General features: G+C 52.5%; 43 protein-coding genes and 3 pseudogenes. 16 read left to right on the forward strand and 30 right to left on the reverse strand.

Annotation, left to right across the window (positions count from 1 at the left end; translation table 11 throughout):
- On the forward strand, positions 1–1,116 hold a 1,116-nt coding region (locus tag HMPREF1144_RS22905), incomplete at its 5' end, for a UvrD-helicase domain-containing protein (protein WP_009654107.1).
- Positions 1,100–1,600, forward strand: a complete 501-nt coding sequence (locus HMPREF1144_RS33380; RefSeq protein WP_071532306.1) for a 3'-5' exonuclease — start codon at positions 1,100–1,102, stop codon at positions 1,598–1,600. The genes HMPREF1144_RS22905 and HMPREF1144_RS33380, both read left to right, overlap by 17 nt.
- Positions 1,601–1,707: 107 nt before the next feature.
- Here HMPREF1144_RS33380 and HMPREF1144_RS32475 read toward each other — a convergent pair.
- From HMPREF1144_RS32475 to HMPREF1144_RS22920, 4 genes and pseudogenes are all read right to left on the reverse strand, one after another.
- Positions 1,708–1,944 (reverse strand): annotated as a pseudogene (locus HMPREF1144_RS32475) (integrase core domain-containing protein); the annotation flags it as partial.
- 124 nt (positions 1,945–2,068) lie between these two features.
- Positions 2,069–3,328 (reverse strand): GIY-YIG nuclease family protein, encoded by a 1,260-nt coding sequence (locus HMPREF1144_RS22910; protein WP_009654095.1) that lies wholly within the window; start codon positions 3,326–3,328, stop codon positions 2,069–2,071.
- A gap of 1 nt (position 3,329) precedes the next feature.
- A complete protein-coding gene (locus HMPREF1144_RS22915; RefSeq protein ID WP_198286856.1) occupies positions 3,330–5,339 on the reverse strand; it encodes a DEAD/DEAH box helicase in 2,010 nt (669 codons plus the stop codon).
- Positions 5,332–8,076 (reverse strand): class I SAM-dependent DNA methyltransferase, encoded by a 2,745-nt coding sequence (locus HMPREF1144_RS22920; RefSeq protein WP_009654118.1) that lies wholly within the window; start codon positions 8,074–8,076, stop codon positions 5,332–5,334. Before HMPREF1144_RS22920 ends, HMPREF1144_RS22915 begins: the two co-directional genes overlap by 8 nt.
- Before the next feature lie 132 nt (positions 8,077–8,208).
- Between HMPREF1144_RS22920 and HMPREF1144_RS22925 the strand changes: the two genes are divergently transcribed.
- Positions 8,209–8,778, forward strand: coding sequence for a recombinase family protein (locus HMPREF1144_RS22925; RefSeq protein ID WP_042928315.1), 570 nt, complete (start codon positions 8,209–8,211; stop codon positions 8,776–8,778).
- A gap of 82 nt (positions 8,779–8,860) precedes the next feature.
- On the opposite strand, the pseudogene HMPREF1144_RS31985 reads toward HMPREF1144_RS22925, so the two are convergent.
- The 12 genes and pseudogenes from HMPREF1144_RS31985 to HMPREF1144_RS33090 form a co-directional block, all read right to left on the reverse strand.
- Positions 8,861–9,702: pseudogene (locus tag HMPREF1144_RS31985) on the reverse strand (IS5 family transposase); the annotation flags it as partial.
- Positions 9,703–10,079: 377 nt separating this feature from the next.
- Entirely contained in the window at positions 10,080–11,105 is a 1,026-nt protein-coding gene (locus tag HMPREF1144_RS22930; RefSeq protein WP_009654110.1) for an IS110 family transposase, read from the reverse strand.
- A 284-nt stretch (positions 11,106–11,389) separates the two neighbouring features.
- On the reverse strand, positions 11,390–11,731 hold the full coding sequence (locus HMPREF1144_RS33760) for a DUF6527 family protein (RefSeq protein ID WP_071532308.1): 342 nt from the start codon (positions 11,729–11,731) through the stop codon (positions 11,390–11,392).
- Entirely contained in the window at positions 11,731–13,101 is a 1,371-nt protein-coding gene (locus HMPREF1144_RS22935; protein ID WP_009654109.1) for a ThiF family adenylyltransferase, read from the reverse strand. Before HMPREF1144_RS22935 ends, HMPREF1144_RS33760 begins: the two co-directional genes overlap by 1 nt.
- Positions 13,098–14,186, reverse strand: coding sequence for a multiubiquitin domain-containing protein (locus tag HMPREF1144_RS22940; protein WP_009654114.1), 1,089 nt, complete (start codon positions 14,184–14,186; stop codon positions 13,098–13,100). Before HMPREF1144_RS22940 ends, HMPREF1144_RS22935 begins: the two co-directional genes overlap by 4 nt.
- A 133-nt stretch (positions 14,187–14,319) precedes the next feature.
- Complete coding sequence (locus HMPREF1144_RS22945) at positions 14,320–14,868, reverse strand: winged helix-turn-helix transcriptional regulator (RefSeq protein WP_009654112.1); 549 nt, start codon at positions 14,866–14,868, stop codon at positions 14,320–14,322.
- Between the two features lie 38 nt (positions 14,869–14,906).
- Positions 14,907–16,013 (reverse strand): hypothetical protein, encoded by a 1,107-nt coding sequence (locus tag HMPREF1144_RS22950; protein ID WP_009654098.1) that lies wholly within the window; start codon positions 16,011–16,013, stop codon positions 14,907–14,909.
- 227 nt (positions 16,014–16,240) lie between these two features.
- Entirely contained in the window at positions 16,241–16,747 is a 507-nt protein-coding gene (locus tag HMPREF1144_RS22955; protein ID WP_042928317.1) for a GNAT family N-acetyltransferase, read from the reverse strand.
- Positions 16,744–17,037 carry a DUF1778 domain-containing protein gene (locus HMPREF1144_RS22960; protein ID WP_009654115.1) on the reverse strand — a complete coding sequence of 98 codons (294 nt, stop codon included), beginning with the start codon at positions 17,035–17,037 and terminating at the stop codon, positions 16,744–16,746. Before HMPREF1144_RS22960 ends, HMPREF1144_RS22955 begins: the two co-directional genes overlap by 4 nt.
- A 193-nt stretch (positions 17,038–17,230) precedes the next feature.
- Positions 17,231–17,917, reverse strand: coding sequence for a DUF5710 domain-containing protein (locus tag HMPREF1144_RS22965; protein WP_009654096.1), 687 nt, complete (start codon positions 17,915–17,917; stop codon positions 17,231–17,233).
- A 529-nt stretch (positions 17,918–18,446) separates the two neighbouring features.
- On the reverse strand, positions 18,447–19,835 hold the full coding sequence (locus tag HMPREF1144_RS22970; RefSeq protein ID WP_004854182.1) for an SLC13 family permease: 1,389 nt from the start codon (positions 19,833–19,835) through the stop codon (positions 18,447–18,449).
- 269 nt (positions 19,836–20,104) lie between these two features.
- Positions 20,105–20,347 carry a hypothetical protein gene (locus HMPREF1144_RS33090; RefSeq protein ID WP_004854184.1) on the reverse strand — a complete coding sequence of 81 codons (243 nt, stop codon included), beginning with the start codon at positions 20,345–20,347 and terminating at the stop codon, positions 20,105–20,107.
- A gap of 33 nt (positions 20,348–20,380) precedes the next feature.
- Between HMPREF1144_RS33090 and HMPREF1144_RS22975 the strand changes: the two genes are divergently transcribed.
- Together HMPREF1144_RS22975 and HMPREF1144_RS22980 are read left to right on the forward strand one after the other, a co-directional pair.
- A complete protein-coding gene (locus HMPREF1144_RS22975; protein ID WP_004854187.1) occupies positions 20,381–21,751 on the forward strand; it encodes a pyridoxal-phosphate dependent enzyme in 1,371 nt (456 codons plus the stop codon).
- A 10-nt stretch (positions 21,752–21,761) separates the two neighbouring features.
- Positions 21,762–22,907, forward strand: a complete 1,146-nt coding sequence (locus HMPREF1144_RS22980; protein WP_004854188.1) for a trans-sulfuration enzyme family protein — start codon at positions 21,762–21,764, stop codon at positions 22,905–22,907.
- 79 nt (positions 22,908–22,986) lie between these two features.
- On the opposite strand, the gene HMPREF1144_RS22985 is transcribed toward HMPREF1144_RS22980, so the two are convergent.
- Positions 22,987–23,886 (reverse strand): LysR family transcriptional regulator, encoded by a 900-nt coding sequence (locus tag HMPREF1144_RS22985; RefSeq protein WP_004854190.1) that lies wholly within the window; start codon positions 23,884–23,886, stop codon positions 22,987–22,989.
- Between the two features lie 98 nt (positions 23,887–23,984).
- On the opposite strand from HMPREF1144_RS22985, the gene HMPREF1144_RS22990 reads away from it, so the two are divergent.
- The 4 genes from HMPREF1144_RS22990 to HMPREF1144_RS23005 all read left to right on the forward strand — a co-directional run bounded on the left by HMPREF1144_RS22990 (position 23,985) and on the right by HMPREF1144_RS23005 (position 27,676).
- Entirely contained in the window at positions 23,985–24,587 is a 603-nt protein-coding gene (locus tag HMPREF1144_RS22990) for a short chain dehydrogenase (RefSeq protein ID WP_004854191.1), read from the forward strand.
- Between the two features lie 106 nt (positions 24,588–24,693).
- Positions 24,694–25,032, forward strand: a complete 339-nt coding sequence (locus HMPREF1144_RS22995) for a hypothetical protein (protein ID WP_004854193.1) — start codon at positions 24,694–24,696, stop codon at positions 25,030–25,032.
- 262 nt (positions 25,033–25,294) lie between these two features.
- Positions 25,295–27,214 carry a tyrosine-protein phosphatase gene (locus HMPREF1144_RS23000; RefSeq protein WP_009654102.1) on the forward strand — a complete coding sequence of 640 codons (1,920 nt, stop codon included), beginning with the start codon at positions 25,295–25,297 and terminating at the stop codon, positions 27,212–27,214.
- Between the two features lie 273 nt (positions 27,215–27,487).
- Positions 27,488–27,676: a hypothetical protein gene (locus HMPREF1144_RS23005; protein ID WP_032721611.1), complete on the forward strand. Its 189-nt coding sequence runs from the start codon at positions 27,488–27,490 to the stop codon at positions 27,674–27,676.
- Positions 27,677–28,010: 334 nt separating this feature from the next.
- Here the strand turns inward: HMPREF1144_RS23005 and HMPREF1144_RS23010 are convergent, their stop codons facing one another.
- The 4 genes from HMPREF1144_RS23010 to HMPREF1144_RS33940 all read right to left on the reverse strand — a co-directional run bounded on the left by HMPREF1144_RS23010 (position 28,011) and on the right by HMPREF1144_RS33940 (position 31,547).
- The gene (locus HMPREF1144_RS23010) at positions 28,011–29,192 is read right to left on the reverse strand and encodes a PLP-dependent aminotransferase family protein (RefSeq protein ID WP_009654097.1); all 1,182 of its coding nucleotides are present in this window, start codon (positions 29,190–29,192) and stop codon (positions 28,011–28,013) included.
- A 45-nt stretch (positions 29,193–29,237) separates the two neighbouring features.
- The gene (locus HMPREF1144_RS33095) at positions 29,238–29,453 is read right to left on the reverse strand and encodes a hypothetical protein (RefSeq protein WP_042928320.1); all 216 of its coding nucleotides are present in this window, start codon (positions 29,451–29,453) and stop codon (positions 29,238–29,240) included.
- 2 nt (positions 29,454–29,455) lie between these two features.
- On the reverse strand, positions 29,456–31,327 hold the full coding sequence (gene gss / locus HMPREF1144_RS23020; RefSeq protein WP_009654105.1) for a bifunctional glutathionylspermidine amidase/synthase: 1,872 nt from the start codon (positions 31,325–31,327) through the stop codon (positions 29,456–29,458).
- Between the two features lie 76 nt (positions 31,328–31,403).
- Positions 31,404–31,547, reverse strand: a complete 144-nt coding sequence (locus tag HMPREF1144_RS33940; protein WP_305955792.1) for a hypothetical protein — start codon at positions 31,545–31,547, stop codon at positions 31,404–31,406.
- Here HMPREF1144_RS33940 and HMPREF1144_RS23025 point away from each other — a divergent pair.
- Positions 31,535–32,095, forward strand: a complete 561-nt coding sequence (locus HMPREF1144_RS23025) for a DsbA family protein (protein WP_004854200.1) — start codon at positions 31,535–31,537, stop codon at positions 32,093–32,095. The genes HMPREF1144_RS33940 and HMPREF1144_RS23025 overlap by 13 nt on opposite strands.
- 72 nt (positions 32,096–32,167) lie before the next feature.
- Complete coding sequence (yghU, locus tag HMPREF1144_RS23030) at positions 32,168–33,034, forward strand: glutathione-dependent disulfide-bond oxidoreductase (protein WP_004854202.1); 867 nt, start codon at positions 32,168–32,170, stop codon at positions 33,032–33,034.
- Positions 33,035–33,069: 35 nt separating this feature from the next.
- Here the strand turns inward: yghU and yghX are convergent, their stop codons facing one another.
- The 4 genes from yghX to exbB all read right to left on the reverse strand — a co-directional run bounded on the left by yghX (position 33,070) and on the right by exbB (position 35,879).
- On the reverse strand, positions 33,070–33,957 hold the full coding sequence (gene yghX / locus HMPREF1144_RS23035; protein ID WP_009654120.1) for a YghX family hydrolase: 888 nt from the start codon (positions 33,955–33,957) through the stop codon (positions 33,070–33,072).
- Between the two features lie 121 nt (positions 33,958–34,078).
- On the reverse strand, positions 34,079–34,573 hold the full coding sequence (locus HMPREF1144_RS23040; protein WP_004105804.1) for a TIGR00645 family protein: 495 nt from the start codon (positions 34,571–34,573) through the stop codon (positions 34,079–34,081).
- A 142-nt stretch (positions 34,574–34,715) separates the two neighbouring features.
- Positions 34,716–35,141: a TonB system transport protein ExbD gene (exbD, locus tag HMPREF1144_RS23045; protein ID WP_004105810.1), complete on the reverse strand. Its 426-nt coding sequence runs from the start codon at positions 35,139–35,141 to the stop codon at positions 34,716–34,718.
- Between the two features lie 6 nt (positions 35,142–35,147).
- The gene (exbB, locus tag HMPREF1144_RS23050) at positions 35,148–35,879 is read right to left on the reverse strand and encodes a tol-pal system-associated acyl-CoA thioesterase (protein WP_004854209.1); all 732 of its coding nucleotides are present in this window, start codon (positions 35,877–35,879) and stop codon (positions 35,148–35,150) included.
- A 251-nt stretch (positions 35,880–36,130) separates the two neighbouring features.
- Here exbB and metC point away from each other — a divergent pair, with 251 nt between their 5' ends.
- Both metC and yghB read left to right on the forward strand, forming a co-directional pair.
- Positions 36,131–37,318 (forward strand): cystathionine beta-lyase, encoded by a 1,188-nt coding sequence (metC, locus tag HMPREF1144_RS23055; protein ID WP_004854212.1) that lies wholly within the window; start codon positions 36,131–36,133, stop codon positions 37,316–37,318.
- Between the two features lie 132 nt (positions 37,319–37,450).
- Complete coding sequence (gene yghB / locus HMPREF1144_RS23060; protein WP_004125241.1) at positions 37,451–38,110, forward strand: DedA family general envelope maintenance protein YghB; 660 nt, start codon at positions 37,451–37,453, stop codon at positions 38,108–38,110.
- Between the two features lie 44 nt (positions 38,111–38,154).
- On the opposite strand, the gene HMPREF1144_RS23065 is transcribed toward yghB, so the two are convergent.
- Positions 38,155–39,054: an AraC family transcriptional regulator gene (locus HMPREF1144_RS23065; protein ID WP_004115613.1), complete on the reverse strand. Its 900-nt coding sequence runs from the start codon at positions 39,052–39,054 to the stop codon at positions 38,155–38,157.
- A 196-nt stretch (positions 39,055–39,250) separates the two neighbouring features.
- Between HMPREF1144_RS23065 and yqhD the strand changes: the two genes are divergently transcribed.
- From yqhD to HMPREF1144_RS23080, 3 genes are all read left to right on the forward strand, one after another.
- Positions 39,251–40,414 carry an alcohol dehydrogenase gene (gene yqhD / locus HMPREF1144_RS23070; protein ID WP_009654113.1) on the forward strand — a complete coding sequence of 388 codons (1,164 nt, stop codon included), beginning with the start codon at positions 39,251–39,253 and terminating at the stop codon, positions 40,412–40,414.
- A gap of 132 nt (positions 40,415–40,546) precedes the next feature.
- Positions 40,547–41,374, forward strand: coding sequence for a 2,5-didehydrogluconate reductase DkgA (gene dkgA / locus HMPREF1144_RS23075; protein ID WP_004854218.1), 828 nt, complete (start codon positions 40,547–40,549; stop codon positions 41,372–41,374).
- A gap of 98 nt (positions 41,375–41,472) precedes the next feature.
- The gene (locus HMPREF1144_RS23080; RefSeq protein WP_004854225.1) at positions 41,473–41,928 is read left to right on the forward strand and encodes an HIT family protein; all 456 of its coding nucleotides are present in this window, start codon (positions 41,473–41,475) and stop codon (positions 41,926–41,928) included.
- A 126-nt stretch (positions 41,929–42,054) separates the two neighbouring features.
- Here the strand turns inward: HMPREF1144_RS23080 and HMPREF1144_RS23085 are convergent.
- The 4 genes and pseudogenes from HMPREF1144_RS23085 to parC form a co-directional block, all read right to left on the reverse strand.
- Positions 42,055–44,295: pseudogene (locus tag HMPREF1144_RS23085) on the reverse strand (YgiQ family radical SAM protein); the annotation flags it as partial.
- 30 nt (positions 44,296–44,325) lie between these two features.
- The gene (ftsP, locus tag HMPREF1144_RS23090) at positions 44,326–45,738 is read right to left on the reverse strand and encodes a cell division protein FtsP (protein ID WP_004854230.1); all 1,413 of its coding nucleotides are present in this window, start codon (positions 45,736–45,738) and stop codon (positions 44,326–44,328) included.
- 84 nt (positions 45,739–45,822) lie between these two features.
- Entirely contained in the window at positions 45,823–46,560 is a 738-nt protein-coding gene (gene plsC / locus HMPREF1144_RS23095) for a 1-acylglycerol-3-phosphate O-acyltransferase (protein WP_004125254.1), read from the reverse strand.
- A gap of 192 nt (positions 46,561–46,752) precedes the next feature.
- Positions 46,753–48,591 (reverse strand): DNA topoisomerase IV subunit A (parC, locus tag HMPREF1144_RS23100; RefSeq protein WP_042928323.1); only part of this gene is annotated, 1,839 nt, incomplete at its 5' end.

Genomic DNA, 48,591 nt, shown 5'->3' on the forward strand with positions numbered 1-48,591 from the left:
GCAGCTGACGAAATTAAAGAACGAATTGAGTTATTAGGTGTAGATACATCACGGTTATGGATCGGAACAATTCATTCTTTTTGCTACGAATGGCTACTAAAACCGTATTCTATCTATCATAAAAACCTCAAAGATGGGTTTAAAATACTTAATAGCTATGATTCAGAAGTATTAATTACTAATATTTGTTCAAATTACAAGAGTAAAAAAATAAAATTTTACGAATGTAATCATTACTATACATCGGAAGGAATTCAACTATCTGGACATATCAAAAAGCAGGAGGCCATAAGAAATATACTCGAAGAGTATCATCTTCAGCTAAGTAGAAATAATCAGATTGATTTTGAGCAAATGTTATATTTCTCATTTCAGTTGATAAGTAAAGAATCTATATCAAAAATATTGAGTGGTATTTTTTCCTACATATTTATAGATGAGTTTCAAGATACTAAAGAAATTCAATATGCCATTGTTGCAAAAATAATTAAATCTAGCAAAGGTGAAATTGATGCTTTTATTGTTGGAGATCCTAACCAAGCTATATACGGATCATTAGGAGGATATGCAATATCACAAGAAAAACTGGATGAAATGACGGATTCGCATTTCTCCTATATGACCCTAGATAAGAATTATAGAAGCTCAAAAAAGATAATAGATTTCTATAGAAATTTCAATGTATTACCGAGTACGACAAGTTCGGAAAGTGAGCTAAAGAGTTACAATAGTCTTATAACGTACAATCAAATAATTAATAAGGTAAATTTAGTTGATCATATAAGCAAGTATATTGAGTACAATATTAACCAGCTAGGCATTGAGCAGAAGGAAATATGCATTCTTGCACCATGGTGGATGCACCTTGCTGCTTTAACGAGAAATTTAGTTACAAGTCTTCCAAACTATAATTTTGATGGACCTGGATTAGTCCCATTTTCTAGAGATATAGATAACTTCTGGTACAAGATCACTCAAGTAATTCTTACTGAACCATCGCCAAATATGTACGTTAAACGAATGAGATGGGTAAATGATATCCTATCAGAAATGAGTTTTTCTCAGGTAGATATTCAAAAAATAAATCCAAAAAATATTTTTGAATATCATAAATGATATAAAAATCGATGATGTAGATGGATTGAATTACCTAAAAAATTTCTTTTCAGAATTATTTAATAAAATAGAGGTTGATATTCGCTTGTACCCTCTTTTACAGGAACACTACGAGTCTTTCTTTAAAAGCTCAGAAGATAGAATTAATCGATTAAAAAAAGATAATGAACATTTTGCCACTGACATAAATGCATTTCGTAATGCATTCAAGCCAAAAACCGGTATTAAAGTGTCAACAATTCATGGCGTAAAAGGTGGTGAATATGACACTGTTATATCATTCGGATTATTACAAGATATGGTTCCAAATTTCAATGACTCATCCGATGATAGCACAAAAAAACTATTATATGTTATCGGATCGAGAGCAAGAAAAAATTTGCATCTTATATCTGAAAGAGGACGAAAGAGTAGAGATCAAGAATACAAGCCTACTAAGGTTCTATCTGGAACAAATTACACCTATGACCTAGATCCTTTTTAAATCAAGTTAAAAGTAACATATTAAACAATAAGCATAGGTGAGCATCATTTGTATTAACTTAGACCTGATTTGACAGGTGCTGATTATTTATACAGGCATCTGTCAGATTACATCTGGTTTAAATCCTTCTCTGACCAGATGCGTTTTACATCAAGTAATGTTTCCATTGGTGTCCGTCCACAGCACATTTTCCCCTGATGAGTTCGCTCATTATTATAGTGAGCCAGCCATTCATCAAGATCCGACTATAATGTTTCGATATCACCGTACAGCTTTTTGCGGAACGTTACCTGATAAAATTTTTTCAGTATTGTTTTGTGGAACCGCTCGCAGATGCCATTAGTCTACGGCGACAGCAAGTTTTATTAGTCGAAAGTAATGAGAGAAACGTTGAAAATGCCCTGGAGAACGTCTTGATAGTTATTTTTAAGTCTACTGAAAAGGCTGACTCCTGGCTGGGTAATAGCCTTATGGCCCAGGATGTTTTGCAACAATTTTCCCAGTCGTATTATCCAGTCGGTACTGCGAAATAGTTCCGTCCACAATGTGTTGGATCACCGCCTGAACTGTAGTCAATGGGACATTAAACCACTCTCTGGGAGCATAGACCTGACCGTTGTGGCTTTTGAGCGTAATATTGAGCCGACGGGCAGCAAGGAAACCATGTACCAATGCCTCTAATTTTTGGGCATTGAGGTTAAAGCACTGGCTGGTAGCCACAATCCTGACTGGTGCTTCGAGGAAAGTGCGGTCTTTCTGGGCATGTTCAATGCGTTGTTCCACGGTTGTTTCGGTAAAGCCAATCTTGTAAAGGCTTTGTTTATAAGGAATAAGCGCTGGGTCTGTACTCGTGGTGGCGAGCACATAAACCAAGCCGGTCGGCACCGCAGTATCTGATGGTTGCAACGTCTCGCCATTGAGTTGCACCTTGCGCCCTTCTTTATCTCTCACCAAGCCGTGAGTTAAGGATTGATAGAGCATGTTCATTTCGGTGCCATTCTCAAATATCAGCCGCAATCGGGCGTTGTAGGTCCGATATTCTTCCAAACGTTCACCAGCACTATGCACATACCCGAGTAACCCATTAAGAATAAAAAAATCGCCTTCAATAATTTTCAATTTATGCGTAAAACGCTCAAGACCAAAAGCCCCATCTTTTAAGCCTTTATGCAGGCGACGAAACAGTGGTTCGAAACGCGGGAAGTCGTGACAAGGCTGGCGCTGGGCAATTTCATCTGGCTGCTCTTTTTTGTCAGCGGAAACATACTGTAAGCTGAAGATGTCAGGTTCCGCAAAATCTAATAAACCGTCCTCGTCGTCGGCAAAAATATCCTCTAAAGAAGTCACCAGTTCTGATTTGTTGACGTAGGGTATTGGCTCTGGTTCAGCGACTAGCGGGGTTCTATCATTTTCAAGATGATTTGAAGCCAGAAGCCCCCGGCAATCCAGCGTTTGCAACGAAGCGCATATATCGGGGTTTTCTTTAATGATGCGCAATCGTCTTGCCAGGCGTTTCTCATCAAGAGAAGCGGTGCTGTTTTCTGTTGGCAGACGACCATGCCGATCGTAAAACGCGGCAATTTCGGCAAACTGATTGCCAGCCAAATCGACAGGACTCGCTTTGTTATTCAGGGGGTGAACATCCAATAAACAGAGATCATCTTCTTCACTGAGGATCTCATCTAATGTTGATTTGGCCGCTAATCGTGTTGTCGATAACCGGATCATTTTACTGCTCCTGATTAGCCAACTTCTGTTGCTTCATTTTGCGGATAAAGGCCAGCGCTTCGGCATAACGCTTCTCAATCGGATCACTGGCATTTAGCGATGGCCCTCTCTGTTGTTCTCGGGTGAACTGCTTGATCTTAGGCCAAAGGATAATTGCCTCTTCTTCGGAGACCTGCGATCGGCTGGCACTTACTGCTTCCTGAATGGTTTTCAGCATAGGCGCAGTTACCGATTTAGAGAGAATTTCATAAGCACCATGGAACGGATTTACCACATCTATCAGATCTATATCCAGATTATCAATACAGATGAACTTTTCACCCATTTTCAGGAACTGTTTACCTGCGATACTGTTAACTGATTCTTCTTCAGCACCATTTGCCATATCCACATTGGCATCCTGCGGCAGGTTTTCCCAATCAACCACGCCTCCTTTCTGAGTGATCAACATACTTTGCAATACCCCCAGACGTACCTGTTCCTGTTCTTCTTCGGTCAAATCTGGGTAAAGCGTTTGAATCACTGCTGGCAAAGCTACTTGAGTAACGGTTTCGGGAGGCGTGGTTTCACTGATTGCCTCTTTGACCAACTGCTCGTTAGCCATCAGGGTCGCCATAATTTCATTCTTGTCACTGTTCAGAATATCCAACACTTTCGGGGATACTGGTGAGGTTGCGGAATCATCTACGAGCAAAGTATTGGGAGGCAGTGGCTGACCGTCCCATTGAGAACGAGGCTTAAACTGGATGTTGGGAGCCAGGATCTGCTCCATCAATAACGACGTGGTGATCGCCTTAAGCATATTATTGACCGATGCCTTCACATCATCATCCTGTGCATCGGGTTGAGCGATGAGATTGGTAAACTGAGCATGCGTTTTTCCCGTACAATCTCGGGTCGCCCGGCCGATAATCTGCACAATTTCTGTCAGAGAACTGCGATAGCCAATAGTCAGCACATGTTCACAGTAAGGCCAGTCAAACCCTTCTTTCGCCATGCCTAAGGCGATGATGATGTCCATGTCATCAGCCGCTTTGATATTACGTAAATACGCCTGGATTTTGGGGCGTTCGTTAGGATTATCATCAACCAGATTGGCTAATTTGATCTCACGGTCATTTTTTCCCGCAATATGGTAAACCCCAGTCAGAGGATCGCGTTTTATCACGTTGCCAATCACATCGATGATAGAATCAACCTCTCCGTATTTATCTTTGGTTGATTCACCGGAATTGACATTCGGAATATGAATAATCGTTTTTTTGCTGATATCGAGTACCGAGGGCAATGCATCAATATAACGCCCCTGATAAAAATGATAACCAATCCCCAGAGATTTAAGATATTGATAGCCGTTTAGCTGCTCGTAATAGGTGTATGTCACCTTAGTAAACAGTGCCTCATCCTCAGGCAATAGGATCGGCACGGTATCGCCTCGGAAGTATGAGCCGGTCATAGCAATGATATGCGCACTCGATTTTTTTATGAGCTCGTCAATAAGATTACCAAGCCGGTTATCACCATCGGCAGACACATGGTGAAACTCATCAATAGCCACCAGGCAATTATTGAAATCTGTTACCAGTAATTTATCAAACGCAAAACGCAAGGTTGCATGAGTACATATCAGAATACGTTCTTTGCCGGACATAAAGCGTTGGAAAGCCTGAACCTTACCCGCTTCCCCGCCATCCACACACAGATTGTTCTCGGATTTAACACGCCAGTCAGCAAAAAAGCCTTTTTCGGTTAAACAGGTGTCCTGAAAAGAGCCGCCGATAGACTTTTCCGGGACGGCGACAATCACTTTTCGCACGCTCTGATTTTCCAGCTTATCCAGCCCCAGAAACATTAACGCACGAGATTTCCCCGAAGCCGGAGGTGCCTTGATCAATAGATACCGGCTGTTGCGTTCAGCAAAAGCACGGGTCTGCATTTCACGCATACCCATCGAATTAAGGCTGCTACTCTGGCCTGTTTGACCATATTCAACATGCAATAGGTTATTCATTATGGTTTCCTGCGTTGGCTGGTGTTCTGCTCTTTCTTGGTTTAGCCTGAGTTGCTTTCAGTTTCTGTGTCAGTGCTTCATAGCGAGCCAACAGGCAGCTTAAGCGGTCTGCTGCATCTTTGAATGGGCGCTCACGGTAAAGTCGATCCACCGCTGTATCGAGGGACTGATGGGCGGTTAACAGCTTTTGCGGCATCTTGTCGGGATCATAGAGTTCAGCCAGCGTATGGCCGGGAAACTCTTCACGGATTAAAATCACGTCTTCGGCGAATAGCTCGATTTGCGTACGTTGTGTGTCTGTAACTTCAGGCCAAGGAAAAGGGTTGTAAACTACCGAAGCAGAATAGCGATAGTCACTTTTCAACCTACCTGCTACCAGCCTCATCCAGTCGTTATGCATTAACGAAGAAAGTATTCCGAATTCGTATAGTGTACCGTTGGGGATAATATAATTTGCATTTGTTGAGATTATATCCGCATCCAAAAAACCTATTGGTATATATGTCCGACGCTCCGATGAAGCGCTGGGGACAAGAATATAACTGCCTGATTTAGGTTGACTAACTTGCATAAAAACATGAGGTTTTTGCGCCATTTTTATCGCTGCCGGATGACCAGCCTTTAACCGCAAATTCCTTATAACCTCAGTTCTTTTTTTTACCTCTGGCATTGCTTTCAAATCAGCGTCTGTAGCGTCAACTAACCACAAACACCACCTTTCCTTGCTGTTCAAAAACTCAGCCGCACCCAACACTTTCTTAATCCACCGTTTAACTAGCGGCTCATCCTTTAACAATTCATCTCGTTCATCTCGTGTAAGTAAAAGATTTCCACCATCAGTCGGTTTATTGCCAAAAAGTAACGGCGGAACACCTCTCACCAAAGGTTTGCTTGGTGTACCAATGGCAACATTACTTCCTTCTAGTAAGTAGGGACTAATATTACTTACATATCGGCTATGTAAGTCACCATCGATGCCTTGAAATAGCCTACGCGGTTTAGCACATGCAGATAATCCTACAATGATCACATGAACCGCAGCCTTGTCTCGAGCATTATTTGACCAAGCAAAGGTTGAATAAGCCAAATGAATATTAAGATTTAAAGCAAAAATTGATGGCCACAATGTAGAGACTTGCTCTCCTTGACAGATAGAATTAGTTGCAACAAATGCCAATTCAGCACGGGAATGTTGAATATATTGAGCACCTTTCCAGAACCAACAAGCGACATAATCAAGATAACCTAACGCTTTAAAACCGCTAAAAACGACCTGCATATCTGATTTCTGTTCTTCTGTGCGACCAAGAGTACCCAAAAACGGCGGATTACCGATTACATAGACTTCGTCTTCAGCTTGCTTAGGACAGAGCTGATGCCAATCAAGACGCAAGCTGTTGCCACTATGAATATTGCCGCTTTCACGGAGCGGCAATGCCGGTGGCGCAAAACCAAACGCTTTTTCCCACTGACTATTCACCTGGTGTTCCGCCAGCCAGAGGGATAACCGAGCAATCTGGCAGGCGAAGTCATCAATTTCAATGCCGTAAAACTGTGACAGGTGAAGACCGCTCATTGAAAATGTTTGAGGTTCCAGCTCACGCAAGGCCTCAATCACTTCTATTTCCAGTTTGCGCAACGTTTTGTAGGCCACAATCAGGAAATTACCGGACCCACAGGCGGGATCAAACACTTTGATCTTACCAAGCCGTACCAGTAGCGCCTTGAGCCCTTTGGCATTGTTACGTTGTTTATCCAATTCAATGCGTAACGGATCAAGAAACAATGGCTGAATCACCTTCATGATATTGCGATATGAGGTGTAGTGCTGCCCTAAGCGGCTGCGCTGCTCCACATCAATCACGGCCTGAAACATGCTGCCGAAAATATCCGGGTTAATCTCACTCCAGTTCATGGTGCCGCATTCGAGTAAGACTTTGCGTCCCTTTTTGCCCAGTTCGGGAACCGGTTCATCGCTGGCAAACAATCCACCATTTACATACGGAAATGCTGCCAGATGGGCGGGCAGCCTTTGCCGCTGAGGGCTGTCAGGCTTCTCATCTAGCACACCAAATAACCGATAAAGGAATGCATCCAGATCGCTGCCATCCTCTTCGGTAAAACCTTTGACAGCAGAAGTGAACTGGGAGAGGGCAAAGATACCGGTGTCTTCGGCAAAGAGGCAAAATAACAAACGGGTCAGAAAGACGTTAAGGGCGTGAATATCTTCAGACTTGCTGAGGTCATTACGGACTCGGATGAGGTCAAACAACTTCCCCATCTTCTCAGCGGCTTTCACATCAGCAGGGTTTTCACTGCTAATAATGGCTTTCTCAAGGCCCACTAACGGCAGAAAGAAACCGTAATTGCTATGTAACTCGTCCATCTCAATATCGAGCCGCTCTTTGCTCGCGGTATCCCAAGCCAGAAAGCGAGTAAAATCAGTGACCAGCACGAAGCGAATCTTGTTTTTAGCTATCGCAGGGTCATCAACGTACTGATTGAGAAGAGTTTCAAGATCTTCGCCTACCGCAGAAGACTGAAACCAGAGTTTATTCTTGATACCCACCTGACCAGGTTCTTTAGCGATGTTACGACTACTGCCCTGACGCACCTGTGTAATCGTTGATTTAGGAAAATCAAATGCGACCATAAAACCGTAAATGAATTCGTCACGATTCATCTCTTGGGTTATCTGTTCAAGTTGCTCGAAAATCCTCGCTTGATTCACTGCCATACATAATCCTTCAGAGTACATAACTTGTTTTTTGCAATAACTATATACCGCTTGTAGGTAAACCAACAATTACGCAGATGAGCGTTATCGGGCGATCTGGCATTCTCCTTCCTTTTGAGAGGAGGAAATGGCGTGTTAATAGGCTATGTCAGGGTATCAACAAATGACCAAAACACCGATTTACAACGTGAAGCACTAGAACGGTTAGGATGTGAGCAGATATTTGAAGAGAAAATCGGTGGAGCTACAGAGAAAAAACCAAAACTCAATCGTGCGCTGAAGACATTACAGGCGGGGGATACGCTCGCGGTGTGGAAACTGGATCGATTGGGACGCAGTATGAGACAACTCGTCAAACTAATGGACACGTTACAACAACGAGGGATTCATTTTCGTAGCGTGACCGACTCCATAGATACCGCCACACCAATGGGAAGGTTTGTTTTTCACATTATGGGGGCGATGGCTGAAATGGAGCGAGAACTTATTGTCGAACGAACCCGTGCAGGTTTGGCTGCCGCCAGGGCTAAAGGACGCATCGGTGGACGCAGGCCCAAGCTGACGCCGGAGCAATGGGCACAAGCCGGACATCTTCTGGCTAACGGCGTCCCGCGACAGCAGGTGGCACTGATTTATGACGTAGCGGTAGATACCTTATATCGAAAATTCCCTGTCGGCAGAAAACGGAGTGCCAAAACGTAACGTTGAAAAGATTAAGTAATCTACTTCTGGTAAACCTGCCGTCAAAGAGACAGGCAGGTTTACCACACTGATTACCCAGCCTATCGTAATCACGTAGAGTCAGTGAGCCACCAAACAGTTGCTTTACCCTGTACATGGCCGTTTCCGCTATCGAGCGACGGTTATACTCCGTCGTCCATTTCCACCGCGCATTACTCCCGCTCATTCGCTGGTTCGCAACCGCACGGTTACGAGCTGCGTACTCACCCGGCCAGTAACCTGCCCCCTTTCGGGGAGGGATGAAAGCGCTGATTTTCTTACGGCGTAGTTCATCATGACACAGCCGGGTATCGTAAGCTCCATCCGCTGCGGCTGACCTGATTTTTCGATGGGTCTGCCTGATAAGACCCGGGAACGCTTCTGAATCAGTGACGTTGTTCAGCGACAGGTCTGTCGCAGATAATTTCATGTGTTTTGCTGTCAACGGCCAAGTGGAGCTTCCGCCAGATTCGACGGCGCTCTTTGCCGTGTTTTTTGACCTTCCATTAGCCTTCACCGAAGACCTTCATCACGGTGGAGTCAAGCACCAGATGCGCAATTTCACCCCGGGTCTGTGTTTTAAAGCTGACGTTAACCGACTTAGCCCGTTTACTGACACTACTGTAATCCGGGCAGCGCAACGGAACGCCCGTCAGGTCAAAAATGGACCTGTGCGGCCCTCAGGGTCAGCCTGAATACGCGTTTAATCACCAGAACAGTAGTGATGGCGAGGTCAGAATAGCGCTGAGGTCTCCCCCGTGATGAAGGCGTTGCTGATTCATACCTGGCCTGAATAAGAAAGTCACGGAGCCCTGTTGATAAGAGCTTTGTTGTAGGTGTGCCAGTTGGTGCTCCTGAACTTCTGCTTTGCCACGGGACTACCTGAGTAGTGAGGAGATGCGTGATCTGATCCTTCTACTCAGCAAAAGTTCGATTTATTTAACAAAGCCGCGTATCGCCTGAAAACCCAACCCGCTACATATAGCGCTCGCCCGAAATCTGATTTATTCATAGATGGTCGCCTCCTGTTTGCCAAGCTAAATATGTTGTGGTGAATTTGCAGGTCATCAATTGCAGCCATAGATCCGGACTTTGCCAAGGTGATGTGAAACACCTCTGTCCCTGATGGAATACGCTGATGGAGGCCTCTATCAACAAAGCGCTCTTTCAGGAGCCTTGAATAAACCGGGTTTTCCCCATCACGGTCTGACCTGTCCTGCCATCACTTCATGCTTGCCTGAACAATCGGTGGTGTTGTTTCTGTCTTACTGACTCACAGATACTTAAACGTTCATCACTGGTGCACAGTACTCCTGGTCTTTTGCCAATAGTGCCCACACAATCCGCGCATTCTTATTAGCCAATGCTACCGAGGCAATGTTGTTATTCCGACGTGCCAGTAGTCGACTGGCCCATCCCGATACAGCATCCTGTTTACGTTTGACCGACTGCAACACAGCCCTGGCACCGTGAATGAGTAAGGTTCGTAAATAAATATCGCCTCGTTTGCTTATCCCGAGCAAGACTTGTTTGCCACCACTTGAATGCTGGCGTGGAACCAGTCCTAACCAGGCAGACAACTGTCGGCTATTTTCGAAATTGCTGGCGTTGCCGATAGTCGCAATGAGTGCGGTGGCGGTGATCGGGCCAATGCCTGGGATCTTGCTGATACGCTGACATAGCGCATTTTGGCGGTAGCACTGCTCAATCTGCTTCTCGAGCGTAGCGATGACATCGAACAGATATGCCATATGGTGCTGTAACAGACTCAGCTGTACACGGAACAGAGGGGGCAACGAGTTATCAGCATCCTCCAGTATCTCAGGTAACTGTAGTTGTAGCTGCTGGATCCCCCGGGGCACGACGATGCCAAATTCAGCCAATAGCCCCCGAATTTGATTCGCCTGAGCGGTCCGTTGCTTGATGAAACTCTGACGACTCCGGTGAAGTGCCAATACAGCTTGCTGCTCAGGGGTCTTGACCGGCACGAACCGCATGTTGGGTCGTGTGACGGCTTCGCAAATAGCCTCTGCGTCTGCAGCATCATGCTTATTGGTTTTGACATAGGGCTTGACGAACTGAGGGGCCATCAGCTTGACGTTATGGCCCATCGACATTAATTTGCTGGCCCAAAAGTGGGCAGAAGCACAGGCTTCCATGCCGATCAAACATGGAGGGATGTTGGCAAAAAAGGAAAGCATTTTTGCTCGTTTGAGTTGCTTGTTGAACAACCGCTTGCCGTGTTCGTCAATTCCGTGGACCTGGAAAACCTCTTTTGCCAAATCGATGCCGATAGTCTTAACGTTCATGATGGTCGCTCCTCTCAAGTAGTGACGATTTATCGTCCCACTGTGGCACAAGATGTAGGGGGCGACCATTCCATTAACAAAGCCTGCCGTCCCTTGAAAAGCCCAGGCAGGCATGTGAATGTACGAACCGGAAAATATGATATTCAATCCTGGTAACAGTAATCGACGTTAGTACGGCATCTTTAATTATCATTAATCATAATATAATTAACAGAACTTCCCGTTTCATTTTATTAAGCCGAAAACATCCGTTAATTATCTACTGGACCAAATTGATTTAGTTATTACACCCAGAATATCCGCCCTTGTTTTACCCAAAAGTGAGATTTACAGCCGTCTTTGAGCCATACAGATGGATGTAATGTAGGAAAACCATTATTGTCCAGACGGTAGTCCCATCGGGGTTTCGCTTCATCGATTACAAGTAGCTCAATAGTACGGGCACATCCACAAGGGCATTTGAATCCGATGCACCAGTCTTCATCCCCATCTCTGGCAAGAATAATTGAACGTATGGGTACCTTTGCGGGTAATGAGTCCCCATTGATAATTTTCAGGTGCCGTGGCGGGAGCCACGGTTCCAGTTTACATAAAACATAGTAGAACAGCCTGTCGAAAATAGACATTATTTACCCCCCAGTTCCGGGATCCCCAAAAGAGGCTCTTCACATCCGACTGCAAGCCGGGGATTCAGCGCCTTCTCTATATCACTTTCATCGGTATAGTCTTCTTCGACACCAGCAAGACTGAACATAGTACGGGCAAATCTCTTATCAGGATATTCGCGAAAAGGGAAACACCTTGCGATGAATTCCGACACACAAGCCGATGCCGCTCGCATATTCAGGGTGATTACCGATGGAGCCTCTTCCTGAACCCCTGTGATGTAACCTCTCCCGACCTGATCTTCATAATCCTTCGCGCTCAGGTTTTCCCGGTATATAAGCTCAGGTGTATATACATGACGATCAGATAAAGTAGATCCACCGGGTTTTACATAATCAATCCGGCCCGTCACGTCCGTAATTTTTCGCCCATCTTCAGGATCAACATGAGTCGGAATTTTTACCCCCACATCAAGCAATGGGATTAAAAAAGCAGAAGCAATACGATCTGCAATCATTCGGGCATGGTAGGTGTCAACGCAGCAAAAGATTATATCTGCGTTTGCTGCAGCAAGAACGGCCTCCCGCGAGAAAATAGTATTGTGAATTGGCCGGGCAATATCGTCCCCCCGAATACGCTGAATAACTTCCGCGAACATGTCTACCTTTGGTCGGCAGACCATCGCATCTTCAAGGGTCGAGTTCAGGATCCGGTTCAGATTTTTCTTTTCTATATGGTCATGATCAATCAAAATAATTTCGCCAAAGCCCAGCCTTGCTACCTGCTCGGCCACAATCGACCCTGTACCGGATACACCAATGACAGCTGCGGTGAGCTTGTTAAAAGTGTCCGTCATCCCCGATGTAAAAGCCATTGCAGGCGGCCGTGGCTCAGTGATCCCGTCCCACCAGTAGTGAATATTATCACCCGCGACGGTTACCAGTTCCACATTCTCAGAGTGCTTCCCCTCCCGGTAGCAACGTGCACGCATATTCCCGTCAGGAATCATAATTGCCGAACCATGAATGGTGTTAACGCCCTGAAAAAGCGATGCCATAGTCTGCACATCACTTGCATCATCCATATCAGAGAAAGCCAGGAAACCACCTGGATGCGAATGGACAAGGATAATTGACATCGATTTTTCTTCTGCGATATCAATGGCCTTCTCAAGGTAGCTACCCGGCCAGGAAATAAAATCGATCGTCCTGGATTTACACTCTTCATATGGAACAAGAATGAGCTCCTTAGCCAGGAGCTTCAGACGAGTACCATCGTAACGATTACAGACCAGAATTGCAGCAGCCTCTTTTCCGTCTCCCGGGAACAGATGTTTACGGAGTGAGGCATGAAGCTCCTGCGTCAATATCAGGCGACTCCCGGAGCTCATTGTCCGGCCTCCTTTTGCAGACAACCATCCGCCATCGCCAGTTGAGAGATGACAGAATCTGTTTCAGGATCCCATGAGCGATGGCGGGACCATCGCTGATACGCGACACTATCAATAACCGCCGTAGCTTCCGTCGCTGGGATCTTGACGCCATTGACCCGCGACAGTGGCGGGTATACGTAAAACATATCCAGCATGTTTACGGGATAACCGGAGGTAATCAACAGGGCCAGTTTAATCTTATTATGGTTATACCCTTCCGGGAGTTCATAATCGTGGATAATCAGCCAGCGAGCATTCCCGTTCAGGCAGGTTTCCCAGGAATATCCCATTCCATCAAGATATTGCTCATCTGCAGGTAGCAAACTGAACTCACGACGAGTTACCCCGGATGCTTCGCCATTGTTCACATCTTTCGGCGTGAGGCGCAGCTTCTCAATGCCAGGCGTACGCAAATCAATGACGTCATCAATATTCTTCTCAATCTTAGGCTGCCCTTCGACTTTGAGGAAAATATGCCATGCCTGACCGGGATTCAGCCCTGCACGGATAACGGCGTCACGGATTACAATAGTCGGGGTATCAAAAGTAAATTCCTTACCCTGAACATTCAGTTTCCATGATGCCTTCCTGCTGATGAAGCGCTCAATACCATCCCCATCCAGATCGATAAACTGGTCATTCTGGATTTCAAGATCAGCTTCGTCTTCACGCTCCAGTAACAGTTTTTTATTATCATCAACATTGCCGAGTTTACGAACGACATAACCGGTAATTAAACGACATGGCCACTCCATACGAGTACCATCAATAGTAAACAAATAGGTGCGGTCTGACTCGACAATGATAAAGCGGCGAACCTGAGAGCCAAGATCCACAACTTCATCGGGACGGATGTCCTCCAGAGAACCATCAGAAAGCAACATCAGCACGACAGGTAGCTGATCGGGTTTAAACCCTGATGCAGCTGAAATCTGTGCACCGGTAGGCGTGTTATCTTCCACGGTTACCTGACGGTAAGTGAGGCTTTCGTCCGCCACCTCAATGATGCGACGGCGGGGATGTTGTGATTGCAGGTCGTTCATAAGTACCTCCGGTATTTTCTACAGTGGCATGGCCACCAAATCTCATTAAATAAAGCTGTTTAACCAGGAAACAATAAAAATCATTGCCCGCGCAAGTGACTATACATCACTCACTCTGGTTAAATCAACCAGTTTAATCAGAAGTTCCGGGGCCCGTGTAGATAAACTCAATACCACCTGTGGGTGATGATACCTCTGACCGCATAATAAGGCCTTCATTTACAAGCTTTTTGAGCCTTGTACTCGCATTCTGTACAGAGATATTGAGGGCTTTAGCAACATTGGCGGTACTGGCTCCCCCCCGGCTTAACACGACATCGAGCAATGCCTTTGTCGAGCTTTTCGCTTCAGGGCCAATGATACGCACTCCCTTATCAAGCATCACAATCAAAGACTGCTGCTTTGCTATTGCTGCATAGTCCCAGTTATCAATGAGATCTGCAGAACTGACATCCGTGATAAAGAAGTACTTTTCTCCACAAAGCTGTTTTGCAAGTGCAATGACACTTTCCCGTGGAAAGGAGGAATCGGTAGCAACAATACCTTCAAGAGAAATTTCAAACGACCTGCAGCCAGGGTGTGAGTCAACAACATTTTGAAGCCGCTTAAACACTTCCCGTCCCACAACATTTCCAAATGGGTGGTTATTGTTTTCAGTGAGTTCCAGCAGTTTGACTTTCATACAATCCTGCTTCTTATGGTTAATTTAAGGAGATGATATTAATCATAGCCCAGGAAAAAATCAAAGCAAACCTGAGTGCCCTTAATCAACGCCAGTCCTCTTTTACCGGTAATTTCGGTGAGTTGACCATCTTTATATGTGATCCTCAACTCGAAGTTTGGTTGCCGGACAAGAACAACGGCATCATATCTGGCGGCCAGCTCCTGTGACCGTTTCAATCCCAGACCGCGAGCGGCCTCATCAGGCGCAGAGCCAAACTGACTTAATCCCCCATTTTTTAATGCTTGCGTAACCAAAAACATATCAGAATCCTCGGTTAAAGACTCAATTTCCTTTGAAATTTCAGGATAATATGTTCTGAGGTTTCGTTTCAGAGTTTTTGCAATTCCTAAACCGCTATCAGAAATTACAGTCTGGATATGTCGTCGCTTCCCTTTATATAACTGCAATGCCGCAAACCCAGGAATAGGTGTCTCGCTATGATCCCTTACATTACCAATGAGCTCAGAAAAAATTGTAAACACCGCCATGTAATATTCCTGGCCTGCATGGAGCACAAATTGTTTAGTCAGCTTTACCGGAATAGAATCATCAAAATTATCAAGGTCAATGGACGCTATCTCAACCAGATTGTCATTATTTCCCCGGTAGCGTTTTGCTCTTGATTCCGTCGGCCTTTCTGGCTGTACAGTCACATCAGAATGCAAATGGTCGAAAAAACCTAGCCGGTCCAAAAAGTCTTTCGTGGAAGGGCATTTACTGAAATCCAGTTCGATTATCTTCCCGGAAATGGCCGCCTGGTTTGCCAGAGCAATCACCCTCGCACCAGCCGCCAATAAAATCCTGCAGTTCTCCGGAAAGCATATTCTGCACCGGTTTGCTGAAGCGCCCAACAGACATCCTGCCGCTGATAAATTAGATTCGAAAACATCTTCATCAATCCAGGAGTCTGCATCCAGAACCAGAACGTATTCATCTTCTACATACCATTTCCAGTCAACCTGTTTGAGGCCTACGGCATTATTGTACAGAAATGAATTCAGGGCAGATTTATCAGAGTACCCGAGTTTTTTGGCTATCTGCTTACCTGTCAGTCCGGGAAATTCACGAAGCAGCTCTTTGATTTTCTCTATATCGAACAGCACTCGATAAAATCCTTAAGAGGGAAGTTAGTCAATGTTTGATGGCACACTGGGTAACATATCGTTATACCTGACAGGTTCTCATAACAAAGCAACGTTTGTAAATGACATGGCATGCCGCTATCTCTTGTATTAATGCAACATTAAACGAAGCCCATACCCATACGCACATTTGATGAAAAATGAAGTCTCGATCCCGATGCCTCAGACATTTCCTCGTCCCCGAAAAGCTAATTATCTAAAGTCGGAATCAGACTCTCAGCTAGATCTCCCAGCGTCACCATCAGCATCATGGGATCAATTGGCGAAGAGTCAAACCCAACCCGCACGTAGAACTCCCGGGCTTCATCAGACAGCGCATGAACCAGCATCCCGCGAATGCCGATAGTCTCCGCCACCTGAATCACCCGTAACCCGGCATCCCGCACCAGTCCCCTGCCGATTCCATGACCATGTAATGATTTATCTACTGCCAGACGACCCAGGACGACTACCGGGATCGGATCAGGCATATTACGGCGAAAGCGCCCGGGCGCAGCACTTACCATCACGGCGCTGGAGGCCAGCGAGTAATACGCCAGCACTTTTGAACCATCACAGCAAACGAACGTCCGGGACGCGCCTGTTAGCTGATTTTTCATCGCCCGCTGTTTCAGCCAGTTGTCCATAGTATCCACGCCACAGCAAAATGCGGATAGCACATGCCCGGCATGAAGAGGCTCAGGCGCAGAAATCATTTTTTCAGTTCCCACGGCGCTGGCGTTTGCATGGTTTTACGCAGCGCAGCACTCGGCGCAGGAGCCTGATCCAAACGGGCAAGGAATTCCTGATAAGCATCTGGATCAGCCATAATGATGCGCTGTTCAATCAACGTATCCTCTGCGGCGGCGCGGGCGGCCTCCAGAACAAAATCAGTACGGTTTTTCCCTCTGGCTTTCGCTGCACGGTCGATAAGATCACGCTCGGCAGGTTTGATACGTAAATTTAATGTTTCGCGTTTGAGGGAAATGTTGTTCGTCGCTGGCATGAGATTATCCTCCTGTCTTATCTTCAGGACATTAACTATACAGCAAATGTAACGCAGATGTCATTACGAATTACAAAAACAGAACTGCCCGATAATGCTCTTTCCCTGTCTGGTGTTGTGATCAGCAAGCATCCTTACCTCACTTAAAAAGCATCAATTCAGAACTGAACGGAGAATAGCCGCCATTAGCACGTCAGCTTACGATTTTCATCCAGGGAAACATTTCACCAGCCGTAGAGACGCCCGAATCACCAAAATGAATGTGAATATGGTCATGCGAAATACCATTGCACGCTGCAGAAAACGGTGTGTTGATGGTACGCAATTCTATGCGTTGCCCATATCGAACCTCCAGAGGGCCGAAATAGCCATTGGGTTCGCAATGCAGGGGAAAGTCTCCCTGTTTAGCATGACAGTGCTGACAATGATTCATCCAGTAACGACTGTCCGTCGTTTTACTGTAATCTTTGGACAAGTAATGCTTAACCTGTCCGAGTTGCGTTAATACCCCTCGTGGCATGTCATCAATATAAAACACGAAAGCGGGTTTCTCGTGTACCATCCAGTATGTCTGCAATGTCTCTGAATTTGCTGTCTCGTCGTTGACATCATCTTCATCCGCTTCAAGAGTTTCATGCCCCACTGGCAGCAATATTGACGTCAGTAACGTTTCCTCACCACATTTCCAGCACGCACCAAATGTTTGTGCAATGTACCAGTATGGTGCACGAACATTTCTGAAAGGTATCCATTTTTCAAAGGGTTCTGGATGTATACCATCAGGAATATACCAGGTTTTGTTTTCAGAATCCCAACGGCTACCTAGACGTTTAGCCTCATCTTTCTCATCAAACGGAACATTAAGGTCTATTCTTGCCATTTATCCTCCTTGTCCGGATTTTGTAATCAGTCACCTGAAATTATTTTTATCACAGATAACGGGTAAGGGTATGGAAGCGCGCACTGACCTCGCCAGCTAATTTAACGCTTCACGCTCCAGATAAACGTTATTCGTCGGCATGATATACCCTTCCAGTCTGTACTCTGGATATTAACCATACAGCAATCGTAACGCAGGTGTCATTACGACATGCAAGCATCAGACGGAATCGAACCACTAGGAAACCACCGGGCTATTTCTCACACATCCATCCCAGCGTTATGATATTCAAGAGAAAATACGGGTCAAAAGGTGGGTCTTGACAAATAGTGGAGACAAAAACTATCATTAAAAACAGTTCACTAGATAACTGAATGTTCCCGAGTCCGGGCACCACTATTCAGAGAACCCAGCCTATGGCTGGGTTTTTGCTTTTCTGCGGCCGACTCTCCATCGAACTCCGTTCGATTATTCGCCGCACGACAGTCTTCATTTGCATGATATTGGGTGGAAACTCGCTTATCAGAAGTTATACCCAAAACAACATGCTAAATCCGGTCAAAACGACGATACAAGCGACATTCAAAAACAGGCCGGCACGCATCATCTCCTGCTGCTTGATATGGCCGGTGGCGAAAACGATAGCGTTTGGCGGCGTCGCCACGGGCAGCATAAAAGCGCATGAAGCCGCAATGGCAATCAATACCGACAGAATCACAGGCGACATGCCGAACGCTTCTGCCACTGAGGCAAATACGGGAATAAGCAAAGCGGCGCTGGCCGTATTACTGGCAAACTCGGTTAAAAACACCACGAATGCTGCAATCACCAGGATGATGATAAATATCCCCATATGAGCCACCATCCCGCTAATCTGGTTTGCCAGGAACAGACTGGTACCCGTCTCTTTCAACACATTACTTAAGCAGATACCACCGCCGAATAATAACAGCACGCCCCAGTCAGCCGTTTTCTCTATATCCTTCCAGTGAACCACCCGGGCGAAATTGACTAATATAATGGCGCCTAAAGCCACGATGGTATCGAAGGATTTAAAACCGCCCAGCAGATCGTTAATGGGTCCGCTGAAAATCCAGAAGAATACGGTAAGGCCAAAAATAGCCAGGGTGACTATTTTGCCTTTATCCCAATCGACCTGTTCACTATTCGTTTCGAAGGTCCCCTTAAGTTCCGGCCTGAACACGAGGTAAAGAATCGCAATAGCGACTGGCAGTAAGACGATCATTGCCGGGAAACCGAACTTCATCCAGTCAAAGAAGGAGAGCCCCACCTCGGCGGCGGCAATCGCATTCGGTGGACTGCCGACGATGGTCGCCATTCCGCCAATGCTGGCGCTATAGGCAATACCGAGGAGCACAAACACATAGGTCGAATGGCGGTTTTTGCCATCGACTTTACTCAGGATCCCCAATACCAGCGGCATCATCATTGCGGCCGTCGCCGTATTACTGATCCACATTGACAGCAGCGCCGTCACGCCAAATAGCATAAAGACCGCGAGGCGCATTTTGCCCCTTGCCATCGCTAATACCTTATCGGCAATGACTTTATCCAGTCCCTGCACATGCATCGCCGCCGCCAGAGCAAAACCGCCGAGGAAAAGGAATATCGTTGAGTTGGCGAAACTGTTTAGCGCCGACTGGGTATTAAATACCCCCAGCAGCACTGCCATGACGGGAACCATTATTGCCGTAACGGTCACGTGCAGCGCTTCCGTTAACCATAATACGGCGATAAAAGCGAGCATACTCAGCCCCATGACCACCTTCGGCTCATAGGGTAGCGTGTTGTAGAGAACGATAAACAAAACAATATCGAGCAAAATGATGATGCTGTTACGGTTAAAAAACCACTCATGGGTATTGGTGGGTAAAGGACTCATGTCGTTTTTATTCATAGTAGCTTCCTTGTAACTGGTTACGACTGAATCATTACATGTATATGTCTTTCAGGTATAAATTATGTTCCAGTTCTGTTAACTGGATCGTACCAGACAATTTCCCGGCTGAATGACACCCAGGTCAGGATATTTCCGGAAAGAGGTTCCTGATATAGACGATTTATTGAAGCGAGCAGGCCAACTTTATTAGCTTTAATTTCCTTCATCTGAATTTCTGTCGTTGGCTACCGCGCCGGTATACGCGGCGTTGATAGTTTCACCAACACCTAAAATAGCCCCAGAGATCCATCGAATATTTTCGGCAATCCATTTCTGAAATAGAGATAAAGCAGCGCGTAAAAACGGATAATTCGGTGAAAAACCGGGCAAAAGCGCGCTATTCTGGAAATCAACACGCCCAGGCGGCTAACAACCTTTCCCTCCGGACGGCTAAAAAGCATCTTATATTCCTTTTTGCTCTTAGCGGCAGACAAAAGTTCTTTAAAATGCCAATTTTGCAGACCTACCATTCAAATCATCTCGATACGAATGGGCAAAATGTTATGTCAGTTTTTCATTCCGTTAGCGACCTGATTGGTCATACTCCCCTGCTGCAGCTTCATAAGCTGGATACCGGCCCCTGCAGCCTGTTTCTAAAACTGGAAAATCAAAATCCCGGCGGCTCGATAAAAGACCGCGTCGCGCTATCCATGATTACCCAGGCAGAGCGCGAAGGAAAATTAAAACCCGGCGGCACGATTATCGAAGCCACCGCCGGCAATACCGGCCTCGGGCTGGCGCTGATCGCCGCGCAGAAAAATTATCGCCTGATCCTGGTGGTGCCGGACAAAATGAGCCGCGAGAAGATTTTCCATCTGCGCGCGCTGGGAGCGCAGGTCCAGCTTACCCGCTCGGACGTTAACAAAGGCCATCCCGCCTACTATCAGGACTACGCCCGGCGTCTTGCCGACGAAACGCCTGGCGCCTTTTATATCGACCAGTTTAATAACGAAGCTAACCCGCTGGCGCATGCCACCACCACCGCCCCGGAGATCTTCCGGCAGCTGGATGGCGATATTGACGCGATCGTCGTCGGCGTCGGCTCCGGCGGAACGCTCGGTGGGCTACAGGCCTGGTTTGCTGAGCACTCCCCTGAAACGGAATTTATCCTCGCCGATCCGGCGGGCTCCATTCTGGCGGACCAGGTCGAAACCGGGCGCTACGGCGAAACCGGCTCCTGGCTGGTTGAAGGGATCGGCGAAGACTTTATTCCGCCGCTGGCCCATCTTGAAGGCGTCCGCAGCGCATACCGCGTCACCGATAGCGAAGCTTTCGCCACCGCCCGCCAGCTGCTGCAGGTTGAAGGCATTCTGGCAGGCTCCTCCACCGGAACATTGCTTACCGCCGCCCTGCGCTACTGCCGGGCGCAGACATCCCCTAAACGCGTGGTGACCTTCGCCTGCGACAGCGGCAATAAATATTTATCAAAGATGTTTAACGATGACTGGATGCGCCAGCAGGGCTTTTTAAGCCGCCCTTCGCGCGGCGACCTCAGCGATTTTATCGCCCTGCGCCACGACGAAGGGGCAACCGTCACCGCCGCGCCGGACGATACCCTGGCGGCCATCCTCGCGCGTATGCGCCTCTACGACATCTCGCAGCTGCCGGTGCTGGAAAACGGCCGCGTCGTCGGCATCGTCGACGAATGGGATCTGATTAGCCACGTCCAGGGCGACAGTCAGCGCTTTTCTCTGCCGGTCAGGGAAGCGATGACCCGTAACGTGGAGACTCTGGATAAGCACGCGCCGGAAAGCGCGCTGAAGGCTATTTTCGATCGCGGCCTGGTGGCCGTTATCGCCGACAACGATCGTTTTCTTGGCCTCATTACCCGCAGCGATGTGCTGACCACCTGGCGTAACCGACTCGAACAGTAAGGACTTCTCAATGACAAATTTGCATACCCTGAGCGTACATAGCGGCACATTTACCGATGAACACGGCGCGGTGATGCCGCCTATTTATGCCACCTCCACCTTTGCTCAGCCCGCGCCGGGCCAGCATACCGGGTACGAATATTCGCGCAGCGGCAACCCGACCCGTCACGCGCTGGAGACGGCGATTGCCGACCTGGAAAGCGGCACGCGCGGCTACGCCTTTGCTTCCGGTCTGGCGGCCATCTCAACCGTGCTGGAGCTGCTGGATAAAGACAGTCACCTGGTCGCCGTCGACGATGTCTACGGCGGCACATACCGGCTGATTGAAAACGTTCGCCGCCGCAGCGCCGGCCTGCGGGTGAGCTGGGTGAAGCCCGACGATCTGGCGGCCATCGAAGCGGCCATTCGGCCCGACACGCGCATGATCTGGGTTGAAACGCCGACCAACCCGCTGCTTAAGCTGGCCGACCTCAGCGCCATCGCCGCCATTGCGCGGCGGCACAATATTATCAGCGTCACCGATAACACCTTCGCCTCGCCGGCTATCCATCGTCCACTGGAGCTGGGCTTTGATATCGTGGTGCATTCGGCGACCAAATACCTTAACGGCCACTCCGATGTGGTCGCCGGGCTGGCGGTAGTCGGCGACAACGCCGCGCTGGCGGAAAAGCTGGGCTACCTGCAAAACGCGGTCGGCGGCGTCCTCGATCCGTTCAGCAGCTTCCTGACGCTGCGCGGTATTCGTACCCTGGCGCTGCGTATGGAGCGCCACAGCAGCAATGCGCTGCTGCTTGCCGAGTGGCTGGAGCAGCAGCCGCAGGTCGAAAGGGTCTGGTTCCCGTGGCTGGCCTCGCATCCGCATCATCAGCTGGCGCGCAGGCAGATGGCGCTTCCCGGCGGGATGATCTCCGTGGTGGTCAAAGGCGACGATGGCTACGCCGAGCGGATCATTCGTAAGCTGAAGCTGTTTACCCTCGCGGAGAGCCTTGGCGGCGTGGAAAGCCTGGTGAGCCAGCCGTTTAGCATGACCCACGCGTCGATCCCGCTGGAGCAGCGGTTAGCCAATGGCATTACTCCGCAGCTGATTCGTCTGTCGGTAGGGATTGAGGATCCGCAGGATCTGATCGCCGACTGGCGCCACGCGCTGCGCGACTAAGCAGATTGCCCGGCGGCGGCTAACGCCTTGCCGGGCGACAAGATCCCCCATCACATCAGGCCCGCCGCCCGGCAGAGAATTAAGTAGTCTGCCCGTTCTGGCCCTGCCCCTGCAGAAGATGCTCAACAAAGCGCGTCAGCTTCGGCAGCGGCCGCAGATCCTGCCGCCAGAGCAGGTGAATCGGCCTCGGCTGCGGGGTATACGCCTCGAGCACGCGCACCAGTTTGCCGCACTCGAGCGCATCCGCCAGCAGCACTTCCGGCTGCAGCAGCAGCCCGGCGCCGGCGATCGCCGCCGTTCGCAGCGCATAGCCATCATTACAGCGCAGAACAGCGTCGCGCTTCCAGCGTACGCCCTCCTCGGCGCCAGGCAGCTTCCACTCATTGCGCGCGGTCCACACCGTATGCGACAAACAGAGATGATCGGCCAGGTCCGCAGGCGTTGTCGGCGTACCGTGGCGGGCTAAATACCCGGGCGCGGCGCAGATCGTCATCCGGTAGGGCGCGAGATACTTTGCTACCAGATCGTTATTGCGGATCTCGCCGATGCGGATCGCCAGATCGATGCCCTCATCCACCAGATCGACCATCCGGTTGGTCAGATCCAGCTCCACGCGCACGTCGGGCCAGGCCTGCAGAAACGTGGCGGTCAGCGGGGCAATCACGCAGGCGCCAAACGACGTCGGCGCGCTTATCCGCAGCGTGCCCGCGGGCGCGACCCGTAGCCTCTCCACTGAACTTTCGGCGATTGAAACCTGCTCCAGGACGCGTTTCGCCTCGTCAAAATAGACCCGCCCGGCGTCGGTCAGGCTCTGGCGGCGGGTATTGCGCTCAAGAAGACGGGTATTAAGCTGCCGCTCGATCAGCGCGATATATTTCCCGACCATCACCGCCGACATCTCGAGCCGCGCTGCGGCGCCGGTAAAGCTTCCGCACTCCACGACCGCAACAAAGGTCTCCATCGCCCGCAGCTTATCCATATTACAAACCTCTGGTTAGTAATTATTTAACTTTTAGCCAGTTTATCCGATATTTGTTTTATTAAAAAATAGCCTCTCACCCGAGAGAGGAACCTGCTATGAAAATTATCGTTATTGGCGCCAGCGGTACCGTTGGCCGCGCGGTTGCGCAAGAGTTAAGTCAGCGTCATGAGGTTATTCACGTCGGCCGCACTCAGGGCGACTATCAGGTGGATATCACCTCACAGCAGAGCGTAGAGAACCTGTTTGCGAAAACCGGTCGGGTCGACGCGATTGTTTCCGCCACCGGTAATCTGTTCTTTGGTCCGCTGGCGACCATGACCGACGGCGATTTCAACCAGGGCCTACAGGATAAACTATTGGGGCAGATTCGCCTGGCGCTGACCGGCCAGCATTATCTGAACGACGGCGGTTCTATTACGCTGATTAGCGGGATCGTCGCCCATGAGCCTATCGCTCAGGGCGTCAATGCCACCACCGTCAACGCCGGGCTGGAAGGATTCGTTCGCGCCGCCGCCTGCGAACTGCCGCGCGGAATACGTATTAACCTGATTAGCCCCACCGTATTAACGGAATCGGCGGCAGCCTACGACGGTTTCTTCCCCGGTTTTACCAGCGTCCCCGCCGCCAGCGTGGCTCAGGCCTACCGCCGCAGCGTAGAAGGCGTTCAGAGCGGACGGATCTATAAGGTCGGCTACTGACCGGCGCCGCTGCGGGCCGGAATTATGCTGCCGGCCCGCGACGGCGCTTACATCCTGTTTCATCAACGGCTACACTGATCCTTCAATTTGCCTTTTTGAATGACTCATGTTGAAGAAACTCGCTTTTATTGCCCCGCTTTTGGCGCTTATCGCTCTACTTATCTGGTGGTTCACGCCCCGCTACGCCGAAGAGGACGTCGCGTACTACCGCTCCGTCTTCTGCGTTATTGACCATCAGGACAGCCGCGCGTTTCTCCGCGACATGGAAAATATGATTGAAGGCGGCAATTCGGATTATGCGCTGCATAAGACCCACTACGTGCCCGCTCTGGGCCAACGGATGCTGGACACCTGGCAGCAGTTGACGCCGGAAGAACAGAAAAGTATCAACCAGGACCAGCAGCGCTGTCGCCAGCTGATGAGCGAAAAGCAGCGCCCGGATTAAGGCGTATTACTGCGCAAAATGACTCGCTGACAATAATATAAAATAACATTCTGCTGCGACGAGCGGAATGTTAAACATAAACATGGCGAATGAATAACAGTATTTAGCGCGCGCAAAAGTTATATTTAATCGATATCCTGACGTTATTATCACCCTATTTATTTAAAAACATCGTTCTGGAAATAATTCCGTCACAATCTCCTCTTATATTTCCAAGCCTTAATAAACAGTAAATTATAACCAATAATTATCGAGGCTTATTTTGATTCGCTATATTCCCGTTTCGCTCTCTCTGGTCGCCGCCGCCGTTTCCGGCGTGCTCTACGCTGCGCCGATAAATACGCCCGTACTCGCTACGATGGATAATTTCCGCGATATCGCTGGCACGACGTCTGTTTATACCACCAGCCACGACGGCACCCTGCGCACCGGCGTTTTTTATCGTTCTAATGCCCTGGCATTATCCTCCGCGGACCAGGCGACGCTGAGCACGCTCGGTATCAGCGATGTTTATGATTTGCGCACGGCCAGCGAAATCGCCAGCAGCCCGGACGTGATGCCCGACGGGGCGAGGTATACGCATATTGATATCATCGGCAACACCGCTTCGGGCAGCAACATCACCTCAATAACGTTCAGTAGCGCCGCTGAAGCCAAAGCGATGATGCAGCAGACCAACGTCTCCTTCGTCAGCGATGCCGGGATGCGCGCCCGGTTTACCACACTATTTAACGATCTGGCCAGCGCCGATGGCGCAGCGCTGTTCCATTGTACCGCGGGCAAGGACCGTACCGGCTGGACCGCCGCGATGCTGCTGAGCATTGCCGGCGTCGATGAGGGGACCATTATGGAAAACTACCTCGCCACCAACGACTATACCCGCCAGCGCGTCGAAGCGACCCTGGCGATGATGCCCCCCGCCATGGCGGCGATTTACGAGCCGCTGCTGGGCGTCGATGCCAGCTATCTTCAGGCCGGGCTGGATGAAATCAGCCGCGAGTACGGATCGGTGGATAACTATCTGAAGCAGGGCCTGGGGCTGTCGCAGGAGACGCTCTACGTCCTGCGCGGCAAAATGGTGCAGTACGGCCAGCTGCCGGGACAAAGCGAACTGCGGGGGAATGCGGCGCAGGGCGCAGCGCTGCTTAACGCCCTGCAAAACAGCGGGCTATCGGGCCGCTACACCGACTATAACTATTATCTGCAATCGGCCATTGATGCCGGAACCCTCGGCGGCGTGGAGACTCAGGTCGGCGGGCAGATTTACGCGGACGCCGCCAGCTACCTGCTGCGCAGCGGATCGCGATTAGACAGGGCGTTAACGCCGAATATTGATAGCCGTCAGCTGCGGGACGGGGAAGGAAAGCTGTGGCTGACCGGGCTTAGCGGCTATCTTGGCACCGATGGTTCCGCCCGCGCCGCCAGCAGTAATGAGCATACCACCGGCTCGCTGCTGGGCTATACCTGGCGGTTTAACGCGCAGCTTAGCGGCTACGGCACTCTGGGATATAGCTGGGGCTCGCTGGGCAGCGCCAGCGCCGATGCGGATGCCAACACCACTCTGCTGGGGTTTGGCGGTCGCTATGCTTTTGAGGATCTAAATCGTGGTTTATTTGCCGCCGCCGATCTTAACGCAGGCTGGATCGATTATAGCAGTACGCGCCGGCTGAATAGCGGGCTGGGTACGGCCACCGGCGATACCCATGGCCAGCTGGTTGGCGGCACGCTGCGCCTCGGCTACGTGAGTCCACTCGATTTTGCCAGCGTTGAGTACGCCATCGGGACCCGCCTGACCCACCTGCGGATGGACGCTTTCCACGAGAGCGGCAGCGAGCTGGCGCTCAACGTCGACCGCGTCAGTGAAAATAACGCCAGCGGTATTGCCAATGTGAGCGTCGCATTTCATTCGCAAAACGGCGGCGGCTGGCGCTTCACGCCGGCGATAAATATCGGCTATGAACACAGTTTCAGCGGCCCTTCGGTACGTACTCAGGGCCAGGTTTATCACTATGAAGTCGTACAGAACGCGGCCTACGATAGCCGTGACATGGTCAACGCCGGCGCCAGTTTGAACATCACGCGCGGTGCGCTGAGCCTGAACCTTGGCGGCCAGGCTGATGTCGCCAGCGGCGGCGACAGCCACGGCTACAGCGGCAGCCTTAGCGTGGGCTACGCCTTTTAAACATCTACAGCGGGCCGCCGCCGCGGGCGGCTTGCTCTTAGCCACGAAATTGCAAAGCGGTTAAACCTACACCGCCGAGGATCGGCGCATTTTTCGCCGCCATGGGCAAAACGAAACGCTGGCAGGAAAGGTAAAACAGAAATTATGTTTCAATCGGCTACTGGCAGCGGCAATCATCAATCTGATGCATGATTGTCCTTACCATAAAAAGTAGTTGATCTGGTATCGACAAGCTCTTATTTTGCTTCTCAGTTTTTAAACGAGATGAAACTGATGCCTACTATCACAGCCAGTAGTATGAAAGAAGCAAAAGAGTTAATGAATTGTGGAAAGTACAAAGAAATCGTCCTCAATTTCGATATTGATGCTGACGATTTTTTCACCCTCGCAACATCCCAGTCAGCAACAAAAGTCACCATCACAGACAGAAATAATCGCTCATCGGTCAAAGCAGAAAAATAATAAAAACCCCTGAGGCTCTTCTTATGCTGTTAGCTATTGGTACCGTCGCTGTTGCTTTTCTTTCCACGTTGATGCTGATCTGGCTTGACGATCGCATTACCGACCAGGATTAACGACCCGGGCCGGCGATAAGCCGCAAAACCGCCCGCCTCTGTGTTTCTCTCGCCCGTAGCCATCGGCTGCGGGCGATTCAAAAACCTCGCCCATGCCATTTTCACGCTACGCGTTGATGATTTTCGCCCGCCGCGCAGTCCATGCATACGGATGAAGACAGGTGCTTAGAGAAGAAAACGGCAAGAAAGCCCCGCGCCGCCAACGGCGCGGAGCAGGGCGATTACAGCGACTTCGCCAGGCGCTCGACGGCGGTCATCAGACCCTCTGTCGACACCGTCGAGTAGGAAAGACGCAGCGTGCGGGTATCCGGGTTATCGTTATAGAACGCTTCCCCTGGAACGTAAACCACGCCGTTTTCCAGCGTTTTCTTCATCCATTCCATGGTATCGAACGGATAGCGGAAGCGGGCCCACAGGAACATACCGCCTTTAGGACGGCTGAACGCCAGATGCTCGCCAAGCTGCGATTCCAGCGCGTCGGCCAGCGCCACGCACTTCTTGCGGTAATCTTCGCGGATCAGGGCAATCTGGCTTTCCAGACGGTTCATGCTCAGGTATTCCGCGGTGATGACCTGCGAGAGCATATTAGTGTGCAGATCCGCCGCCTGTTTAACAATCACCGTCTGCTGCGCCAGCCAGTCCGGCATCACGATCCAGCCAATACGCATCCCCGGCGCGAGGATCTTGGAGAAGGTGGAGGTATAAACCACCTGATCTTCACAGCCTGACTCAACCGCATACTGATACAGCGGACGGCGTACTTCGTCAGTGAAGCTGATTTCACCGTACGGATCGTCTTCGATAATGACGAAGTCGTGCTTTTTCGCCAGCTCAACCAGGCGGCGGCGGCGCGCTTCGCTCAGGGTTTTCCCGCCGGGGTTGCCAAACGTCGGCACCAGGTAAACGGCTTTCACACGCGTGGTTTCCAGCAGATCGGCCAGCTGTTCCACCAGCATGCCGTCATCGTCGGTATCCACGCTGAGAATATTGGCCTGCGCCAGCTGGAAGACCTGCAGCGCCGCCAGATAGGTCGGACGCTCAACGACAATCGCATCACCCGGATCGAGCAGGGTGCGGGCGACAATATCCAGCGACTGCTGCGAACCGGAAGTGATATAGACATGGCTTGCCGAACAGGCCACGCCGCGCGCCTGACACAGTTCGCTAACGGCCTGACGCAGCGGCGGATAACCTTCGGTCAAACCGTACTGGAACGCATCGTTAAAGCGCCCGTTCATCACCTGCTGCACCGCCAGGTTCAGGCCTTCGGTATCAAAAAGCTCCGGGGCCGGAATCCCGCCGCCCAGAGAGATAACGCCGGGCAGCTTACTGTGCTTGAGGAGTTCGCGGACGGCGGAGGGCTTAAGTTCACCCGCGCGGGCGGCGAGTCGCCGATCGTGCATACTATTTTCCTTTTCTGTCTTGTTGTTGTGATGTTTTATCTATTTTTACCGGTCATTCACCGGTCGCGCGACGCTGACCGGGGCTACGGGTTCGTATGTTCGGTAGCCCGGACAGATGCGCAGCATCGCCTCCGGGATATTCTTCAGCATCCAGCGGCCTTCCCCCGGGGCGGCGCGATGCGCCTTGCCCGGGCTACAAATGCCGCAGGTGACGAGAATCGCAGCCCGGATAAGGCGCTTACCGCCGCAATCCGGGGCCAAACTTAACGGCTATCTGTGTCTTTTAGCACGATTAACGGCTCAATATCGCTCTCTTTTTTAACCACCAGAGAATCATCTCCGCGCAGGCAGGTCCCGCCGTAGTTACCGCCGACGGTGAAGGTGCAAACCTGGATGTATTTGCCATCCACTTTCGGCAGGCACCACAGCTGCTGGTAGATATTTTTGCGGTCGAAAAACTGGCCGCTGGTTTTATCCAGCACTTCGTCCTGCGGGCCAATCAGGTCGATGTTGTTGCCGCAGCGGCCCGAGATAGGCTTAACCGCATAGCCGCTTTCCGCCAGCTGCTCGTTGACCACAAAATCCGTATCCAGAAGATAGCGATGATTGGGGAACAGCGACCACAGCACCGGCAAAATCGCCTTGTTGCCGGGGATGACCGTCCACAGCGGCTCGAAGACTAATACTTCCGGGCGCAGCAGAACGTCTATCAGGCGCACTTCATTATTCGGGTGTCCGGTACGTATCGGCACCGCCGCGTACTCATCGGCGCTGACTTCCCGCACCTGCTCAATGGCGGTCTCCCATGCCCAGGTTTTCCAGACGCAGTTGACCAGACGCCCGTCGGCATCAATCAGCTGCCCGGCGGCATCCCAGCGCAGCTCATCCAGGCCAAACAGAATTTTGCTCTCGAAGCCGGCCTGGGTCAGCGAACGCTGGATAAACTGCGCGTGGTAGTTCTCCTCCAGATCCTTATCCTGCATGATGTGCACGAAAGGACGCGCCCGGCTGTGCTTCCACGCTCCGGCCAGCTCATCCAGCAGATTTTCCGCCGGGTTGTGACCGGTGCCGTAGTAGCCCTGCTTCAGCCACTGCTCGAGGATCAGCCCGCCTTCGGTATGGCAGGACGCGGAATCGGCGTTGTACTCATACACCTTGAGTCCGCGCTCATCCATACAGAAATCCATGCGGCCGGTAATCATATGATGGCGACGGCGCTGCCACGAGAGGCGCAGACGCGGCCAGAGAATTTTCGGAATATCGAACAGCGCCAGCAGGCTGTCATCCTTCATCACCTTGTCGGTGGCGTGCAGGTACATCAGATGCAGCTCGTTGGTGGCTTTGATAAGCTCCTGCTCGGCGCTTTCGGTGATGGTGAAATACTGGTAAGGGTCTTTATTGATGACGTGGCCGTTGGCTTCCACGTAGGCTTTTTGCAGCGAATCTTTCTCGTTGAGCCAGTTGCCGCGGTATTGGCCTTTATTCGGCAGCCGCGCACCTTTGATGGCCATCGCCTCACCCGGCAGCACCGGCTGCGGCAGGCTGTGCTCGGTATCGGCGGTTTGGATCATCCAGCCGAGGATTTCGGTATCGGCAAAGGTGTCTTTAATCGTGTAGAGGCCGTTTTTCACTTCCAGCGTCAGCTCGCGGGTCCACTGCTGGCCCTGCGGCAGCGGCGAGTGAATGACGTTCTGTTCGGCGATCCTGACCTTATTCCCTATCAGTTGCGTAATCACCGCCACGTGGCCCGTGTGCTTAAACTCGCCGCCTTTCTGCCAGATCAGCAGTGAGCCGGCGAGAGGCGGACGGCGTGAGCCGTTGGCGAACGCCTGCAGCGGCAGAATATTGTCGTTGACCACCTCGCGGAGAAAACGCAGGGAGAAGATTTCGTAGGCCATGCCGACGTCGGTGAAAACAAAACCGTAGGTGAGGAACAGAAAGCGGCGCGCGAACTCCACGCACTGCCATTTGTGCCCCATATACTCATTACCGATATAGCTGCGGAACGTGGCGTCATCCGGATAATCTTGCGGATTTAAGCTACTGTAATTAGAAGAATAAATCGCCACGCCGCCCGGTGCGTAGCCTAATAGTGTACCAAACGGGGCGTCGCTGCTTGTGGAACCTTTGCTCATTTAGCCTGACCTCAAATTAATGCAGCCCGGGCAGTTGGCGAAACAAAACTCCCTCTTCTTATCCTGCCGCAGGCACTTACCAGACAGAGGTGGAATGATGATACCACTCATTCGATTCGCTAATCGTGCCCTTAAGGAAAATAAGCCTGCGCCCCCGGGCAAAAGTGATATCGTTATTTGAGATAAAAAAACAATCAGGAGTCGACAATGAGCACACCATCGCATCTGACCGCCCAACCGCTGGTCTGGGGGCATGGCCCCCGCACCTTTGAGGTGTTCCTCGAACCCACCTGTCCTTTCTCCGTGCGGGCATTTAATAAGCTTGATGACCTGCTGGATGAAGTTGGCGCGGATAACGTGACGATCAAAATTCGTCTGCAGTCTCAACCGTGGCATCTGTTTTCCGGCGTCATCGTCCGCTGCATTCTCGCCGCGTCCACCCTGCCGCACGGCCGCGAGCAGGCGCATAAGGTGCTTAAAGCCGTCGCCGACCACCGCGAAGAGTTTGAGTTTACCGACCACTGCAGCGGGCCGAACATGAACGCCACGCCGCAGCAGATTATCGAGCGTATCGAACGCTATAGCCACGTCTCGCTGGCCGCGGCGTTTGCCCGCCCGGAGCTACAAAACGAGATCAAATGGCATAGCAAGTACGCGCGCCAGAACGGCATCCACGTGTCGCCGACCTTTATGGTTAACGGCCTGGTGCAGGCGGATCTCGGCAGCGGCGACGACGTCAGCGCATGGGCCGCGCGGATTCTGGCTTAGTACGACTCTCCCGCGCCGGCGCGGTAGCGCCAGCGACACGACATCAACACCTCACTAAAAAGGCAGATCAGCATGTCAGAGAATAACTACCAGCCACCTAAAGTGTGGGAATGGAAGCAAAACAACGGCGGCGCATTCGCCAATATCAACCGTCCCGTCTCCGGCGCAACGCACGATCGGGAGCTGCCGGTGGGCGCGCATCCGCTTCAGCTCTATTCGCTGGGGACGCCCAACGGCCAGAAAGTGACCATTATGCTGGAAGAGCTGCTGGCGTTAGGCGTCAGCGGCGCGGAGTACGACGCCTGGCTGATTCGCATCGGCGAAGGCGATCAGTTCTCCAGCGGCTTTGTCGAGGTTAATCCGAACTCAAAAATCCCCGCGCTCCGCGACCACTCCACCACCCCGCCGACCCGCGTTTTTGAATCCGGCAGCATCCTGCTCTATCTGGCGGAAAAGTTCGGCTTCTTCCTGCCCAAAGATCCGGCAGGCCGCACCGAAACCCTCAACTGGCTGTTCTGGCTACAAGGCTCGGCCCCGTTCCTCGGCGGCGGCTTTGGCCACTTCTTCAGCTATGCGCCGGTGAAAATCGAATACGCGATCGACCGCTTTACGATGGAAGCCAAGCGCCAGCTTGACGTGCTGGACAAGCAGCTTGCCCGCGGCCGTTTTGTGGCAGGAGAGGAGTACACCATCGCCGATATGGCCATCTGGCCATGGTACGGCAACGTGGTGCTGGGGAACGTTTATAACGCCGCCGAGTTCCTGGATGCCGGTAGCTATAAAAACGTGCTGCGCTGGGCGCAGGATGTCGGCAATCGCCCGGCCGTACAGCGCGGGCGGATGGTTAACCGCACCTCAGGCCCGCTCAACGAGCAGCTTCACGAGCGCCATGACGCCAGCGACTTCGACACGCAAACCGAAGATAAACGCCAGGCCTAGCGCCCATGCCCGCCGGAGGCTTCAGCCTCCGGCTTTTAGCGCAGATACTTCTCAAACCATGCCAGCGTGCGTTGCCAGGCGAGGTCAGCCGCGGCCCGGTCATAGCGCGGCGTGGAGTCATTATGAAAGCCGTGGTTAACACCCTGATAAATATAGGCCTCGTAGACTTTATTGTGTGCCTTCAGCGCTTTTTCATAGGCGGGCCAGCCTTCATTAATGCCGCTATCAAGACCGGCATAGTGCAGCAGCAGCGGCGCTTTAATTTTATCGACCTCATTCAGCGGCGGCTGGCGGCCGTAAAACGGCACCGCGCAGGCCAGCTCAGGGAGCGCCACCGCCGCCGCATTGCTGACGCCGCCGCCGTAGCAGAACCCGGTGATACCGACCTTCCCCGTCGCCTGCGGATGCTTCGCCATAAACGCGACCGCCGCAAAGAAATCATTCATCAGCTTCACGGGATCGACTTTCTGCTGTAGCGCGCGGCCTTCATCATCATTCCCCGGATAGCCGCCGACGGAGCTCAGGCCATCCGGCGCCAGCGCGATATACCCCGCTTTCGCCACCCGCCGGGCAACGTCTTCAATATAGGGATTCAGGCCTCGGTTCTCATGCACCACCACCACGGCGGGCGCTTTGTCGGCTATTTTCGCCGGCGTCACCTGATAAGCCCGCACTTCGCCGTGGCCGTCAGGAGAGGGGTAATGAATATACTCCGGGCGGATATCCGGGTCAGTAAACGCCACCTGCTCCGCCAGAGCATAGTCGGGCTTCAGCAGATTAAACAGCGCCAGCGCGGTCATCCCGCCGACGGTATACTTCCCCGCCAGCTGGAGAAACTCGCGTTTGCTGATTTTACCGTGGGCATAGTAGTCATAATACTCGAGCAGCTGCTGCGGGAAATCTTTGGCCGTTAATCGCGTCATCACCCTGCCTCCGTTATTAAGCGCCCTTTAAGCAAAGCAGAAGCCCGGACATACGCCAGCGGAGAAAAGCAGAAACGGGGAGTAAAAAGCCCAGCGGCCAACACCGCCGGGAGAGGAGGGATCAGTGTTTCACTTTGGTCAGACGATCGAGGTAGCCCATCACAAAGGCCGACAGCACAAAGGTCAGGTGGATGATGACGTACCACATCAGCTTATTGTCCGGGACGTTTTTCGCGTCCATAAATACTCGCAGCAGATGAATAGAGGAGATCGCCACGATGGAGGCAGCCACCTTATTTTTCAGCGAAGTGGCGTCCATTTTGCCCAGCCAGCTGAGCTTCTCCTTGCCCTCGTTGATATCCAGCTGGGAAACAAAATTTTCATAGCCGGAGAACATCACCATCACCAGCAGACCGCCCACCAGGGTCATATCCACCAGCGACAGCAGGGTCAGAATCATATCCGACTCACTGACGCTGAAAATATGCGGCAGTATGTGGAAGATCTCCTGAAAAAATTTGATCGTCAGCGCAATCAAACCGAGCGAAAGGCCAAAATAAACCGGCGCCAGCAGCCAGCGCGAGGCGTACATAGCATTTTCCAGAAAGCGTTCCATAAGATCCTGTCAGTTAACATAAACGGCCGCCATTATACCGCAACAGAGCAACGTTATAGCAACAGGCGTCCAACAAGAGAGCGATTCGAGGAGATAAAAAAGGCTGGCGCAAGGCCAGCCTGAGAAGATGCGTGGAGAGAGGTTACTTCGCTTTGACGGTTTCTTCGCCCACCAGGCCAATCTTCAGATATCCCGCCTGATGCAGGGTATCCATGACCTTCATCATCGTCTCGTAGTCCACGGTTTTATCCGCGCGGAAGAAGACGGTGGTGTCTTTCTTGCCTTCGGTCAGCGCATCCAGCGAGGCGATCATGTTCTCGTCGGTAATGGGGTCATTGCCGAGGAACATGGTTTTATCCGCCTTCACCGACAGATAGATCGGCTTTTCCGGACGCGGCTGCGGCTGGCTGGAGGAAGCAGGCAGATTCACCTTCACGTCGACGGTAGCCAGCGGCGCCGCCACCATAAAGATGATTAACAGCACCAGCATGACGTCGATAAACGGCGTCACGTTGATGTCGTGCATTTCGCCGTTATCATCGAGGTTTTCGTTAAAATGCATCGCCATAAAGCATTAACCTACGCGTAGTTTCTGGGCGGTACGTACCGGCTTAACGCCGCTGGCGCTCAGGTCCAGGTCGCGGCTTTGCAGCAGCAGAACCTGGGCGGCGACATCGCCAAGGGACGCTTTGTAGCTGGCGATCATGCGGGCAAAAATGTTGTAGATGACCACCGCCGGAATCGCAGCGAACAGGCCAATTGCCGTAGCCAGCAGCGCTTCCGCGATACCCGGTGCAACCACCGCCAGGTTAGTGGTCTGGGTCTGGGCAATACCGATAAAGCTGTTCATGATGCCCCAGACGGTACCAAACAGACCAACGAACGGAGAAATCGCGCCGATGGTCGCCAGATAACCGTTGCCGCGCCCCATGTAACGACCCACCGCCGCCACGCGACGCTCCAGTCGGAAACCGGTACGTTCTTTAATGCCTTCGTTATCTTCAGAACCTGCGGAAAGCTCCAGCTCGTTCTGCGCTTCGTTAATTAACCGCGAGGTCAGGCTTTTCGCATCGAAACCGTTAGCGATATCGCTGGCCTGGTCGAGAGAGCGTGCTTCAGCAACCAGCAGCTGTTCGCGCTTGAGGCGACGCTTGCTGGCCAGGATCTCTGCGCCTTTGCCGAAAAAGATAGCCCATGTGACTACCGACGCCAGAATCAGGCCGATCATCACTACCTTAACGACAATATCGGCATGATGATACATACCCCAAACGGAGAGATCCGCCTGCATCAAATTATTACCCACACTGTATCTCCAGGACGTAAATCACAAAATCTGCGCACAATAATATCAAAACGACATCGAATTGATAGTGGTTCTCATTAGTATTTACACTGTGCAGCAAATCACGTTTATTTTCCTTGCGCTTACGCAGTAAAAAAGTTGCTGACCCCGCCGTTGATAAAATTTTTACCTGTATCCGCCGCGACCCGGTACATCAACGGGTATTCATGTTAGTTTAGACGTCCAGACGTATAAAAACAGGTTATCTGAACATGGCTGATAAACATCTTGATACTGCGCTGGTTCACGCCGGGCGCAGCAAAAAATACACCCTGGGCTCGGTAAACAGCGTCATTCAGCGCGCCTCATCGCTGGTTTTCGACACCGTCGAAGCGAAAAAGCACGCGACGCGCAACCGCGCCAAAGGCGAGCTGTTCTACGGGCGTCGCGGGACGCTAACCCATTTCTCCCTGCAGGAAGCGATGTGCGAGCTGGAAGGCGGCGCCGGCTGCGCCCTCTTCCCCTGCGGCGCGGCGGCGGTCGCGAATACCATTCTGGCGTTCGTCGAGCAGGGCGACCATATTCTGGTGACCAACACCGCCTATGAGCCTACCCAGGATTTCTGTACGAAAATTCTCGCCAAACTCGGCGTCACCACCGGCTGGTTCGACCCGCTCATCGGCGGCGATATCGCCCGTCTGGTGCAGCCGAACACCCGCGTGGTGTTCCTCGAATCCCCCGGCTCCATCACCATGGAAGTCCATGATGTTCCGGCAATCGTCGCGGCAGTACGTCGCGTCGCTCCCGAAGCCATCATTATGATCGACAACACCTGGGCGGCGGGCGTGCTGTTTAAAGCGCTGGAGTTTGGTATCGATATCTCCATTCAGGCCGGCACCAAATATCTGATCGGCCATTCCGACGCGATGGTGGGTACCGCCGTGTCCAATGAGCGCTGCTGGGCGCAGCTGCGCGAAAACGCCTATTTGATGGGGCAAATGGTCGATGCCGATACCGCCTATATGACCAGCCGCGGCCTGCGCACCTTAGCGGTACGCCTGCGTCAGCACCATGAAAGCAGCCTGCAGATTGCCGAATGGCTGGCGCAGCATCCGCAGGTGGCGCGCGTTAATCATCCCGCCCTGCCCGGCAGCAAAGGCCATGAGTACTGGAAGCGCGACTTCACCGGCAGCAGCGGTCTGTTCTCTTTCGTGCTCAATAAACGCCTGACCGACGCCGAACTGTCCGCTTATCTGGACCACTTCAGCTTGTTCAGCATGGCCTACTCCTGGGGCGGCTTTGAATCGCTGATTTTAGCCAACCAGCCGGAACACATTGCCGCAATCCGCCCTGATGCTGAAGTTGATTTCAGCGGCACGCTGATCCGCCTGCATATCGGGTTAGAAAATGTTACCGATCTGCTGGATGATTTAGCGGCGGGCTTCGCGCGTATCGTGTAAAGTGACGGTCAGTGGCAACAATAGCGGACGTTTTTTAGAAAAACGGCCGCTTTAGTTGCGCCCGGGATCAAGGTGCCCGAGCCTCTTCAGGAGTACACTAGACAAAAAACACGGTACCACTTAGGAAAGTCCATGGTTGTCATTCAAGAAATTGTCGCCGCGCTGTGGCAGCATGATTTTGCCGCGTTGGCAAACCCCCACGTTGTGGGCGTTGTATATCTGGTCATGTTCGCAACCCTGTTTCTGGAAAACGGTCTGCTGCCCGCCTCATTTTTACCGGGCGATAGCCTGCTGCTGCTCGCCGGGGCGCTCATCGCCAAAGGCGTAATGGACTTTGTACCTACGGTCGCCATTTTAACCGCCGCGGCCAGCCTCGGCTGCTGGCTGAGCTATATCCAGGGGCGCTGGCTGGGTAACACCGTTACGGTTAAGCGCTGGCTTGGGCATCTACCGCATAAGTACCATCAGCGGGCAACCTGCATGTTTGACAAACACGGCCTGCTGGCGCTGCTGGCCGGGCGTTTCCTGGCGTTTGTTCGCACCCTGCTGCCCACCATGGCGGGCATTTCCGGGCTGCCAAACCGCCGCTTCCAGTTCTTCAACTGGCTGAGCGCGCTGCTGTGGGTTGGCGTAGTCACCGGTCTGGGCTATGCGCTGAGCATGATTCCCTTCGTTAAGCGCCATGAAGATCAGGTTATGACCTGCCTGATGATTTTGCCTATCGCGCTGCTGATCGCCGGGCTGCTCGGTACGGTTATCGTGGTGATTAAAAAGAAATACTGTAACGCCTGATCGTTTACCGGGGCGGTGCGGATGCGCCGCCCTTACATCGTTCGTCACATCCCCTGAATCGTTCTGATACGCGCCGCATCCTCCCCCGGCGTCATGCCGAAATAACGTTTAAACTCGCGGCTAAACTGCGATGCGCTTTCATACCCCACCCGCATCGCCGCCGCGCTGGCCTTCATACCATCGTGGATCATCAGCATGCGCGCTTTATGCAGGCGATAGGTTTTCAGGTACTGCAGCGGAGAGGTGCTGGTGACTGATTTAAAGTTATGGTGGAACGCCGAGACGCTCATATTCGCTTCCGCCGCCAGCTGATCGACGCTGAGGTTCTCTGTGTACTGGCTTTCAATACGCTTCAATACGCGGCTAATCAGGCTGAAGTGGGTCTGACGACTGACCAGCGCCAGCAGCGCCCCCCCGCACGGCCCGGTCAGCACGTGATAGAGAATTTCGCGGATAATCTGTTTGCCAAGAATGCGCGCGTCCAGCGGGCGCTCCATGACATCCAGCAGGCGCTCCGCCGCGCACAATATCTCTTCGGACAGCACCGCAGAGTTGATCCCGCTCGACGCCATGGACGGCTGAAACTGCTCATCTTCCCCGATATCCATCAGCAGTTCTTGCAGCTGAAGAATATCGACGTTCAGCCGAATCCCCGCCAGCGGGACTTCCGGAGTGGCGAAGGTTTCGCATTCAAACGGCAGCGGTACCGTCAGCAGCAGATACTCATTGGTGTCATAGCGAAAGGTACGCTCGTTAATGTAGCCAATTTTATGCCCGGAAAAGAGAAAAACGATCCCTGGCTGATACATAACCGGCGTGCGCGTCCCCGGCTGAGTGCCGTACAGCAGGCGAATATCCGGCAGCAGACCGTTAAGCATTTCTTCTTTATCTTTCAGCTGATTAACCTTATGTGTTAATAGCTGGCATATCTCAGCGCGGTTCATTTATCGTGCTTCTCCGAACGTTTTTATACCTTCGCATTGTGCGCACTTTCGGCGAATTTCTCCAGCCACAAGGAGAAATGGGCAAGACAACGGCAGGAATGTGCATTGAGGGGAACGGCCCGCGGGAACACAATGTCCGTCATCTGGCAGAGGTATTGTCTCTGTTGGCGGTTTTATCTATTTGAGGGCACCAGCCATGAATAATTTCGACCTACATACCCCAACCCGCATTCTGTTCGGCAAAGGCGCGATTGAAAATCTGCGCGATCAAGTCCCGGCGGATGCACGCGTGCTTGTCACCTACGGCGGCGGTAGCGTGAAGAAAACCGGCGTGCTTGATCAGGTTCTGAGCGCGCTGAACGGCATTGACGTTCGGGAATTTGGCGGCATCGAGCCAAATCCGTCCTACGAAACGCTGATGAACGCGGTGCAAATCGCGCGTGATGAAAAGATCACTTTCCTGTTGGCGGTGGGCGGCGGCTCCGTTCTCGACGGCACCAAATTCATCGCCGCGGCGGCCCACTATGCGGCCGATAGCGATCCGTGGGAAATCCTTGAAACCTACGGCAGCAAAGTGGCCAGCGCCATCCCGATGGGCTCCGTACTGACGCTGCCGGCGACCGGCTCCGAATCCAATAAAGGCGCGGTGATCTCGCGCAAAACCACCGGTGACAAACGTGCGTTTATGTCCACCCATGTGCAACCGGTGTTCGCCATTCTGGATCCGGTTTACACCTATACCCTGCCGCCGCGCCAGGTGGCTAACGGCGTCGTTGACGCATTCGTCCATACCGTTGAGCAGTACGTCACCTATCCGGTCGACGGCAAAATTCAGGACCGCTTCGCCGAAGGCATTCTGCTGACCCTGGTGGAAGACGGCCCGAAAGCGCTGAAAGAGCCGGAAAACTACGACGTTCGCGCCAATATTATGTGGGCGGCCACCCAGGCGCTGAATGGCCTGATCGGCGCAGGCGTTCCGCAGGACTGGGCGACCCACATGTTGGGCCACGAACTGACCGCCATGCACGGGCTCGATCACGCGCAGACGCTGGCCATCGTTCTGCCGGCCCTGTGGAATGAAAAACGCGATGCTAAACGCGCTAAACTGCTGCAGTACGCCGCTCGCGTCTGGAACATCACCGAAGGTTCTGAAGAAGCGCGTATTGATGCCGCCATCGCCGCAACGCGTGATTTCTTCGAACAGATGGGCGTCCCGACGCGCCTTTCCGCCTATGGTCTGGATGGCAGCTCTATCCCGGCGCTGCTGGCGAAACTGGAAGAGCACGGCATGACCCAGCTCGGTGAAAACCAGGATATTACGCTGGACGTCAGCCGCCGTATTTACGAGGCTGCGCGCTAATCAACCTCCTCTCCGCCGCGTAAACTCGCGCAAAGGAGAGGAGTTTAACTACCGTTTTTAGCTATTTCGTCCAGACTTAATGCTACCCCTCAGCGGAATTTATTCCGCTGAGTTCATTAACAGGAGGAAGGCATGACACATCCAACCGTTATAAAACTACACGACGGCAACCTGATGCCGCAGCTGGGGCTCGGCGTGTGGAAAGCAGGCAACGAGGAAGTCGTCTCCGCCATTCATAAGGCGCTGGAAGTCGGTTATCGCTCGTTTGACACCGCCGCCGTGTACCAGAATGAAACCGGCGTCGGCAATGCGTTAAGCAGCGCAGGCGTCGCCCGCGATGAGCTGTTCGTCACCACGAAACTGTGGAATGACGATCAAAAGCAGCCCAAAGAAGCGCTGCAGGAAAGCCTTAAAAAACTGAAGCTCGACTACGTCGACTTATACCTCATACACTGGCCGGTTCCGGCAACTAACCATTACGTCGACGCCTGGAAAAGCTTAATTGAGCTGCAGCAGCAGGGGCTGGCAAAAAGCATCGGCGTCTGTAATTTCCAGGTTCATCATCTGCAAAAAATCATCGATGAAACCGGCGTCGCTCCGGTGATAAACCAGATTGAACTTCACCCGCTGATGCAGCAGCGCCAGCTTCACGCCTGGAATGCGACGCATAAGATCCAGACCGAGTCCTGGAGCCCGCTTGCGCAGGGCGGCGAAGGGGTATTCGATCAGAAAATTATTCGTCAACTGGCGGATAAATACGGTAAAACCCCGGCGCAGATCGTTATCCGCTGGCATCTCGACAGCGGACTGGTGGTGATCCCGAAATCGGTGACGCCATCGCGCATTGCCGAGAATTTTAGCGTCTGGGACTTCCGTCTTGATAAAGATGAATTGAGTGAAATCACCCGGCTGGACCAGAACAAGCGACTGGGACCCGATCCGGATCAGTTCGGCGGTTAACCTTTCCTGCTCCGTCGGCTTCCGGCGGAGCATCGCTTTGCTATCCGGCTAAAAGCACGTACATTCATGGCTTATTACAATCAAATGGATGCGTGCTGATGAGCTGTATTTTCTGCCAAATTGTTGAGGGGAAAGCCCCCTGCCATAAGGTATGGGAAGATGAACACCACCTCGCCTTTCTCTCTATTTTCCCGAATACCGACGGTTTTACGGTCGTGATCCCGAAGAAGCACTACCCCAGCTATGCGTTTGATATGCCGCCGCAGGCATTGGCCGATCTGGTGCTGGCGACGCAGAAGGTGGCGAAGCTTCTGGATAAAGCCTTTGATGACGTGGGCCGTACGGGGATGTTTTTTGAAGGCTATGGCGTTGACCATGTCCACAGCAAGCTCAGCCCGATGCACGGCACCGGCGATATGACCCAATGGCGGCCTATCGAGTCGCGTCAGACTCAGTTTTTTGCGCAATACGAAGGCTATCTCTCTTCCCACGATCACGAGCGGGCGGATGATGAAAAGCTGGCGGCGCTGGCCGCCAGAATCAGAGAGGCGTAGCCATAGAATTTGCTTTGCCGTTTGGCAAGCGACTGACCGGGCCCGGAATTATCAGGCCCGGTCAGCGAAGCACCACCGGGCAATGCAGCCGAATTAACGACCGGCGACCTTACCGCGTTTTACGGGCTTCTTCGCCGTCGCCCCGCCGTTCGAGCGCTGGTGCACAATCGGCGTATGCTTGGTCAGCGCCGGACGGGTATGGCGGTTCTGGCGACGCGCTTCGCGCATTTCATCGATCGTCGGCGCCGGTACCAGGCAATCGCGACGGCTGCCGATCAGGTGCTTTTTACCCATGGTTTCCAGCGCCTGGCGGATCAGCGGCCAGTTGGCCGGATCGTGATAGCGCAGCAGCGCCTTGTGCAGGCGGCGCTGTTTGTCACCCTTCGGCACCACCACATCCTCACTCTTATAGCCAATCTTACCCAGCGGATTCTTGCCGGTGTAATACATGGTGGTCGAGTTCGCCAGCGGCGACGGATAGAAGTTCTGCACCTGATCCAGGCGGAAACGATGCTGTTTAAGCCACAGCGCCAGATTCACCATATCTTCATCCCGCGTGCCGGGGTGGGCGGAAATAAAGTATGGGATGAGATACTGCTCTTTACCGGCCTGCTTCGAATAGGTATCAAACAGCTCTTTAAAACGATCGTAGCTGCCCATACCCGGCTTCATCATCTTCGACAGCGGTCCCTCTTCCGTATGCTCCGGGGCAATCTTCAGATAGCCGCCAACGTGGTGGGTAGCCAGCTCTTTGATATAGCGCGGGTCTTCAACGGCGATGTCGTAACGTACGCCGGAAGCGATGAGGATCTTTTTGATGCCTTTCAGGTCACGGGCGCGGCGATAGAGATTAATCGTCGGCTCATGGTTGGTGTCCATATGCGGGCAGATATCCGGATAAACGCATGACAGGCGGCGGCAGGTCTGCTCGGCGCGCGGCGACTTGCAGCGCAGCATATACATGTTGGCCGTCGGGCCGCCAAGATCGGAAATAATGCCGGTAAAACCGGGAACCGTGTCGCGAATCGCTTCGATTTCATTGATGATCGAATCTTCGGAACGGCTCTGAATGATACGCCCCTCATGCTCGGTAATTGAGCAGAAGGAACAGCCGCCAAAACAGCCGCGCATAATGTTAATCGAGAAGCGGATCATCTCGTAGGCCGGAATGCGGGCATCGCCGTAGGAGGGATGTGGTACGCGCTTATACGGCAGGGCAAATACGCTATCCATCTCTTCGGTGGAGAGCGGGATTGCGGGCGGGTTAACCCAGATATAGCGCTCGCCGTGCTTCTGCATCAGCGCGCGGGCACAGCCGGGGTTGGTTTCATGGTGCAGAATACGCGACGCGTGCGCGTAGAGAACCTTGTCGCCTTTCACCTTCTCAAAGGAAGGCAGCAGGACGTAGGTCTTCTCCCACGGCTTCGGACGCGGGGGCTGCACGGTAACGCGCTTCGCTTCCTGTTTTGGCGGCGCGACGGTTTTGTTATCCGCGCACGGCAGATCTTCACCGTACGGATGCGGAATCGGGTCGATTTTCCCCGGCGTATCCAGACGCGTGGAATCCACTCCGCTCCAGCCCGGCAGCGCCTCTTTCACCATGATGGCGGTGTTGCGTACGTCACGAATTTGCCCGATGGGCTCGCCGGCGGCCAGACGGTGCGCCACTTCCACCAGCGGACGCTCGCCGTTGCCGAACATCAGCATATCGGCTTTGGAGTCCACCAGAACCGAGCGACGCACGGTATCAGACCAGTAGTCGTAGTGCGCGGTACGGCGCAGGCTGGCTTCGATACCGCCGAGGATCACCGGGACATCTTTCCAGGCTTCTTTACAGCGCTGGGTATAGACCAGCGTGGCGCGATCCGGGCGTTTACCGGCAACGTTACCCGCCGTATAGGCATCGTCATGACGCAGCTTACGGTCGGCGGTGTAGCGGTTGATCATCGAATCCATGTTGCCGGCGGTGACGCCGAAGAACAGATTCGGTTTACCCAGGCGCATAAAATCGTTTTTATTATTCCAGTCCGGCTGGGAAATAATCCCCACGCGAAACCCCTGCGCTTCCAGCATGCGTCCGCAAATCGCCATGCCGAAGCTCGGGTGATCGACATAGGCATCGCCGGTAACCAGAATGATGTCGCAGCTATCCCAGCCAAGTTGATCCATCTCTTCTCGCGACATCGGCAAGAACGGCGCGGGGCCAAAGCAGGCGGCCCAGTACTGCGGCCAGGAGAAAAGGTCACGATCCGGTTGGATCAGGGATATTGCGCTCATATTGCTTCCGGGGAAATGATAAAAAAATAATCAAAAAGGGCGGCGATTATAAGCCGGAACGATGGAAGAAATGAAGGAGGTTTTTCCAATCCCGGCCGCATGGAACCGGGACAGAATAAATTACGGCGCCGGATTCACCAGAATCTGGCCAATGGAACCCCGGTCGGCAAGCTCCAGCGTCTGGCTTAAATACTGGAACGGGAAGTGCGGCCAGGAGGGCTGATTGTAATAGACCAACAGCTCAACCTGGCCATCGATCCAGACGGTATCCTTCCAGCCGCGATCTTCCGGGAACGGCGCGGAGCCGTTGACGTTACGCACCTGGAACATGACGCCTTCAATATGGAACGACTGCGGCCGGTCGGCGCGCACAATCCAGCGCTCCCAGGTACCCTGCTGCGCCGTAATATCGATACGCTGCGGATCCCACAGCTGACCGTTGATCCCCGGATCGTCGCCAAGAGTGATCTCACGGCTGCGAATCGCCGCGCCGGCCAGAATTTCCGTCGGCAGCAAACGCACGGGCAGACTATCGGTCACCAGCGGCAGCAGGCCCGTCGGGCGCAATGTCAGAATCAGCGTGGAGATCAGAATACTCGACGGCTCGAAGAAGCCGCGAATACGATCGACGATGCTTGCCGCTTCCCCGCAGGTGATCGACACTTCATCACCGTTGGTCATATCGACCAGAATTTCTCGACGCTCGCCCGGCGCCAGCGACAGCTGCTTCAGCGAAACCGGCGCGGGCAGGAGTCCCTGGTCACCGGAAATCACGTGCAGCAATCGGCCATCGCTCATCTGCAGCTGATAGCGACGGGAGTTGGACGCATTCAGCAGGCGCAGGCGCACCCAGCCGCGCGACACCTCAACGAAAGGCCCCTGTACGCCGTTCACCAGCAGCGTATCGCCCACGAAACCACCGCTACCTGGCTCGCTGTATTCAGGCGTACCGAAGTTATCCAGACGTTTGTCCTGAATAATCACCGGAAAATCATCCACGCCGTAGTGATTGGGGATCGGCAGATTCTTACTGACATCATCTTCCACCAGCCACATTCCCGCCAGGCCGTTATAGACCTGTTTTGCCATATGGTTTGGGGTGTTGGCCTGATACCACAGGGTCGCCGCGCTTTGGCGGATTGGCAATACCGGCGCCCAGTCGGCGTTAGCGGACATCATGCGCGCGGCACCGCCGATCAGCGGACCGGGGACCTGCAGACCACGGATGGTCATCGCCACGTTTTCCGTCAGGCGGTTGCTGTAGATCAGCTTGACATCGTCGCCATTCCAGACGCGAATGGTTGGCCCCATATAGCGACCGTTAATCCCCCACACCGAGGCGCGGGTACCGGGCGTAAACGACCAGTGCGCGCGCTGTAGCGTCAAGAATAGCGGCTGCCCGCGGCGGGACTCCAGCAGAGGGGGGATCGGCAGCGCAGGCTGCTGGCCAGCGGCCTGTGCCTTCAGCGGCGCGGCGCCCGCGCACAGCGCTACGCCTGAAGCCTTAATGAACTGACGCCGACTGAGTGACATATTAACTCCATGAAATACTGACTAATTAACAAGGGAATTCGTTTCCCGCCAGCAATCCGCGCGCTGTTTGCGGCGTTTCCTGTGTTATTTCTTTGCGGCCGCTTCGCGTTCGGCAACTTCTTTATCCAGCTCAGCGATTTTCGCGGACATCAGCTCGCGGCAGTGCGTCGCCAGCGCGCGAACGCCCTCTTTTCCATACTGGCTGGTATCTACCGGCGGCAGCATTTCTACAATCACCAGACCGTTATTCAGGCGATTGAGATTAATTTTATTCGATGTATTAGACACGCACACCGGAATAATTGGCACGCCAGCCGCGACAGCGGCATGAAAAGCGCCGGTTTTAAAAGGCAGCAAACCGCGGCCGCGGCTGCGGGTCCCTTCCGGAAACATCCAAAAAGAGATATTGCGCTTTTTAAATGCGTTCACGACTTCGGCAATAGTGCCGTGCGCTTTTGCGCGGTTATTGCGATCGATCAGCAGGTTCCCCGTGAGCCAGTAGAGCTGGCCGAAAAAGGGGATCCACGCCAGGCTCTTTTTACCCACGGTCACGGTCGGCGGCTGCACGATATTTGATGCCGTCACCATATCATAGTTATTCTGGTGGTTAGCGATATAGATGGCGTTGCCGTAGCTTTCCGCATCGGCTGGCTTGCGCAGCTCGACTTTCAGGCCGAAGACCGGCGACAGTTTGCCAAACAGGTGGCCGAAGGTGGCGACGTGCTTAGGGTTACGCGGGCTGAACAGACAATAAATACAGCCGAAGATGCACACCAGAATACAATAGATGACAACGATAATTAGTCGAAAAATAAATAGCATAGCTACCTCTGAAACCCAAACCGCTTAGAATTATACTCGCTGTTTCGCAGATTGCAGGCATCGGGCATCATTGCAAAGCGCGCTGCGCATCTCAAATGACGCTGGCGGATATTGTTCATCGCAATGCCTGAATAAACAACGATTTTGCGGTAAATATTAACCTCCCCCGCCGAACCGCGGGGGAGGGTGCTCCTACTCTTCGCTATCGCCCGCGGAGGCGCGACGCGGTGAGTCAATTTCCACCCGGTCAATTTTCTGTAATCCGCGCATCAGAGAGCCGCGGCGGCCGCGCTCGCCGGTGACTTTTTGCAGCTCTTCCGGGCGTAGTTTGATTTTCCGTTTGCCGACGTGAATCGTCAGCGTACTTTGCGGCGGCAGAACGAACAGGTGCGCCAGTCCATCCTGGCCCGCAGCCGCTTCCGCCGACGGAATATTGATGATCTTGTTGCCTTTGCCTTTCGACAGCTGCGGCAGGTCGCTCACCGGGAACATCAGCATGCGGCCGGCTGCGGTAATGGCCAGCAGCATATCGGACTCATCCTCAATCACCAGCGGCGGCATTACGTGCGCGTTATCCGGAAGGCTAATCAACGTCTTACCGGCACGATTGCGCGCGACCAGATCGTTGAAAGTACAAATAAACCCGTAGCCTGCGTCGGAAGCCAGCAGCAGTTTTTGGTCATCGGCCTCCATCAGCATATGTTCTACCGTCGCCCCCGGCGGCAGCGTCAGCTTACCGGTGAGCGGCTCGCCCTGTCCGCGTGCGGACGGCAGGGTGATAGGGTCAATCGCGTAGCTACGCCCGGTGGTGTCAATAAAGACCACTGGCTGATTGCTCTTCCCTTTCACTGCGGCTTTAAAACTGTCGCCCGCTTTATAGTTCAGCCCCGGCGCGTCGATATCGTGGCCTTTGGCGCTGCGCACCCAGCCGCTCTGCGACAGAACGATAGTAACCGGCTCGGACGGCAGCATATCGTGCTCGCTCATCGCTTTCGCTTCTTCACGCTCGCGCAGCGGCGAACGGCGATCGTCGCCAAAAGCGTCGGCGTCGGCCTGCAGCTCTTTTTTCAGCAGGTTATTCATTTTGCGTTCAGAAGCCAGAATGGCCTGCAGATGGTCGCGCTCTTTTTCCAGCTCGTTCTGCTCACCGCGAATCTTCATCTCTTCCAGCCGGGCGAGATGGCGCAGTTTTAACTCCAGAATCGCTTCCGCCTGGGTTTCGCTGATACCAAAGCGCGACATCAGTGCCGGCTTCGGCTCATCTTCGTGACGGATAATTTCGATAACTTCATCGATATTCAGAAACGCCACCAGCAAACCTTCCAGGATATGCAGGCGCTTAAGGACTTTTTCCAGACGGTAGCTGAGACGACGGCGCACGGTATCGCGGCGGAAAGTCAGCCATTCCGAGAGGATTTCCAGCAGATTTTTTACCGCCGGACGGTTATCGAGCCCGATCATATTCAGGTTGATACGATAGCTCTTTTCCAGATCGGTCGTCGCGAACAGGTGGTTCATCACCTGCTCCATATCCACGCGGTTAGAGCGCGGGACGATCACCAGACGAGTCGGGTTTTCGTGATCCGATTCGTCGCGCAGGTCATCCACCATCGGCAGCTTTTTGTTGCGCATCTGGGCGGCAATCTGCTCGAGCACGCGGGCACCGGAAACCTGATGCGGCAGCGCGCTGATCACCACCGCACCGTCTTCTTTCGCCCATACCGCGCGCATACGCACCGAACCGCGGCCATTCTGGTAGATTTTGCGGATCTCGGCGCGCGGAGTAATGATTTCCGCTTCGGTCGGGTAATCCGGCCCCTGTACAATATCCAGCAGATCGTCCAGAGAGGTCTGCGGTTTTTCAATCAAGGTAATGGCCGCCTGAGCCACTTCACGCAGGTTGTGCGGCGGAATATCCGTCGCCATGCCGACGGCAATGCCGGTAGTGCCGTTGAGCAGAATATTAGGCAAGCGCGCAGGCAGCATCTTCGGCTCCTGCAAAGTGCCGTCGAAGTTCGGTACCCAGTCAAC

The sequence above is a fragment of the Klebsiella sp. OBRC7 genome, assembly GCF_000293135.1.
GTDB classification, from domain to species: domain Bacteria; phylum Pseudomonadota; class Gammaproteobacteria; order Enterobacterales; family Enterobacteriaceae; genus Klebsiella; species Klebsiella michiganensis.

Coding starts and splice junctions, on each gene's coding strand:
- HMPREF1144_RS22975 (WP_004854187.1), top strand. CDS start 20,381: ATGTCAGTTTTTCATTCCGTTAGCGACCTGATTGGTCATACTCCCCTG.
- exbD (WP_004105810.1), bottom strand. CDS start 35,141: ATGGCGATGCATTTTAACGAAAACCTCGATGATAACGGCGAAATGCAC.
- yghX (WP_009654120.1), bottom strand. CDS start 33,957: ATGACGCGATTAACGGCCAAAGATTTCCCGCAGCAGCTGCTCGAGTAT.
- HMPREF1144_RS33760 (WP_071532308.1), bottom strand. CDS start 11,731: ATGTCTATTTTCGACAGGCTGTTCTACTATGTTTTATGTAAACTGGAA.
- HMPREF1144_RS22940 (WP_009654114.1), bottom strand. CDS start 14,186: ATGAACGACCTGCAATCACAACATCCCCGCCGTCGCATCATTGAGGTG.
- yghU (WP_004854202.1), top strand. CDS start 32,168: ATGTCAGAGAATAACTACCAGCCACCTAAAGTGTGGGAATGGAAGCAA.
- HMPREF1144_RS22980 (WP_004854188.1), top strand. CDS start 21,762: ATGACAAATTTGCATACCCTGAGCGTACATAGCGGCACATTTACCGAT.
- dkgA (WP_004854218.1), top strand. CDS start 40,547: ATGACACATCCAACCGTTATAAAACTACACGACGGCAACCTGATGCCG.
- HMPREF1144_RS22990 (WP_004854191.1), top strand. CDS start 23,985: ATGAAAATTATCGTTATTGGCGCCAGCGGTACCGTTGGCCGCGCGGTT.
- HMPREF1144_RS22920 (WP_009654118.1), bottom strand. CDS start 8,076: ATGGCAGTGAATCAAGCGAGGATTTTCGAGCAACTTGAACAGATAACC.
- HMPREF1144_RS33090 (WP_004854184.1), bottom strand. CDS start 20,347: ATGGTAGGTCTGCAAAATTGGCATTTTAAAGAACTTTTGTCTGCCGCT.
- HMPREF1144_RS22945 (WP_009654112.1), bottom strand. CDS start 14,868: ATGAAAGTCAAACTGCTGGAACTCACTGAAAACAATAACCACCCATTT.
- HMPREF1144_RS23005 (WP_032721611.1), top strand. CDS start 27,488: ATGCCTACTATCACAGCCAGTAGTATGAAAGAAGCAAAAGAGTTAATG.
- ftsP (WP_004854230.1), bottom strand. CDS start 45,738: ATGTCACTCAGTCGGCGTCAGTTCATTAAGGCTTCAGGCGTAGCGCTG.
- HMPREF1144_RS22955 (WP_042928317.1), bottom strand. CDS start 16,747: ATGATTTCTGCGCCTGAGCCTCTTCATGCCGGGCATGTGCTATCCGCA.
- gss (WP_009654105.1), bottom strand. CDS start 31,327: ATGAGCAAAGGTTCCACAAGCAGCGACGCCCCGTTTGGTACACTATTA.
- HMPREF1144_RS22965 (WP_009654096.1), bottom strand. CDS start 17,917: ATGGCAAGAATAGACCTTAATGTTCCGTTTGATGAGAAAGATGAGGCT.
- HMPREF1144_RS23040 (WP_004105804.1), bottom strand. CDS start 34,573: ATGGAACGCTTTCTGGAAAATGCTATGTACGCCTCGCGCTGGCTGCTG.
- yqhD (WP_009654113.1), top strand. CDS start 39,251: ATGAATAATTTCGACCTACATACCCCAACCCGCATTCTGTTCGGCAAA.
- HMPREF1144_RS23010 (WP_009654097.1), bottom strand. CDS start 29,192: ATGCACGATCGGCGACTCGCCGCCCGCGCGGGTGAACTTAAGCCCTCC.
- HMPREF1144_RS22915 (WP_198286856.1), bottom strand. CDS start 5,339: ATGAATAACCTATTGCATGTTGAATATGGTCAAACAGGCCAGAGTAGC.
- HMPREF1144_RS22960 (WP_009654115.1), bottom strand. CDS start 17,037: ATGCCAGCGACGAACAACATTTCCCTCAAACGCGAAACATTAAATTTA.
- HMPREF1144_RS22930 (WP_009654110.1), bottom strand. CDS start 11,105: ATGAACGTTAAGACTATCGGCATCGATTTGGCAAAAGAGGTTTTCCAG.
- HMPREF1144_RS22910 (WP_009654095.1), bottom strand. CDS start 3,328: ATGATCCGGTTATCGACAACACGATTAGCGGCCAAATCAACATTAGAT.
- HMPREF1144_RS22995 (WP_004854193.1), top strand. CDS start 24,694: ATGTTGAAGAAACTCGCTTTTATTGCCCCGCTTTTGGCGCTTATCGCT.
- yghB (WP_004125241.1), top strand. CDS start 37,451: ATGGTTGTCATTCAAGAAATTGTCGCCGCGCTGTGGCAGCATGATTTT.
- HMPREF1144_RS33940 (WP_305955792.1), bottom strand. CDS start 31,547: ATGGTGTGCTCATTGTCGACTCCTGATTGTTTTTTTATCTCAAATAAC.
- HMPREF1144_RS22985 (WP_004854190.1), bottom strand. CDS start 23,886: ATGGATAAGCTGCGGGCGATGGAGACCTTTGTTGCGGTCGTGGAGTGC.
- metC (WP_004854212.1), top strand. CDS start 36,131: ATGGCTGATAAACATCTTGATACTGCGCTGGTTCACGCCGGGCGCAGC.
- HMPREF1144_RS22970 (WP_004854182.1), bottom strand. CDS start 19,835: ATGAATAAAAACGACATGAGTCCTTTACCCACCAATACCCATGAGTGG.
- plsC (WP_004125254.1), bottom strand. CDS start 46,560: ATGCTATTTATTTTTCGACTAATTATCGTTGTCATCTATTGTATTCTG.
- HMPREF1144_RS23065 (WP_004115613.1), bottom strand. CDS start 39,054: ATGAACCGCGCTGAGATATGCCAGCTATTAACACATAAGGTTAATCAG.
- HMPREF1144_RS23025 (WP_004854200.1), top strand. CDS start 31,535: ATGAGCACACCATCGCATCTGACCGCCCAACCGCTGGTCTGGGGGCAT.
- HMPREF1144_RS22935 (WP_009654109.1), bottom strand. CDS start 13,101: ATGAGCTCCGGGAGTCGCCTGATATTGACGCAGGAGCTTCATGCCTCA.
- HMPREF1144_RS23080 (WP_004854225.1), top strand. CDS start 41,473: ATGAGCTGTATTTTCTGCCAAATTGTTGAGGGGAAAGCCCCCTGCCAT.